At 71.2% G+C, this 55,515-nt stretch carries 54 protein-coding genes (1 of these 54 cut by a window edge); 21 read left to right on the top strand and 33 right to left on the bottom strand.

Annotation, left to right across the window (positions count from 1 at the left end; genetic code table 11):
* From BM430_RS14590 to BM430_RS14580, 3 genes are all read left to right on the top strand, one after another.
* Positions 1 to 326, top strand: the 3' portion of a protein-coding gene (locus BM430_RS14590; protein ID WP_093567977.1) for a DUF447 domain-containing protein. Its footprint begins 268 nt before the window's first position; only the last 326 of its 594 coding nucleotides appear in the window; its start codon lies off the left edge, out of view; it ends in the stop codon at positions 324 to 326.
* 25 nt (positions 327 to 351) lie between these two features.
* A complete protein-coding gene (locus tag BM430_RS14585; RefSeq protein ID WP_093567976.1) occupies positions 352 to 888 on the top strand; it encodes an SRPBCC family protein in 537 nt (178 codons plus the stop codon).
* A 62-nt stretch (positions 889 to 950) separates the two neighbouring features.
* Positions 951 to 1,850: a YVTN family beta-propeller repeat protein gene (locus BM430_RS14580; RefSeq protein WP_093568018.1), complete on the top strand. Its 900-nt coding sequence runs from the start codon at positions 951 to 953 to the stop codon at positions 1,848 to 1,850.
* Between the two features lie 133 nt (positions 1,851 to 1,983).
* Here BM430_RS14580 and BM430_RS14575 read toward each other — a convergent pair whose 3' ends face one another.
* The 8 genes from BM430_RS14575 to BM430_RS35265 all read right to left on the bottom strand — a co-directional run bounded on the left by BM430_RS14575 (position 1,984) and on the right by BM430_RS35265 (position 8,217).
* Complete coding sequence (locus BM430_RS14575) at positions 1,984 to 2,235, bottom strand: BrnA antitoxin family protein (protein WP_093567975.1); 252 nt, start codon at positions 2,233 to 2,235, stop codon at positions 1,984 to 1,986.
* A 1,335-nt stretch (positions 2,236 to 3,570) separates the two neighbouring features.
* Positions 3,571 to 4,059: a hypothetical protein gene (locus tag BM430_RS14565; protein WP_093567973.1), complete on the bottom strand. Its 489-nt coding sequence runs from the start codon at positions 4,057 to 4,059 to the stop codon at positions 3,571 to 3,573.
* A 176-nt stretch (positions 4,060 to 4,235) separates the two neighbouring features.
* Complete coding sequence (locus tag BM430_RS14560) at positions 4,236 to 5,126, bottom strand: type II secretion system minor pseudopilin (RefSeq protein WP_244539495.1); 891 nt, start codon at positions 5,124 to 5,126, stop codon at positions 4,236 to 4,238.
* Positions 5,123 to 5,734: a prepilin-type N-terminal cleavage/methylation domain-containing protein gene (locus tag BM430_RS14555; protein ID WP_093567971.1), complete on the bottom strand. Its 612-nt coding sequence runs from the start codon at positions 5,732 to 5,734 to the stop codon at positions 5,123 to 5,125. Before BM430_RS14555 ends, BM430_RS14560 begins: the two co-directional genes overlap by 4 nt.
* Positions 5,731 to 6,144, bottom strand: a complete 414-nt coding sequence (locus BM430_RS14550; RefSeq protein ID WP_093567970.1) for a PulJ/GspJ family protein — start codon at positions 6,142 to 6,144, stop codon at positions 5,731 to 5,733. Before BM430_RS14550 ends, BM430_RS14555 begins: the two co-directional genes overlap by 4 nt.
* On the bottom strand, positions 6,141 to 6,578 hold the full coding sequence (locus BM430_RS14545) for a prepilin-type N-terminal cleavage/methylation domain-containing protein (RefSeq protein WP_244539494.1): 438 nt from the start codon (positions 6,576 to 6,578) through the stop codon (positions 6,141 to 6,143). The genes BM430_RS14550 and BM430_RS14545 overlap by 4 nt, the downstream gene beginning before the upstream one ends.
* Positions 6,579 to 6,619: 41 nt before the next feature.
* Complete coding sequence (locus BM430_RS14540) at positions 6,620 to 7,099, bottom strand: prepilin peptidase (protein ID WP_093567968.1); 480 nt, start codon at positions 7,097 to 7,099, stop codon at positions 6,620 to 6,622.
* Positions 7,099 to 8,217, bottom strand: a complete 1,119-nt coding sequence (locus tag BM430_RS35265; RefSeq protein WP_244539500.1) for a hypothetical protein — start codon at positions 8,215 to 8,217, stop codon at positions 7,099 to 7,101. Before BM430_RS35265 ends, BM430_RS14540 begins: the two co-directional genes overlap by 1 nt.
* Positions 8,218 to 8,449: 232 nt before the next feature.
* On the opposite strand from BM430_RS35265, the gene gspG reads away from it, so the two are divergent.
* Positions 8,450 to 8,917, top strand: a complete 468-nt coding sequence (gene gspG, locus BM430_RS14530) for a type II secretion system major pseudopilin GspG (RefSeq protein ID WP_093567967.1) — start codon at positions 8,450 to 8,452, stop codon at positions 8,915 to 8,917.
* A gap of 372 nt (positions 8,918 to 9,289) precedes the next feature.
* Positions 9,290 to 11,698 (top strand): type II secretion system secretin GspD, encoded by a 2,409-nt coding sequence (gspD, locus tag BM430_RS14525; protein ID WP_093567966.1) that lies wholly within the window; start codon positions 9,290 to 9,292, stop codon positions 11,696 to 11,698.
* A 332-nt stretch (positions 11,699 to 12,030) separates the two neighbouring features.
* On the opposite strand, the gene BM430_RS14520 is transcribed toward gspD, so the two are convergent.
* Genes BM430_RS14520 through BM430_RS34705 form a run of 3 tightly spaced genes read right to left on the bottom strand, consistent with a single transcriptional unit; the run spans position 12,031 to position 14,190 of the window.
* On the bottom strand, positions 12,031 to 12,552 hold the full coding sequence (locus BM430_RS14520) for a hypothetical protein (protein WP_093567965.1): 522 nt from the start codon (positions 12,550 to 12,552) through the stop codon (positions 12,031 to 12,033).
* Positions 12,553 to 12,565: 13 nt separating this feature from the next.
* On the bottom strand, positions 12,566 to 13,123 hold the full coding sequence (locus BM430_RS34710; protein WP_093567964.1) for a GspMb/PilO family protein: 558 nt from the start codon (positions 13,121 to 13,123) through the stop codon (positions 12,566 to 12,568).
* Positions 13,120 to 14,190, bottom strand: coding sequence for a hypothetical protein (locus tag BM430_RS34705; protein ID WP_093567963.1), 1,071 nt, complete (start codon positions 14,188 to 14,190; stop codon positions 13,120 to 13,122). Before BM430_RS34705 ends, BM430_RS34710 begins: the two co-directional genes overlap by 4 nt.
* A gap of 164 nt (positions 14,191 to 14,354) precedes the next feature.
* Here BM430_RS34705 and BM430_RS14505 point away from each other — a divergent pair, with 164 nt between their 5' ends.
* From BM430_RS14505 to BM430_RS14495, 3 genes are all read left to right on the top strand, one after another.
* The gene (locus BM430_RS14505; RefSeq protein WP_093567962.1) at positions 14,355 to 16,085 is read left to right on the top strand and encodes a GspE/PulE family protein; all 1,731 of its coding nucleotides are present in this window, start codon (positions 14,355 to 14,357) and stop codon (positions 16,083 to 16,085) included.
* Between the two features lie 81 nt (positions 16,086 to 16,166).
* Positions 16,167 to 17,381: a type II secretion system F family protein gene (locus tag BM430_RS14500; RefSeq protein WP_093567961.1), complete on the top strand. Its 1,215-nt coding sequence runs from the start codon at positions 16,167 to 16,169 to the stop codon at positions 17,379 to 17,381.
* Positions 17,382 to 17,726: 345 nt separating this feature from the next.
* Positions 17,727 to 17,987, top strand: a complete 261-nt coding sequence (locus BM430_RS14495) for a hypothetical protein (RefSeq protein WP_244539499.1) — start codon at positions 17,727 to 17,729, stop codon at positions 17,985 to 17,987.
* A 146-nt stretch (positions 17,988 to 18,133) separates the two neighbouring features.
* Here BM430_RS14495 and galU read toward each other — a convergent pair whose 3' ends face one another.
* On the bottom strand, positions 18,134 to 19,000 hold the full coding sequence (gene galU, locus BM430_RS14490) for a UTP--glucose-1-phosphate uridylyltransferase GalU (RefSeq protein ID WP_093567959.1): 867 nt from the start codon (positions 18,998 to 19,000) through the stop codon (positions 18,134 to 18,136).
* Between the two features lie 180 nt (positions 19,001 to 19,180).
* On the opposite strand from galU, the gene galE reads away from it, so the two are divergent.
* From galE to BM430_RS14475, 3 genes are all read left to right on the top strand, one after another.
* Entirely contained in the window at positions 19,181 to 20,173 is a 993-nt protein-coding gene (gene galE / locus BM430_RS14485; protein WP_093567958.1) for a UDP-glucose 4-epimerase GalE, read from the top strand.
* 18 nt (positions 20,174 to 20,191) lie between these two features.
* A complete protein-coding gene (locus BM430_RS14480) occupies positions 20,192 to 21,376 on the top strand; it encodes a lytic murein transglycosylase (RefSeq protein ID WP_093567957.1) in 1,185 nt (394 codons plus the stop codon).
* A 73-nt stretch (positions 21,377 to 21,449) separates the two neighbouring features.
* The gene (locus BM430_RS14475; protein ID WP_177303048.1) at positions 21,450 to 22,265 is read left to right on the top strand and encodes an aldolase; all 816 of its coding nucleotides are present in this window, start codon (positions 21,450 to 21,452) and stop codon (positions 22,263 to 22,265) included.
* Position 22,266: 1 nt separating this feature from the next.
* On the opposite strand, the gene BM430_RS14470 is transcribed toward BM430_RS14475, so the two are convergent.
* From BM430_RS14470 to BM430_RS14440, 7 genes are all read right to left on the bottom strand, one after another.
* Entirely contained in the window at positions 22,267 to 22,680 is a 414-nt protein-coding gene (locus BM430_RS14470; protein ID WP_093567955.1) for a DUF4267 domain-containing protein, read from the bottom strand.
* 182 nt (positions 22,681 to 22,862) lie between these two features.
* Positions 22,863 to 23,873, bottom strand: a complete 1,011-nt coding sequence (locus BM430_RS14465; RefSeq protein WP_093567954.1) for a zinc-binding alcohol dehydrogenase family protein — start codon at positions 23,871 to 23,873, stop codon at positions 22,863 to 22,865.
* Positions 23,874 to 24,188: 315 nt separating this feature from the next.
* Positions 24,189 to 24,971, bottom strand: coding sequence for a transporter substrate-binding domain-containing protein (locus BM430_RS14460; RefSeq protein ID WP_093567953.1), 783 nt, complete (start codon positions 24,969 to 24,971; stop codon positions 24,189 to 24,191).
* A gap of 18 nt (positions 24,972 to 24,989) precedes the next feature.
* Positions 24,990 to 25,718: an amino acid ABC transporter ATP-binding protein gene (locus tag BM430_RS14455; RefSeq protein ID WP_093567952.1), complete on the bottom strand. Its 729-nt coding sequence runs from the start codon at positions 25,716 to 25,718 to the stop codon at positions 24,990 to 24,992.
* Positions 25,702 to 26,355, bottom strand: a complete 654-nt coding sequence (locus tag BM430_RS14450) for an amino acid ABC transporter permease (RefSeq protein WP_093567951.1) — start codon at positions 26,353 to 26,355, stop codon at positions 25,702 to 25,704. The genes BM430_RS14455 and BM430_RS14450 overlap by 17 nt, the downstream gene beginning before the upstream one ends.
* 14 nt (positions 26,356 to 26,369) lie before the next feature.
* Positions 26,370 to 27,053: an amino acid ABC transporter permease gene (locus BM430_RS14445; RefSeq protein WP_093567950.1), complete on the bottom strand. Its 684-nt coding sequence runs from the start codon at positions 27,051 to 27,053 to the stop codon at positions 26,370 to 26,372.
* On the bottom strand, positions 27,050 to 28,201 hold the full coding sequence (locus BM430_RS14440; RefSeq protein WP_093567949.1) for a mannitol dehydrogenase family protein: 1,152 nt from the start codon (positions 28,199 to 28,201) through the stop codon (positions 27,050 to 27,052). Before BM430_RS14440 ends, BM430_RS14445 begins: the two co-directional genes overlap by 4 nt.
* 200 nt (positions 28,202 to 28,401) lie before the next feature.
* Between BM430_RS14440 and BM430_RS14435 the strand changes: the two genes are divergently transcribed.
* A complete protein-coding gene (locus BM430_RS14435; RefSeq protein ID WP_093567948.1) occupies positions 28,402 to 29,358 on the top strand; it encodes a GntR family transcriptional regulator in 957 nt (318 codons plus the stop codon).
* Between the two features lie 536 nt (positions 29,359 to 29,894).
* Positions 29,895 to 31,376, top strand: a complete 1,482-nt coding sequence (locus BM430_RS14430; RefSeq protein WP_093567947.1) for a TolC family protein — start codon at positions 29,895 to 29,897, stop codon at positions 31,374 to 31,376.
* Positions 31,377 to 31,754: 378 nt separating this feature from the next.
* Here the strand turns inward: BM430_RS14430 and BM430_RS14425 are convergent, their stop codons facing one another.
* From BM430_RS14425 to rocF, 8 genes are all read right to left on the bottom strand, one after another.
* Positions 31,755 to 33,908 carry a peptidase domain-containing ABC transporter gene (locus tag BM430_RS14425; protein WP_093567946.1) on the bottom strand — a complete coding sequence of 718 codons (2,154 nt, stop codon included), beginning with the start codon at positions 33,906 to 33,908 and terminating at the stop codon, positions 31,755 to 31,757.
* 4 nt (positions 33,909 to 33,912) lie between these two features.
* Positions 33,913 to 35,190 (bottom strand): HlyD family secretion protein, encoded by a 1,278-nt coding sequence (locus tag BM430_RS14420; RefSeq protein ID WP_093567945.1) that lies wholly within the window; start codon positions 35,188 to 35,190, stop codon positions 33,913 to 33,915.
* 21 nt (positions 35,191 to 35,211) lie between these two features.
* Positions 35,212 to 36,156 carry an LpxL/LpxP family acyltransferase gene (locus BM430_RS14415; protein ID WP_093567944.1) on the bottom strand — a complete coding sequence of 315 codons (945 nt, stop codon included), beginning with the start codon at positions 36,154 to 36,156 and terminating at the stop codon, positions 35,212 to 35,214.
* Between the two features lie 53 nt (positions 36,157 to 36,209).
* On the bottom strand, positions 36,210 to 36,347 hold the full coding sequence (locus tag BM430_RS34700) for a hypothetical protein (protein ID WP_177303047.1): 138 nt from the start codon (positions 36,345 to 36,347) through the stop codon (positions 36,210 to 36,212).
* Positions 36,348 to 36,402: 55 nt separating this feature from the next.
* Positions 36,403 to 36,540, bottom strand: a complete 138-nt coding sequence (locus BM430_RS34695; RefSeq protein WP_162596316.1) for a hypothetical protein — start codon at positions 36,538 to 36,540, stop codon at positions 36,403 to 36,405.
* A gap of 55 nt (positions 36,541 to 36,595) precedes the next feature.
* Positions 36,596 to 36,733, bottom strand: a complete 138-nt coding sequence (locus BM430_RS34690; protein WP_162596317.1) for a hypothetical protein — start codon at positions 36,731 to 36,733, stop codon at positions 36,596 to 36,598.
* Between the two features lie 510 nt (positions 36,734 to 37,243).
* Positions 37,244 to 38,296, bottom strand: a complete 1,053-nt coding sequence (locus tag BM430_RS14410; RefSeq protein ID WP_093567943.1) for an ornithine cyclodeaminase — start codon at positions 38,294 to 38,296, stop codon at positions 37,244 to 37,246.
* Positions 38,297 to 39,235 (bottom strand): arginase, encoded by a 939-nt coding sequence (rocF, locus tag BM430_RS14405; RefSeq protein WP_093567942.1) that lies wholly within the window; start codon positions 39,233 to 39,235, stop codon positions 38,297 to 38,299.
* A gap of 164 nt (positions 39,236 to 39,399) precedes the next feature.
* On the opposite strand from rocF, the gene BM430_RS14400 reads away from it, so the two are divergent.
* The gene (locus tag BM430_RS14400; RefSeq protein ID WP_093567941.1) at positions 39,400 to 39,837 is read left to right on the top strand and encodes an Lrp/AsnC family transcriptional regulator; all 438 of its coding nucleotides are present in this window, start codon (positions 39,400 to 39,402) and stop codon (positions 39,835 to 39,837) included.
* Positions 39,838 to 40,074: 237 nt separating this feature from the next.
* Here the strand turns inward: BM430_RS14400 and BM430_RS14395 are convergent, their stop codons facing one another.
* The 3 genes from BM430_RS14395 to ndk form a co-directional block, all read right to left on the bottom strand.
* Positions 40,075 to 40,431 (bottom strand): hypothetical protein, encoded by a 357-nt coding sequence (locus tag BM430_RS14395; RefSeq protein WP_093567940.1) that lies wholly within the window; start codon positions 40,429 to 40,431, stop codon positions 40,075 to 40,077.
* A 105-nt stretch (positions 40,432 to 40,536) separates the two neighbouring features.
* Positions 40,537 to 42,627 (bottom strand): molybdopterin-containing oxidoreductase family protein, encoded by a 2,091-nt coding sequence (locus BM430_RS14390; protein ID WP_093568017.1) that lies wholly within the window; start codon positions 42,625 to 42,627, stop codon positions 40,537 to 40,539.
* Positions 42,628 to 42,711: 84 nt separating this feature from the next.
* Positions 42,712 to 43,134 (bottom strand): nucleoside-diphosphate kinase, encoded by a 423-nt coding sequence (gene ndk / locus BM430_RS14385; protein WP_048429253.1) that lies wholly within the window; start codon positions 43,132 to 43,134, stop codon positions 42,712 to 42,714.
* A gap of 401 nt (positions 43,135 to 43,535) precedes the next feature.
* On the opposite strand from ndk, the gene BM430_RS14380 reads away from it, so the two are divergent.
* Positions 43,536 to 44,039, top strand: a complete 504-nt coding sequence (locus tag BM430_RS14380; RefSeq protein WP_093567939.1) for a DUF2147 domain-containing protein — start codon at positions 43,536 to 43,538, stop codon at positions 44,037 to 44,039.
* 45 nt (positions 44,040 to 44,084) lie between these two features.
* Here the strand turns inward: BM430_RS14380 and BM430_RS14375 are convergent, their stop codons facing one another.
* Positions 44,085 to 44,756 carry a glutathione S-transferase family protein gene (locus BM430_RS14375; RefSeq protein ID WP_093567938.1) on the bottom strand — a complete coding sequence of 224 codons (672 nt, stop codon included), beginning with the start codon at positions 44,754 to 44,756 and terminating at the stop codon, positions 44,085 to 44,087.
* A gap of 300 nt (positions 44,757 to 45,056) precedes the next feature.
* Here BM430_RS14375 and BM430_RS14370 point away from each other — a divergent pair, with 300 nt between their 5' ends.
* Positions 45,057 to 45,317, top strand: coding sequence for a hypothetical protein (locus BM430_RS14370; RefSeq protein WP_093568016.1), 261 nt, complete (start codon positions 45,057 to 45,059; stop codon positions 45,315 to 45,317).
* Positions 45,318 to 45,682: 365 nt separating this feature from the next.
* Here the strand turns inward: BM430_RS14370 and BM430_RS14365 are convergent, their stop codons facing one another.
* Complete coding sequence (locus BM430_RS14365; protein ID WP_093567937.1) at positions 45,683 to 47,332, bottom strand: porin; 1,650 nt, start codon at positions 47,330 to 47,332, stop codon at positions 45,683 to 45,685.
* 930 nt (positions 47,333 to 48,262) lie between these two features.
* Between BM430_RS14365 and BM430_RS14360 the strand changes: the two genes are divergently transcribed.
* The 5 genes from BM430_RS14360 (at position 48,263) to BM430_RS14340 (ending at position 53,950) form a co-directional block, all read left to right on the top strand.
* Positions 48,263 to 48,472, top strand: coding sequence for a hypothetical protein (locus tag BM430_RS14360; protein WP_093567936.1), 210 nt, complete (start codon positions 48,263 to 48,265; stop codon positions 48,470 to 48,472).
* A 285-nt stretch (positions 48,473 to 48,757) separates the two neighbouring features.
* A complete protein-coding gene (locus tag BM430_RS14355) occupies positions 48,758 to 49,099 on the top strand; it encodes a hypothetical protein (protein ID WP_093567935.1) in 342 nt (113 codons plus the stop codon).
* A 42-nt stretch (positions 49,100 to 49,141) separates the two neighbouring features.
* A complete protein-coding gene (locus tag BM430_RS14350; RefSeq protein WP_093567934.1) occupies positions 49,142 to 49,420 on the top strand; it encodes a hypothetical protein in 279 nt (92 codons plus the stop codon).
* Positions 49,421 to 49,515: 95 nt separating this feature from the next.
* On the top strand, positions 49,516 to 52,071 hold the full coding sequence (locus BM430_RS14345) for a sensor histidine kinase (RefSeq protein WP_093567933.1): 2,556 nt from the start codon (positions 49,516 to 49,518) through the stop codon (positions 52,069 to 52,071).
* A gap of 169 nt (positions 52,072 to 52,240) precedes the next feature.
* Entirely contained in the window at positions 52,241 to 53,950 is a 1,710-nt protein-coding gene (locus tag BM430_RS14340) for an ABC transporter substrate-binding protein (protein ID WP_093567932.1), read from the top strand.
* Here BM430_RS14340 and BM430_RS14335 read toward each other — a convergent pair.
* Entirely contained in the window at positions 53,923 to 55,356 is a 1,434-nt protein-coding gene (locus BM430_RS14335) for a protein adenylyltransferase SelO (RefSeq protein WP_093567931.1), read from the bottom strand. The genes BM430_RS14340 and BM430_RS14335 overlap by 28 nt on opposite strands.
* Positions 55,357 to 55,515 lie beyond the last annotated feature (159 nt).

Genomic DNA, 55,515 nt, shown 5'->3' with positions numbered 1-55,515 from the left:
ACGGCCATATGGAATTGCAGGTGGTGGAGGTGCGCGACGACCCCGTCCGCCCCCGCTTCCGCGGCCGGGTGGTGCATACCGAATCGCATCGGCCGTTCCTCGGCCACAACCGGGCGGTCAACGCCGTGCTGGAGGCGGCGATCCTGTCGACGCGCCTCCACATGCTGGCCCCCGCGACGGTGCTGGCCGAATTGCAGCACCACCGCATCGCCGTCGAGAAGACGGCCGGGCCCGCCGAGCGCGAGGCCTGGAACTGGATCGCCGCGAAGGTCGCGGCCGCCCTGGAGCAGGCGGCCGCCGCGTCCCTCGCGGTCGACGACGCGTAGACGTCATTTGGAGAGGAGACACCCGATGAAGCGCATCCTCGCGGCCGCCCTCGTCGCCGCCTTCGCGGCGGCGCCCGTTCAGGCCCACGGCCCGACCCGCAAGAAGGTCGAGGAGAAGGTCACGATCAACGCTCCGCCCGACAAGGTCTGGGCGGTCGTCGGGAATTTCCAGGACATGAGCTGGCTGCCGCCGGTCGAGAAGACCGAGGGCAAGGGCGGCAACGAGCTGAAGGCCACCCGCACCCTCACCCTGACCGGCGGTGCCACCGTCGACGAGGAGCTCTACAAGTACTCGGCCGAGCAGAAGAGCCTGTCGTACCGGATCAACAAGGTCGACGTGAAGGTGCTGCCGGTCAACAACTATTCCTCGACGATCAAGGTCGAGCCGGCCGACGGCGGCAAGGCGTCGGAGGTGGTGTGGGACGGCGCGTTCTACCGCGGCTACATGAACAACGACCCGCCGCCCGAGCTGAGCGACGAGGCGGCGATCAAGGCGGTCAAGGCGCTCTATCGCGGCGGCCTCGACAACCTGAAGGCGAAAATCGAGAAGGGCAACTCGTGAGGCACGCCCGGCGCCTCGCCGGGCTCCGCCTGCTGGCCGGGATCGGCATTCTGGGGGCTGGCATGGCGCCGGTCCCCACCCGGGCGGCGGAGGCCTTCCTCACCGCGCAGAACGCGAACACGGTCGACGTGGTCGATCTCGGCCTCGCCAAGGTGGTGGCGACGATCCCCGTCCCGGGCGCGCCGGCGGGCATCGCCCTGTCGCCGGACCGGGCCTCGGTCTACGTCACCGCGCCCGAGGGCAAGGCGCTGGTGGTGATCGACGCCGCCTCGCGGCGGGTCGCGCGCACGGTAGCGCTCGGCGGCGGGCCCCTTGGAATCGGGGTGAACCCGGTGAGCGGCGCGGTCTACGTCGCCGACTGGTACGCCAAGCGGCTGTGGGAGGTCGATCCGAAGAGCTTCGCGGTCGCGGCCGAGATCCCGGTCGGCACCTCGCCGTCGGGCGTCGCGGTGACGCCGGACGGCCGATTCCTGCTGGCGGCGGATCGGGACGACGACGCCCTCTCCCTCGTCGACACCGCGACGCGGCAGCGGGTCGCGGTGATCCCGGTCGGTACGCGGCCGTTCGGGGTCACGATCGACGCCGAGGGCAAGCGGGCCTACTCGGCCAATGTCGGCTCGAACGACGTCTCGGTGATCGATCTCGCGGTGCGGCGGGAGGTCGGCCGGGTCACGGTCGGCGAGCGGCCCTACGCGGTGGCACTCGCCCAGGGCCGCGCCTTCGTCACCGACCAGTATGGCGGCACGGTGAGCACCTTCGACACCGCCACCCTGACGCCGGGCCCGCGGCTCGAGGTCGGCGAGTACCCGGAGGGCATCCAGGCGAGCCCGGACGGAAAGACCGTCTACGTGGCGAACTGGGAATCGAACACCCTCACGGCGATCGATGCCGCGGCGCTGACGGTGACCGGGACGGTGAAGACCTCGGACGGGCCGCGGGCCTTCGGGCAGTTCCTGCGCTGAGCCGGGGCGGAGCGATCCGCTCGCGGACCGGCACGGAGGGGTAGTTCGACGCGAACGGGTTGGTCACCAGACCGCCCTCGGCCCGCGCCGGGGCAGCCAGCAGCAGCAGGAGGCCTGCGAGCCTCAGCCGCATCTAGAGACCGGCCGCCTTGCGCAGGGCGGCGTTGATGCGCTCCTGCCAGCCCGGCCCGTCCTCTTGGAAATGCTCGAGCACGTCGCGGTCGAGGCGCAGGGACACGGTCTCGCGCACGCCCGGCACGGCGGCTTTCGGAGCGGCCTTTGGCGCGGGGCCTGCGCCCTCCGGCACCTTGCGGGTCACGGCCCGGAACGCGGCCTCGGCCGCTTGGCGCGGGTCGCTGCCGCGGCGGAAACGGTCAGACGTCATGGGGGTCCTCCTGCGGACGGCCCTACCACGGTGCGGACCGTCACGAAACGAGAACCCGCACATGACAAAGGCCCGCCGGCGCACCGACGAGCCTTGAGGAGGCAGGGTCCACGTTTCAGGGTGCGGGTGTGTTCGCACGGCACGGTTGCGATGGCCGTCTCGGCCCCGTACCGTATTCAGCCCGCCCTGAAGCCACTATCCCTGTCGATAACAGTCCGGTGGCGTGTCCTGGTCACCGGCATCGGTACTTGTCGCGTGAGGGCTGCAACCTTGAGATCTCATGGCGACCTCCTCGAACTCGTCTCGACAGGGACTATGCTGCTCCTGTCACGGGGGATGGTCAAGAGGGATTTACGACCCGCTGCGCTCGATCTTTTCGGTGAGTTGAAAACTTAACGGCAGGTAAAAATTCCGCGCTGCGCCCTGGCACCGGGCTCCGGTCGCGGAGTGAGAAATTGGATGGCGGGCCTATTGTCGCTGGGCGATGCTGCCGCGGTCGAACCGTGAGGTTGCGGAAGCTTCGTGGCTCTCGAACCCTGTTTGACCGCCAGCGCCTTTCGATCGGGCACCACGGCCGACATCTCTCGGTGCCATCCCGGGGCTCGGCGGAGCCGAGAACCCGGGATCCATCACCGCTGACGGAGTAGAATTCGGCTCGACGCGTCCCACTTCATCCTGAACCGTTGGCGGTTACGGATCCCGGGTTCCTGCGCGGCCCCGGGATGACCCGGAGGGTTTCATACGATTTCCGATTGATCGCTTCGCGATGCGGAAATCGGCTTCGCTCAGTCGCCGCGCGGGCTCGCGATACGCTTTCCGGAAGGAATCTTCCGGAAAGCGTATCACTTCGGTCGCCAACTCGGGCTGGCTGTCGGCGCGTCCGGTCGAGGAGCGACTCGGGCGCGGCAGACCTCGCCGCCAAGCGGCGGCCCTGAAACGACGAAGGCCCGCCGGCGCACCGACGAGCCTTAAGGGGCAGGGTCCACGTTTCAGGGTGCGGGTGTGTTCGCACGGCACGATTGCGATGGCCGTCTCGGCCCCATACCGTATTCAGCCCGCCCTGAAGCCACTATCCCTGTCGATAGGAGTCCGGTGGAGTTTCCTGATCACCGGCATCGGTATGTGTCGCGTGAGGGCTGCAACCTTGAGAATTCATGGCTACCTCCTCGAGTTCGTCTCGACGAGGACTATGCTGCCCCTGCTGCGAGGGATGGTCAAGAGGGATTTGTAGCCGACTTTTTTGTGCTGCCGCGCTGGAACAAAACCTAAGGAGAGGTTAAGGGCGCCGCCGCCCGGTCGCGCCCTCCCGGTTCCGCCTTCCCCATCCCACTTGGGTCACACGACGTGCAGGATCGCGTCCTTCATCACCCGGGCGACGACGTCGCAGGTCAGGGCGCTGGCGGCGCAATGGGTGACCTGCCGGTCGAAATGGTCGTGGTCGAGGCGGGGGTCGCAGGCGCTGGCGAGGAAGTAGCCCGAATCCGTGATGCTCATCACGTAGACGTCCGAGGCTTGGCCGCTGTGCCGGTTGATCAGCATGAACTGGGTGTAGGCCTGCTCGAAGTCGGGCCGGCCCCGCAGGGACGGCCCGCGCTCGATCAGCACCCCGTGGGGCTCGAGCTGGCTGCCGGCCGCCTCCAGCACCTCGGCGGCGATGTCGCGCAGGAGCGCCACGCGCTGCGCGTCCTCCGCCGAGAGCGGCGCCTCGTCCGCCGGTTCCGGCACGGCGGCGGCCTCGCGGCGCCGGCGCTGCTCCTCGAAGAAGCTTCCGAAATCCGACAGCACCACGTCCGGGCATCGGGGAACCGCCCTGGCCTCCGTCATCGCACCGAGCTCCCTTCGTCTCCGAGGTCGTTTTATACCATGCCTCAAGCTCAACTCGTGTCGCCGCCCGGTAGATCCTGCGCGATCTTGAAGAGGTGGCGGTCTTCGGCGTCGGCTTCCCCTCGGATACGACGGCGCGGACCTTTGAGGCGGCCCGGATCGCGCCGCGCGACGGTCTAAGGACTCTCCGCGAGGGCCGCCGCCACCTGCGCGCAGGCGGGATGGAGGGCGCCCCCGACGAGATCCGGCGCGACGGTCTGCTGCCAGACGAGGAAGCCGCCGCCGCCGAGATTGACGATCGCGGCGCGCCCGGCACGGGCGCGGCCCTCCTCGACGACGACCGAGAGGCGAAAGACTTGGCGCTGCGACGGCACCGGGCCGGCGGAGCCCGGCAGGGAGCGGATCGCCGACGGGTTCGCCCGGCGCACCAGGGCGGCGAGGTCGAAGCGGCCGGTCTCGTTGTAGACCGTCAGCACCGGCCGCAGGCGTGCGGCGATGGCGGGCGTCATCGAGGGCAGGCGGTCGATCTCGTCGATGCTGGCGAAGGGCGCGTTGCGCGGCCCCCAGGGCAGGCCCCGGGCGCGGTATTGCGGCAGCTCCGCGCCGCCGCCCGGCTCCGGCGTGTCGTCGGGGTCGCGGTAGTCGACGATCTCGGCCGACAGCGTCAGCGCGTCCCGGTCCGCCACGCCGAGGAGCCGGAAGGCCTCCTCCATCGCCGGGCGCGGCGTGGTGTTGAGGTCGATCAGGGTGCCCTGGTCCTGGAGCGACAGGGAGGCGGTGCGCCCCGGCGCCAGCAGGCAGGCGGTGACGGTGCCGTCCTGCGGCAGGCCGGTGCCGGACCGGCGGTAGGTCCGCCCGAGGTCGAGCTCGTAGGCGATCAGGCGGGCGATCCCGTCCGCCGCGCCCTGAAGCCGCACCGCCTCGGCCCGGGCCTGGGCGAGGCCGGTGGCGGAGCGCACCTGCAGGATCGCTGCCGCCAGCACCGCGCCGACGACGATGAAGATCGCCAGCACCGACAGGAGCACGAAGCCGGCCTCGCCGGAGGCGCTCTCATTTGAAGCGCTCACGGGCCGGCGTCGAGGGCGATCAGGAGGGGGGGCCATCGGCGGCTGTCCGCGGGAGGAAAGGCGACCTGGATCTCGACGAGGAGCGGCGGCCGGTCCGGCCGCGACCAGGCCTGCAGCCAGAGCGGCGGCGTGCCGTCGGCGGGGACGCCGTAGTAGCGCAGGCTCAGGGCCGCGATCCGCCCGAGGATCGCCTCGCGGCTCGGCGGGGCCGGCGGCTGCCCCGGTAGCGCCGCGGCTTCGCTGCGGCTCTCCAGGAGGTCGAAGGTGCCCCCGGCGGGCATCGCCGCCAGCGTCATCGCGATCTCGGTCGGGCGTTCGAGGGTCTGGTCGGGGGCGAGCGCCGCCGTGAGCCCGTCCGGTCCGCCGCGCAGGGTCGGCCGGCGGCCGTCGGGGCGGCGCTGGGCCAGGCTGCCGAGGGTGCGCCGCAGGTGGTCGCGGACCGACTGCACCTCCTCGGCCCCCGCCGCCCGCGCCGCCGCGGCCGAGGCGCCGCCGGCGATCCGCACGGCGTTGAGCAGCAGCACCCCGACGAGCCCGGCCAGCGCGAGGCAGACCAGGGTCTCGACCAGGGTGAACCCGGCCTGCCGCGCGTCACCGTCCCGGGTCATTCCTTCTTCTCCGGGATCAGCGTGGCGTAGATCGGCGCGCCCGAGGCCGCGATCACCCGGATCTGCCAGAGCGGCGGCACGCGGCCGAGCCCGAGGGCCGGGCGCAGGTCGGTGACCGCGAGGGCATAGGGGGTGCCGTCCGAGAACGCCCCCCGGACGAGGCCCGGCCGCAGCGGACCCGCGGCGAGGCGGCGCAGGACGACGCCTTCCGCCTCGTCGGCGGCGACGCGGCTCGCCTCGATGCGCCGGACCGCCGCGGCCGCCGTGCCGGCGATCTGGAACGCCATGACCGTCGCGGCGGCGGCGATGCCGAACGCCACCAGCACCTCGACGGTGGTGAAGCCGTCCTCGTCGCGCGGGTCGGCGCGCCGGGTCGTGTGCCGGAGCCGCGCCCTCGTCAGCCCCGTCATGGCCCGTCCTCCCGCCGCACCCGGCCGGTGAGCGCGCTCACCGACAGGGCCCGGCGCGTCCCGCCCCCGGCGAGCAGGATCCGCCCGCCGGTCGAGCTGCCGTCGGGCAGGAGCCGCACCTCGCCCGGCACCGGCCGGCCGACCGGGCCGGGTTCGACCGCCACCGCGAGGCCGCCGACCGGGATCGGCGGCGCGCCCGGACGGGAACTGGTGAAGAGCCGCGCCTGCGGCTCGAAGGCGAGACGCCCGGCCTGGCCGGTGCGGATCGCCTCGGCCCGCAGGCGGCCGATCTCGGCCGCGAGGGTCTCGGAGACGAACAGGGTGCGCCGGTCGAGGGCGCCGGGGCCGAGGGACTGGAACGCCACCCCGGCGGCGAGCCCCATGATCGCCATCGTCACCAGCATCTCGACGAGCGTGAAGCCCGCCTGGGACAAGCCCGCTTTGTCGACGCTCCCTCGCCCCCCGTTCCCGTCCATCAGCCGGCCGGCCCGATCAGGAGGGCCGCGTGGAGTCCGAGCGCCAGGAACGGCCCGAACGGCAGGGCGGTCTCGCGCCCGACCGTCCGCCCGGCCAGCGCCAGCAGGCCGACCGCCGCCAACGCCGACAGGCTGGCGGCCAGGACCAGCACCGGCAGGCCGACGAGCCCGGTCCAGGCGGTGGCGGCGGCGATGAACTTGACGTCGCCGAGGCCGAGCCCGACCCGGCCGCTCGCCCGGGCGTGCAGGGCGCGCAAGGTCCAGAACAGCCCGTAGGCGAGGCCGGCCTGCGCGAGGCCGAAGCAAATCCCCGCCGCCCCGTCCCGCCAGCCGGCGAGGCCGAGGCCGAGCATCAGGAGCGCGAGATTGAGCGCGTCCGGGATGATGCGGCGGCGCAGGTCGATCAGGCTCGCCGACAGGGTCAGCGGCAGCGGCAGCAGGGCGGGCAGCACCGCGCCGGCGAGGAGGGCGGCCGACATCACGCCCGCCCGGCGGGACGCGCCCGGGCCGCCGCCGGCGGGAGGGCGAGGATCCGGTCGGCGGGGATCCGGGCCGGGCCGACCGGGGTGGGACGGGCCGGCTCCGCGGGCGGCAGCGCGACGGGCGGCGGCGGGCTTGCGGGAGTGCCCGGTTCGGCCGGGCGTGAAGCGGGTTCGGCGAGACCGATCGCCGGCAATGCGAGCGCTGCCGCGGTTTCCGCCAGCGTGCCCCTGGCCCCGCCGAGGCGGAGCGCGGGTCGGGCCGGGACGTCCGCCGGTGCGGGCATCGGCGCAGGGTCCGCTGGCGCGGCCCGTGCCGGCGTCGAGGCCTGTCCGCCGGAGGTCTGTCCCTTCGAGGCCTGTCCCTTCGTGACCCCGGTGACCTGCCGCACGCTCCACTCGCGCAGGTGCAGCCAGTAGAAATAGGCTCCCAGCGAGGCCGCCAGGACGCCGGCGACCCACAGGGCGAGGAGCAGGCCGGCGGGGACCCGGCCGTTCAACTCGCGCATCAGCCCGAGGGCGAAGGCGGTGTACCAGGACACGCCGGAGACCGCGCCGGAGACCAGGAAGATGCCGGTGCGCATGCCCGACACGCCGTCGAGCATCGGCCGGCCGATGTCGCGCAGCACGCCCGGCAGTACGACGGCGTGGATGACGAGGCCGTTGATGGTGAGCGCCAGCACCACCACGATCTTGGCCCAGAGCTTCGGGTTGTCGAACTTCTCCGGCGATTCCAGCGCGTAGACGGCGAGGAAGCCGAGCCCCGAGAGCCAGAGCAGGCCGAGGCCGACCGAGACGACCTTGCTGATGAACAGGAAGATCCGGGCGATCTCGCCCGGCAGGCTGCCCCAGCGCATCCAGCGCAGGATCCAGAAGTCGAGCATCGTGGCGCCGCCGAGGCCGAAGGACAGGCCGAGGAGATGCAGGGCGACGAGCAGCGTCAGCACCCGGACCGGCGGGAACGGCGCCGGCAGCGGCACCGTCAGCGGCTCGGCGGCCAGCGCCCCGCCGCCGAGGACGCTCGCGAGCGCGAGCCCCGCGACTGCCAGACCGGCGATCCTTCGACCGCGCCGGCGGCGTCCACCCGCGCGGGCCGCGTGTCCGGCTGAGCGGTTCATGCGTCTCCCCTGCCCTGATCTGGAAAACAATCCTCGCCCGAACGCCCCTGCCCCAAGGCCCCGCGGTCGCGAGCCCTGATCCTGTCCGGAATTGGATAACAAATCCCGACTTTGGACAACAAATCCCGGTTTGGGCGGCGCGCCGCCGCTCCGTCAGCACCGGCAGTGAGGGCTTCTTTACGAAGAGACGGCACCCTCGCGCACGATCGTCCATTCCCACCGAGGCCGCACGATGCTCATCACAACGCAACCGGATCGCGGCGCGCCGCGCGAGACCGGGCTCCACCACCGGCAGAACCGTCAGGCCGGCTTCTCCCTGGTCGAACTGCTCGTCGTCCTGGCGATCATCGGCATGATCGCCACCATGGTGACGCCGCAGGTGCTGGGTTATCTCGGCCGCGCCAAGGGCGAGACGGCACGCATCCAGGTCAAGAACATCGCCCAGGCGGTCGAGCTGTACTACCTCGACCTCGGCGCCTACCCGACCTCCCAGCAGGGCCTGCAGGCCCTGGTCCAGCCGACCGGCCCGGGCTGGCGCGGCCCCTACGTGCGCGACGCCCGCGGCCTCACCGATCCGTGGGGCCACGCCTACCTCTACCGTTCCCCCGGGACCGCCGGCACCCCGTTCGAGATCTACAGCCTCGGCGCCGACGGCAAGGCCGGCGGCGCCGGCGACCAGGCCGACGTCGCGAGCAAATGACGGCTCCGCGGCCGTCGAACGAGGCGTCGTCATGCCCGTCATCCGCCGGTCGCGCGGGCCGTATCGGATGATGGGCCGGCGCCGTCCGACAGTCGAGCGCTCAGGATCGACAATCCGGTGCCGGATCCGGACGGTGTGATCCGGTCGTAGTCCCGGTTGCGCGATCCGGATCTTGTTGGGCGTTTCTTGCTGACGTGGTGCCGGGATGCCCCTCGGGCGCAGGATCGCTCCGGCATGCGGCGTGCCGAGGCTGCAACTTCAGCGCGCAGGCCTTGCCGGAAACCGGCCGCCGCGGTCCCTTCAACTCCGCATTAACCATAACTCCCCTAACGTTCGCCGCATCGGCAAGCAGGTGATGGGGACGGCGGGGAGATGATCAGAGGTGCGCCTGTCCTCGCCCTGGCGCTCGCCTGCGGCTCCGCGCCGATCGCCCGCGCCGCGGAACCGATCGGGCAAGCCGGTCCAGGATATGCCGGCGCCCGCGACACCGGCGCCCTGGTCCTGCGCGGCGACGACCGGCTGATCGGCGGCGAGGCCCCGGCCCGGGAACCGATCGCCGGCGGACCGGTGAGCCTCAACCTCGTCGAGGTGCCGCTGCCGGTGGCCGCCAAGGCGGTCTTCGCCGACACGCTGGGCTGGGGCTACAGCCTGGATGAGCGGGCCTCCGGCACCATCACGCTGCAGACCGGCGGAGCGGTGAGCCGCGAGGCGCTGCTGCACATGTTCGAGACGGCGCTGGCGAGCCGGGGCCTGTCCCTGCGCCGCTCCGGCCGCAGCGTGCAGATCGTGCCGTCGGGCGGCGCCCCCGACCTCCGCCCGGTCCAGGGCGTGGGCGCCGAGGCGGGCGCCGTCGCGGTGCCCCTGCGATGGATCTCGGCCGCCGAGATGCAGGCGATCCTGGGGGCGGTGGCGCCGCGCGAGGTGGTGCTGCGGGCCGACCGGGCGCGCAACCTGCTGATCCTCTCCGGCGACGCCAACCAGATCCGGGTGCTGCGCCAGACCATCGCGGTGTTCGACGTCGACTGGATGCGCGGCATGTCGACCGCGATGGTGCCGGTGCGCAGTTCGAACCCGGTGGCTCTGGCCCGCGACTTGACCCAGATCTTCGGCGGCGAGACCTCCGGCTCCGGCGACGTGATCCGCTTCGTTCCCAACGAGGCGCTGAACGCGATCCTGGTGGTGAGCTCCCGCGCCGCCTATCTCGACCGCGCCCGGGCGCTCCTGGCGCAGCTCGAGACTCTCGCCGCCGACCGCGAGCGCCAGCTCTTCGTCTACCGGATCCAGAACCGCTCGGCGAAGGAACTCGCCGCCGTCCTCCAGGGTGTGGTGATGGCGGAGATGGGCGGCGCCTACGGCATGTCGGGGATGGGCGGCTACGGCGGCGGCTACGCGAGCGCCTCCGGCAGCTACGCCGCCATGGGCGGCGGCTATGGCGGCAGCCTTGGCGGCGGCTTGGGCGGTGTCGGCGCTGGCGGGGGCCTGGGCGGCGCGGGGGGCTTCGGCGGCGGATCGGGCAGCGGCGGCTTCAGTGGGAGCTCCACGACCGCCGGAGCCGCCGGGGGCGGTGCCCTGGGTGCGGCCGGCGGTTCCGCGGCGGGCGGCGCCTCCCCGTCGGGGTCCGGCTGGGCCTCGGGCGGCGATGCCGGTGCCGGCGGGGCGGGCTTCGGCGCGTCGGGCGGGCTCGGAACCGCCACGGCCGGCGGGGGCGGGATGCTCGGCGGGGGCGCTTACGGCGGCGGCTACGGCGGCGGGCTCGATTCGGGGTTCTCGGGCGGCGGCGCCGGGATGCGGCGGGACGCCATCGGCATCGTCGCGGACGATGCCAACAACAGCCTGGTGATCTCGGCCACCCGCAACCAGTACGACAAGATCCTGCGCATCCTCGGCCGCCTCGACGCGATGCCGACCCAGGTGCTGCTCGAGACGGTCATCGCCGAGGTGACGCTCAACGACAGCCTCGCCTTCGGCGTGCAGTGGTTCCTCAAGGAGCGCGGCAGCCGCTTCAACCTCGCCAGCACCGACACCGACAAGGCGGCGACGACGAACGGCACCGTGGGGCTGATCACCTCGGCGATCCGCGGCGTGCCGGGCTTCAACTACCTGCTCGCCGGGACCGACTTCAACGTGGTGCTCAACGCGCTTCAGGGCGTGACCCGCGTCAACGTCATCTCGTCGCCCAACATCACGGTGCTCGACAACCGCACCGCCAAGCTCCAGGTCGGCGACCAAGTCCCGATCATCAAGCAGACCGGCCAGAGCGCACTCACCGCCGGCGCGCCGATTCTCAACCAGATCGAGATGAAGGATACCGGCGTGATCCTCTCGGTCACGCCGCGGGTGAACAAGAACGGCCTCGTCGTGCTCGACATCAACCAGGAGGTCAGCGACGTCGTGCCGACCACGACCTCGACGATCGACTCGCCGACGATCCGCCAGCGCCGGGTCGCGACCAGCGTCGCGGTGAACGACGGGCACAGCCTCGCCATCGGCGGCATGGTGCAGGAGAAGGCGCAGATCACCAACGAAAACCTGCCGGTGCTGAGCGACCTGCCGGTGATCGGCGCGGCCTTCCGCAACCGGGTCGACCAGCGGGTCCGGACCGAGCTCCTGGTGTTCATCCGCCCGCGGGTGATCCGCGGCACGGCCGAGGCCGACCGCATCTCGGAGGATTTCCGCCAGCAGTTCCGCGCGATGATGCCGGTGCGCCCGGTCCTGCCGCCCCCGCCCCTGCCGGCGGCGCATCAGGGCTCGCAGGGCATCCTGCGGCGGATGCTGGATTGATACCAACGGTCGGTGAACACGACCTTCGGTTCGGTTCTCGATTTTTCGCCAAGCCCAAGGTGCTGGACTTCTGGGCTTGGTATCGAAGATTCGAGATGGATCGATGGGCCTGTCGATCCGGGCTTGCCCGAGATCGAATTGATGCGTCAGCATCATGGGCCGTTGGTATGAGAGGAGCTTTCCTGGAATGTCGGCAAGTCGGGATGAGACTTTGGCCGACGGGTGGCGCCCTGCACTGAAGCTCTTGAGAAAAACTGCCTCGTGATCAACCCTCCCCCGCAGAGGGGGGAGGGTTCGATCGCGCGTCTAACCTGTCCTCGCCGGATCCCACCTCACGGCCGCATCGCCCGCCCCGCCTCCGCCACCGGCTTCGCGCCCACCGGCCGCAGGGTCGCCGGCGCGCCGAGGAAGGTCGCGACGTAAGCGCGCCCGCCCTGGGCCAGGGTGACCTGGTCGCGCCCGATCGCGGTGACGCGCCAGTCGCCCCGTCCCTCGCCGCGGGCGAGCCAGGCCTGGGTGCCGCTGCCGTCGTCGATCAGCGCCCGCGCCGCCGCGCCGTCGAGCAGGATGCCGCGCACGGTCAGTACCGGGCGCGGCGGGTCGCCGTCCAGGATGTCGCGCGCACCCCGGGCGGTCCAGGGGCGCCGGCCGGGATCGAAGAGCGGGCGCTGCAAGGCGGTCTCGTCCGCCGGCGGCATCGCCGCGACGGCGCGGGGCGGCAGGGGGGCCGGGCCCCCGTCGACAGGCCAGGCGAAGGCGGCGAGCATCGTGCAGGCCGCGACCGCGCAGGCGATACGGGGCCCGCGCCCGGTCGCCGCCAGGGTCGCGCGCAGGTGAGGTCCGATCCGTCCCACGGTCGAGGCGTCCTTACGGTGTGGTCCTGGCGGCATCGTTCTTGGCGGCATCGTTCTTGACGGCCGGGGCGGGCAGCAGCACGCCGCGCACCGTGAGGGTGAGGCGCATCACGGTGGCGCGCCCGATCTCCGGATCGGCCGGGCGCTCGATGCCGATCTCGGCCTCCTCCGGCACGATCAGGGGGGCGCCCGTCTCGAGCGCCTGGAGCAGCCCGTGCAAGCCCTCCGCGGAGCCGCGCAGCGAGGCCGTGAGGCGCGGCAGGGTCGGGCGGGCCGGATCGGGCTGGAGCCCGGCCCCGTCGACCACGGCGACGCGCTCCGCCGCCAGCACGTCGAGGCGGGTCCGGAAGGCGGCGACGAGGCCGGCCTCGTCCGCCGCCGACAGGGGCGGCACCGGCGGCGGTCCGGCGGAGGCGGCTTGCGCCCGCGCGAGGCGCTCGCGGGCGAGCGCGATGTCGTCCTGGGCGCCAAGCGCGTCGAGCACCGGCCCGAGCGAGAGGGCGGCCACGAAGACCAGTCCGGCGAGGCCGAGGAGCAGCGGCCGCCCGGCGAGGGAGAAGGTCGGGCTCACGGCCGGGCTCCGGTGCGGCGCGGCAGCGCGACGACGAGGCGCTGGCCGCCCTCCGCCGGCGCCTCCTGGCGCAGCTCCGGGGCACCGAAGCCCGGCAGCCGCGCCAGGGCCGCGAGCACCGTCGGCGCGTGCGGAGCCAGGAGCGTCAGTTCGAGCCCGGCCGGCGTGAGGCGCAGGGACTCCGCCGAGACCGTGCCCGGCAGCGCCGCCGCGACCGAATCCCACGCCCGCACCAGGGAGGGGCCGCGCTCGGCGAGGATCGCGGCGGCGCCCGCCTGGACCGCCGGCGGCAGGCCGGAGGACGCGGCCCGGCGGGCGACGGCGAAGGCGTCGTCGAGGGCGGCGAGCGTCGCCGCCTGGTGCTGGCGCAGGCCGAGGAAGGCGCCGAGCAGGAACAGGCCGGTCGCCGCCACGAGGACGAGGTTGCCGACGCTGCGCAACAGCGACGGCAGGGCGTGGTGTCCGCTCGACAGGAGGTCGACCGGCATCGTCCGGTCCTCCGCCGGCCCGACCGCGACGACGCTCGCCTTCATCCCCGCCCCCGCCAGGGCCTCCAGCAGGGGGGCGAGGCGGGCGCGCTTGAGCACGACGTGGCGCACCCGCAGGGTGCGGGTCGCCGCATGCTCGCCCTCGACGTACCAGTCGGAGAAGACCTGGTCGGCGCGGAACGGGGTCGCGGCCTCGAGCTCCTGGGCCAGCACCGCGCGCATCCGCGGCAGGGCCGCCCCCGGCAGTTCCAGGGTGCGGATGAAGCAGGCGGCGGGATCGACGACGATCTTCGCGCGGGCCCCCGGCCGGCCGCCCCGGATCGCCGCGATCCGGTCGGCGAGGTCGTCCGACCGGAGATCGAGGCGATAGGTCCGGTCCTGCCCGTCGCGCCGGTCGATCACCGCGACGCCGGTCTCGCCCGGCGCCCCGAGCCGCAGGGTGAGGAGCGCCGGCTCGCGGTCGGCGCGGACCTCGCTCAGGCCGAGGAGGTGCGAGGCGGCGTCGAGGCCGGACCGGAGTGAGGCTCCGACCGACGACAGCAGCCCCTGGGCCGGGGACGGAAGGGATGGCGCGCGCAAGACCGGTCGGCTCCGGCGCCCGCCAGGGCGCGGCGGGCGTCGCCGAGACATCTAACGCAGCGATATTTCCGTCCGCTTAAGGACGCCGCACGAGAATGCGCCCCTGCTACCCTGCGCCGACCGGTTCGGCCGGGCTTCCTCTCGTCTTTCTCTGGGTCAGGACGATGCTGAGCATCTGGGCGGGCAAGACCCGGCCGCGGCGGGCGCGGGCCGACCGGCGCGACGCCGCCCGCAGCGATACCGACGACCTGCGCGCCTTCGTCCACCGGCTCGCCGAGAGCGACGTGCTCGACGCCGCCGGCCACGAGCGGGCGCTCGCCGCCCTCGACGGGCCCGGCCGGCGCCCCCTGCCCCTGCTGCTCACCGAGCTCGGCCTCGTCCACGAGACGACCTTGGTCACCGCGCTCTCGGAGGCGACCGGCCTGCCGATCCTGCGCCAGGAGGACCTGCCGGGCGAGCCGATCCTGCCCGACCTCCTCTCGCCCGATTACTGCGCCCGCGCCCGGGTGCTGCCGCTCTCCGCCGAGCCCGACCGCCTCGTCGTGGCGCTCGTCGATCCCTTCGACGGCGAGACCACGCGGGCGCTGGAGCACCTCCTCGACCGGGCGGTCGCCCCCTGCCTCCTCGGGCCCGGCAGCTTCGAGCGGGCGCATCGCGCCGTCTACGGCGACGTCGCCGAGGAGGGCGAGGCGGGGGGCGACGACGACCTCGCGCGCCTCGCCGACGTGGCGAGCCAGGCGCCGATCGTGCGGCTCGCCGCGCGCCTCGTGCGCAAGGCCTTCGAGCTCTCGGCCTCCGACATCCACCTGGAGGCGGAGGAGGCCGACATGCGGGTGCGCTACCGCGTGGACGGCGTGCTGGTCGAATCCGAGCGGCTGGCGAAGTCGGTGCAGCTGGCGCTGACCACCCGCATCAAGATCCAGGCCGGCCTCAACATCGCCGAGCGGCGCCTGCCCCAGGACGGGCGCATGCAGGCCCCCGACCGCGGCCAGGACGTCGACATCCGCGTCTCGACCCTGCCGACGGCGCACGGCGAGAGCGTGGTGCTGCGCGTCCTCGACGGCTCGCGCCGGGTCGAGGATTTCTCCGCCCTCGGCTTCGACGCGGCGGCGATCGACGAGATCGCCGCGATGACGAGCCGGCCGAACGGCCTCGTCCTCGTCACCGGCCCGACCGGATCGGGCAAGACCACGACGCTCTACGCCGCGCTCCGCCGGATCAACGGCCCGCACCTCAAGGTCGTCACCGTCGAGGATCCGGTCGAGTACCGGATGGCCGGCGTCAACCAGGTCCAGGCCCATCCCGGCATCGGCCTCGACTTCGCCGCCGCGCTCCGCTCGATCCTGCGCCAGGACCCGGACGTGGTGATGGTCGGCGAGATCCGCGACGGCGAGACCGCCCGCATCGCCGTGCAGGCGGCGCTGACCGGCCACCTCGTCATCTCGACGCTCCACACCAATTCCGCCCCCGCCACGGTGACCCGGCTGATGGACATGGGCGTCGAGCCCTACCTGATCGCCGCGGTCCTCAACGGCGTGGTGGCCCAGCGCCTGGTCCGGCGCCTCTGCGGCGCCTGCGCCGAGCCCGCCCCGGCGACGCCGCAGGAGCGCCTGCGCCTCGGCATCCCGCCCGACGCGCCCTTGAGCCTCAAGCGCGCCCGCGGCTGCCCGTCCTGCAACGGCACCGGGTATCGCGGCCGCATGGTCGCCTCCGAGATCATGACCCTGGACGGCGACCTGCGCGGGCTGATCGCCAACCGTGCCGACGAGCAGACGCTCACCGCCCGGGCGCGGGCCGCCGGGATGACGACCCTCGCCGATTGCGCGCGGGCGCGGGTGCTCGACGGCGAGACGACCCTCGACGAGGTCGGGCGCGTGCTGGAAGGAATCGTATAGTGTCTCTCACGAAACTCCCGATCACCGTTATGCCTCGCTGTTGCACGTCGGCGCAGCGGGAGTTGCGTGAGGTGCACTGACATGCCGCGCTTCGCCTACAAGGCCTATGCGGGGGACGGGCGCTCGCGCGCCGGCACGATCGAGGCCGAGACCCGCCAACGCGCCGTGGCGCAACTGCGGTCCGACGGGCTCCAGGTCTACGAGATCGAGCAGGCGGCGGTCGGGCCGGCGCCGTTCTGGCGCCGCGACCTGTTCGGGCGCGACCGGGTCAATGATGCCGCCCGCATCGCCTTCCTGCGCGAGTTCGGCACCCTGGTCGGGGCCGGGCTGACCGTCGACAAGGCCCTGCGGCTCGTCGAGCGTCAGGCCGGCCCGGCCTTGAAGCCGGTGCTCGCCGACCTGCTCGAGCGGGTGGTGGCCGGCGCCTCGCTGTCGCGGGCGATGGCGGCCCATCCGCAGGCCTTCCCGCGCGACATGGTCGACATCGTGCGCGCCGGCGAGGCCACCGGGACGCTCGTCGACGTGGTCGGCTCGCTCACCGCCTCGATCGAGCGCCGCGACGCGGTCCGGCGCCACCTCTCCTCGGCGATGATCTACCCGGCGCTCCTGATCGCGATGGCGGTCGGCACCGTGGCGATGATCGTCGGCGTGCTGGTGCCGGCCCTCGCGCCCCTCTTCGAGGGCAGCGGCCAGGCGCCGCCCTTCGCGATCCGCGCCGCCGGCTGGCTCGGCGACACGCTTTCGGCCACCTGGCCGTTGCTGCTCGGCGGTCTCGCCCTCGTGATCTTCGGGCTCGCCCGGACGTGGCGGAAGCCCGCCTTCGCGGCGGCGCGGGCGCAACTGGCACTGCGCCTGCCGCTGGTGCGCGAGATCGTGGTCGGCATCGAGTGCGGCCGCTTCTGCCGGGTGCTCGGCACGCTGCTGGCCGCCGAGGTGCCGATCCCCGACGCGGTGGCGGCGACGCGGCCGCTGGCCGGCAACCGGGTCTTCCGCCGCGCCCTCGACGAGGCCGGGCGGCGGCTCGCCGAGGGCGGCAGCCTGGCCTCGGGGCTCTCCTCGCTCAAGCCCTACGCCGCCTCGACCCTGAACCTGATCGCCAGCGGCGAGCAGGTGAACCGCCTCGGCAGCGTCCTCATCCACGCCGCCGAGATGCACGAGACCGAGACCCGCCAGCGCATCGACCGCCTGCTCGCCCTGCTCACCCCGCTCGTGACCGTGGCGATCGGCGGGCTGATCGGCGGGCTGATCATCTCGGTGATGGGGGCGATCCTGAGCGTGGGGCAATTGACGCAGTAGGGATCCGCGCCAATCCCCGCGCGTTTGCCGCGCTTGAAACCGTTGGAACTGTCGCGAAAGGATGAGGCGCGGGATCCCCCCTCTCCCGTGTGGGAGAGGGGTCGGGGGTGAGGGTGGCTCGGTCTCCGCAATGACCCTGGACCGTCGAGCTGCGCAGCTCGACGGTTTGCGGCTTACCCTGCACCCGAGCCACCCTCACCCCTACCCCTCTCCCACACGGGAGAGGGGATCCCGCGCCTTGCCTTGCACCCGGACAGCTCTGCCGAATACGGGAGCGTCCTGGTGTTCGCCCATCGTCGAAAGCTCGGCTCGTCGGCCCTCGTCGCGACCCTCGCCCTCGCGGCCGTGCCGGCCCCGGCGCTCGCTCAGGGCCGCCCCTCGACCCTCGACATGACCTGCGGCCAGGCGCGGGGCTTCCTCGCGGCCCGGGGCGCCGCGGTGCTCGGCACCGGCGGCTACACCTACGACCGCTTCGTGCGCGACCGCAGCTTCTGCGAGCCGACGCAGGTCACCAGGAGCGCCTTCGTGCCGACCCGCGACACGCCGGAATGCCTCGTCGGCTATCGCTGCATCGAGCCCGGCCGCAACTGGTTCGACGACGAGTAGACGGCCCCGCGTCCGGGCGCGGGGCCTCAGCATCATTCCGCCGGCCGCAAGCGGCCGGTGCCGAAGCGATCACCGGTTCGGCGGCGAAAATGATGCAAAAACAATAATTTAAGCAGAGTTGCCCTGTGCGACTCTGCCTGGAGCCTTCAGCCCTTGGCCAGCAGCGCCACGATCTCCTGCTTGAGTTCGTCGCGCAGCTCCGGCCGCTCCAGGCCGTAGGCGAGGTTCGCCACCAGGAAGCCGAGCTTCGAGCCGGTGTCGTAGGTCTTGCCGCGATAGTGCATGCCGTAGAACTTCTGCGTCTCCGACAGGCGCTTCATGCCGTCGGTGAGCTGGATCTCGCCGCCGGCCCCGCGCTCGCCGCGCTCGAGGATCGAGAAGATCTCCGGCTGGAGGATGTAGCGGCCCGAGATGATGTAGTTCGACGGCGCGGTGCCCTTCGGCGGCTTCTCCACCATGCCGGTGATCTCGAAGGTGTCACCGAATTCCTGGCCGACGCTGACGATGCCGTACTGGTGGGTCTGGTCGGGGGCGACCTCCTCGACGGCGATGATGTTGCCGCCGTGCCGGTCGTAGGCCTTGAGCATCTGCACCATGCTGCCGCGGCTGAGCATGTCGGGCAGGATCACCGCGAAGGGCTCGTCGCCGACGATCTCGCGGGCGCACCACACCGCGTGGCCGAGGCCGAGCGGCTCCTGCTGGCGGGTGAAGCTGGTCTGGCCGGCGGCCGGCAGGTCCTTCTTCAGGCCCTCGTAGGCCTCCGTCTTGCCGCGCTCCTGCAGGGTGCGCTCGAGCTCGTAGGAGATGTCGAAATGGTCCTCGATCACCGCCTTGCCGCGGCCGGTGACGAAGATGAAATGCTCGATCCCGGCTTCCCGGGCCTCGTCGACCACGTGCTGGACCACCGGACGGTCGACGACCGTCAGCATCTCCTTGGGCACCGCCTTAGTCGCCGGCAGGAAACGGGTGCCGAGGCCCGCGACCGGGAGGACGGCTTTGCGAATGCGTTTCATCGTGCGTGATCCAGTGAACACCAAGGAGCGGCCGGACCGCCCGGCGGGAACGGGCGCATCCGGGCCTCTCACGCCCGGCCGACCCCCTCCCCGCGAGCAGCCTTGCCACCGGACAGCTTAATTGACGCTGAAGCATTGCGGGGTATGGATCAACCCGTCTCACGCCGGGGAGCGAGCGAAATGGCGGTACTTGTCACGGGCGGCGCCGGCTATATCGGCAGCCACATGGTGCTCGCCCTGATCGATGCCGGCCACGACGAAGTCGTGGTCCTCGACGATCTCTCGACCGGCTTCGACTGGGCGCTGCCGCCGGAAGTCACGCTGGTGCGCGGCGACGTCGCCGACCAGGCGCTCGTCGCCGAGACCATCCGCCGGCACAAGATCGACGCCCTGGCTCACTTCGCCGCCAAGATCGTGGTGCCGGATTCGGTGGCGGATCCCCTCGGTTACTACCTCGCCAACACGGTCAAGTCGCGCGCGCTGATCGAGGCGGCGATCAAGGCCGGCGTGCGCCACGTGATCTTCTCCTCGACGGCCGCGGTCTATGGCGAGCCGGCGGTCGTGCCGGTGCCCGAGGACCTGACACCGAACCCGATCAATCCCTACGGCCGCTCCAAGCTGATGACCGAGTGGATGCTGGAGGACGCCGCCCGCGCCCACGGCATCAGCTACGTCGTGCTGCGCTACTTCAACGTGGCGGGCGCCGATCCGCGCGGGCGCTCGGGCCAGTCGACCCCCAACGCCACGCACCTGATCAAGGTCGCCACGCAGGCGGCGTTGGGCAAGCGCGGCCAACTCGAGGTGTTCGGCACCGATTATCCGACGCCGGACGGCTCGTGCCTGCGCGACTACATCCAGGTCTCGGATCTGGCGGCGGCCCACCTTGTGGCGCTCAACCACCTGCGCGGCGGGGGGGCGAGCCTGACGCTCAATTGCGGCTACGGCCGCGGCTACTCGGTGCTGGAGGTGATCGACGTGGTGAAGTCGGTCTCCGGCGTCGACTTCCCGGTCAAGCTCTCGCCGCGCCGGGCCGGCGACCCGTCGCGGATCGTCGCCGGGGCCGACCGCATCCGGGCCGAGCTCGGCTGGGTGCCGCAGCACGACGATTTGCGCGAGATCGTCACCCAGGCGCTCGCCTGGGAGGAGGCTCTCGGCCGGCGCAACCGGGTCTGAGCCCACTGATCTGAGTCCATGCCCCAGACCCGCTTCGTCCTTCGCGCCGCCCTGGCCCTCGGCGCCGTCCTCGTCCTCGCCGCCCCCGTCGGCGCGGGCGATTTCCGGGCCTTCGTCGAGGAGCTGTGGCCGGCGGCCCAAGCCCGAAAGGTGTCGCGCGCGACCTTCGACGCGGCGTTCCGGGGCATCACCCCTGACCCGGCGGTGCTGGCCCGCCTGCGCCGCCAGGGCGAGTTCGGCCGCCCGGTCTGGGAGTACCTGACCGGTGCCGTCTCCGCGGGCCGCATCGCCCGCGGGCGGGCGGAAGCCGCGCGCCGGGCCGGGACGCTCCAGGCGATCGAGGCGGCCTACGGCGTGCCCGGCCCGGTGCTCCTGGCGTTCTGGGGCATCGAGTCGGATTTCGGCGCCAGCGCCGGCACGGTGCCGGTGATCCGGGCGCTCGCCACCCTCGCCGAGGCGCGTCACCGCGGCGAGCTGTTTCGCGACGAATTGCTCGCGGCGCTCGAGATCCTCGAGCACCACGACGTCGCCCCTGAGCGGATGCGCGGTTCCTGGGCCGGCGCCATGGGGCAGACGCAGTTCCTGCCCTCGGCCTACCAGCGCGCCGCGGTCGATTTCGACGGCGACGGACGGCGCGACATCTGGGACTCAGTTCCGGACGCGCTCGCGTCGATCGCGAGCTTCCTCAAGCAGGCCGGCTGGCGCCGCGACCTGCCCTGGGGCGTCGCCGTGACCCTGCCGGCGGATTTCGATCTCGCGCGCTACCGCGCTCCGTTCGCCGATTTCGCCCGCCGCGGAGTGCGGGCCCTCGACGGCGCCGCCCTGCCGGAAGCCGGCGAGGCGAGCCTTTTTCTGCCCGGCGGCGCCGGCGGGCCGGCCTTCCTGATCACCGCCAATTTCGAGGCGATCCGCGCCTACAACACCTCGGATGCTTACGCGCTCGCCGTCGGCCACTTCTCCGACCGGATCGCGGGCGGCCCTGCCCTCGCCGCCCCCTGGCCGACCGGCCCGCGCCTCGACCAGGCCGGGCTCACCGCGCTCCAGCGCGGGCTCTCCGCGAAGACGTTCTACGACGGCCCGTTCGACGGCCGCGCGGGGCCCAAACTGCGCGAGGCGGTGCGGCGCTACCAGATCGCCGCCGGGCTGCCGGCGGACGGCTACGCCACCCCGGCGCTCCTGGAGCACCTGCGCGCCGCCCGCTGATTCCCGGGCGGGCATGGACAAGCCGGCCCGGCCTTTGCCAGGATCCGCCGACACGTCAGGAGACATCTACACCATGGCTCACGCACTGGGCGCGCCGGCCGGCGAACGAATTCCTGACGGCCTCAACCAACCCGACTTGCTCAACCAGCCCGACTTGGCCGGGCCCGAGGTGCGCCGGGCCAAGGAGGACCTGGCGGCCTGCTTCCGCATGGCGGCGCGCCACGGCCTGGAAGAGGGCATCTGCAACCACTTCTCCGCGATGGTGCCGGGCTACGACGACCTCTTCCTCGTCAACCCCTACGGCTACGCCTTCGCCGAGCTCACCGCGTCGAAGCTCCTGGTCTGCGACTTCCACGGCAACGTCGTCTCGGGCGAGGGCCAGCCGGAGGCGACCGCCTTCTACATCCATGCCCGCCTGCACAAGCGCATCCCACGGGCGCGGGTGGCGTTCCACACCCACATGCCCTACGCCACCGCCCTCTCGATGACCGAGGGCGATCCCCTGATCTTCGCCGGCCAGACCGCGCTGAAGTTCTACGGCCGCACCGCCTTCGACCGGAACTACAACGGGCTGGCCCTCGACGAGCGCGAGGGCGACCGCATCGCCGACAGCGTCGGCGAGGCCGACATCGTGTTCATGAAGAACCATGGCGTGATGGTGCTCGGGCCCACCATCGCGGAGGCCTGGGACGACCTCTACTACCTGGAGCGCGCGGCGGAGGTGCAGGTGCTCGCTCTCTCGACCGGCCGGCAGGTCCTGCCGGTCGATCCCGCCATCGCCGAGGCCGCCTATCGCCAGATGCGCGAGGGCGATCCCGAATCGGCCCGTCTCCACCTCGCGGCCATCCGCCGGCGGCTCGACCGGGAGGAGCCGGACTACGCCGCGTGAATCACGCCGGGCGGGTCAGCCACAGGGCCGTGAGCGCCAGCACGCCGGCGCTCAAGGCGTGCAAAGCCACCTGCCACCACGCCGCCGTCCCGGCGGACAGGACGAGGGCGAGGTCGCAGGCCGGGATGACGAGGCTCGCGGCGAGCACGATCGCCACGGCGCGCCGGGTCGAGAACAGGCTCAAGCCCGCGAGGTAGAGCGCGAGGGCGGCGTCGCGGGCGCCGATCGCCCGCAGGGCCGTGCGACCGGTCCCTTCGGGTGCAGGCACGCCGTAGATCAGCGCGCCGAGGGCGGGCGCCGCCAGGAACAGGGCGGCCAGCGCGAGGAAGACCAGCGCCAGGGCCAGCACGACCCAGAGGCGGGGGTCCGCGGGGGTGAGGCGGTCGTCTCCGGGTGGTGGGCGGCGCGGATCCATCCGGTCGGTATGCCGGGAAGGGCTTCCGGGCTCCTTCACCTGGGTTGCGCGAGACGCGCTTCGGCAAGCGTCACGTGGGACTCACGGTTGCTCATTCGCCACGCCGTCATCCCGGGTTCCGCTTTCGCGGCCTTGGGATGACGAGGCGGGTGTCATCTCTGTCCTGGCGGTTCGACCGTTCTTCAGAGTTCCAGGATCGCCTTGATCACCCCCGCCTCCGGCCGCAGCCAGTCGCGGAACAGGTCAGGCCCGTCCGCCAGCGCCCCGCGATGGGTGCGCAGGGCCTGGGTCGGCACGCGGCCGGCCTGCATCTGGCGCACCACCTCGGCGAAGTCGTCGGGTTGGGCGTTGCGGCTGGCGAACAGGGTGGTCTCGCGCTTGTGGAACTCGGGATCCGAGAACACGATGTCGTCGCGCACCACGCTCACCAGCACGTAGCGCCCGCCATGGCCGACGAAGCCGAAGCCGCGCTGCATCGCGGCGCGGTTGCCGGTGCAGTCGATCACGCAATCGTAGAAGTCGCCCGCGGTGGCGGCCCCGGCCTTCGCCTCGGCCTCGTCGTTGGCGGTGAGCAGCGCGTCGGCGCCGAGCGCGCCTTTCGTGAAGGCGAGCCGATCCTCGCGCAGGTCCATCACGGTGACGTGGGCGCCGCGGGCCTTGGCGAAGATCACCGCCGACATGCCGATCGGCCCCGAGCCGACCACCAGCACCCGGTCATCCTTCGTGATGCCGCCGCGCTTCACCCCGTGGGCGCCGATCGCCAGGAACTCGATCATCGCGGCGTCGTCCAGCGGCGTATCGCCCACCGGCACGACGTTCTGCGCCGGGACGCTGATCAGCTCCGCCATGCCGCCGTCGCAATGGACGCCGAGCACGCTGATGTTCTGGCAGGCATTGGTCACGCCCTTGCGGCAGGCGACGCACTGTCCGCAGGACAGGTAGGGGACGATGTAGCAGTTCTGGCCCGCTTCGAGGCCGCTGCCGGCGGGCGCCCGCTCGATCGTGCCGGACAATTCGTGGCCCATCACCCGCGGATATTGCAGGAACGGGTGCTTGCCCTGGTAGATGTGGAAATCCGTGCCGCAGATGCCGACCCGGCGGATGCGCACCAGCGCCTCGCCCTCGGCCGGGACCGGCTCCGGCCGCTCGGTCACGCGCAAGCGACCCGGCTCGTCGCAGAGGAGCACCTTCATGGGATCAGGTCTTTCGTAATCTTGGATTGGGGAAGGCTGGTTGGTTCAAGGATGGAGCGTTGGTTCCCCCTCCCCCCTCTGCGGGGGAGGGTGGCCTGCGGAGCAGGCCGGGAGAGGGGCAGCGCGACGCTGATCCAGGTGGCGCCCTTCACGATGGTCGCGACCTCTCCGGAAGCGTGGTTCCCCTCTCCCGACCCCCGCTGACGCGGGGGCCACCCTCCCCCGCAGAGGGGGGAGGGAAAGGCCCGCGCCATTTTTTCCTCGGACGCTCCTGCCGCGGGCGGTAAGAGGAGAAAATTCGCGGTTACCCCTCGACTACGCCAGCATCTCGGCCGGCAGGTCGCTGCCGTGGTACTTCTTGTAGATCGCGTTGAGCTGGCCGTTGCGCAGGTTCTTGCGCACCCACTCGTTCAGCGCGGTCTGGAGCTTGGTCTCGCCCTTGCGCAGCCCGATCGCGTAGGGGAACGTCCGCATCACGATCTTGGTCTCGAACGGCTCCGGGGGCTTCCGGCTGTTGGCGGTGTTCATCACCTGCGGCGAGGTCGCCACCATGTCGACCTGGCCCGACACCATCGCGGTGATCAGCGTGGCGTCGTCGTCGTAGCGCACCATCTGGGCGCCCTGGGCGCGGGTGGTGGCCTCCTTGTCGTTGGTGCTGCCGCGGGTGGTGCCGAGGCGCTTGCCGACGACCGCCGCGTAATCCTTGACCTCGCGGCCCTTCGGCCCGGCGATCACCGCCTGGATCACCCCGTAGGGGTCCGAGAAGTCGATCACCTTCTGGCGCTCCTCGTTCACGCTGAACGAGGCGATGACCATGTCGGCCTTGCCGGTGAGCAGGAACGGCACCCGGTTCGGGCTCGTGACCTGCACGATCTCCAGCGGCAGCTCCCACTCGGCGGCGAGCAGGCGGGCGGTCTCGACGTCGGAGCCGGTCGGCTGCATCGCCGAATCGGTCATGCCGAAGGGCGGCGAGCCGAGATCGAGGGCGACGAGCAGCTTCTTGCGGCTCTTGATCGTGTCGAGCGTGTCGGCGAGGGCCGGCATCGCCAGGGTGGAGGCGGCCGCGAGGCCGCCGGCCAGGAAGGTCCTGCGCTTCATCCCCAAATCTCCTGTTGGTTACAGCCCGCTGCCGACGAAGTCGCGCAGCTCGGGCGTGCGTGGGTTGTCGAGGTCGCGGCCGGCCAGGGTCTCCCAGACCCGGCCCTGGCGCATGTAGATGACGGTGCCGGCGACGCGCCGGGCGAAGCCCATCTCGTGGGTGACGAGGATCATGGTCATGCCGCCGCGGGCGAGATCCTCCATGACCTTCAGCACCTCCGAGGTGAGCTGCGGGTCGAGGGCGGAGGTGACCTCGTCGAACAGCATCACCTGCGGCTGCATGGCGAGCGAGCGGGCGATGGCGACGCGCTGCTGCTGCCCGCCGGACAGCTGCTCGGGATAGTGCTCGGCCTTCTCGGCGAGCCCCACCCGGGTCAGGCAGTCCATCGCGAGGTCGCGGGCCTCTCCCCGCTTGATCCCCTTCACGCAGGTCGGCGCCAGCATGATGTTCTGGAGGGCCGTCAGGTGCGGGAAGAGGTTGTAGCTCTGGAAGACGATGCCGACGGAGAGCCGCAGCGCCCGCTTGTCGAGGGTGGGGGCGTGGATCGCGTGGCCGCAGACCTCGATCGCCCCTTCCTCGATCGTCTCGAGGGCGTTGATGCAGCGGAGCGCGGTCGATTTCCCGGAGCCGGACTGGCCGATCAGCGCCACCACCTCGCCGCGGCCGACCTCGAACGAGACGCCGTCGAGGACCTTCAGCGGGCCGAAGCTCTTGTGGACGTTGGCAAGCTTAACGACGGCCGACATTGAGCCTCCTCTCCAGCCCGCGGCTCCAGGCCGACAGCGGATAGCAGATGGCGAAGTAGAAGATCGCCACGGTCACGAAGATGATGAACGGCTGGAAGATCGAGTTGTTGATGAGCTTGCCGGCCTGCGACAGCTCGACGAAGCCGACGACCGAGGCGAGCGAGGTGTTCTTGACGATCTGGACCAGGAACCCGACGGTGGGGGCGGTGGCGAGCCGCATCGCCTGGGGCAGCACGACCCGGGTCAGCCGCTGCCAGGGCGACAGGGCGAGGCACTCGGCGGCCTCCCACTGCGTCTTCGGCACCGCCTCGATGCAGCCGCGCCAGATCTCGCCGAGGAAGCCCGAGGCGTAGATCGTCAGCCCGGCGCCGGCCGCGATCAGCGCCGGCAACTGGTCGAAGCCCGCGATGGCGAGGCCGAAATAGATCATGAACAGCAGGATCAGGAGCGGCGTGCCCTGCACCACCTGCACGTAGGCCGTGGCCAGCCCCCGCACGATCCGGTTCGACGAGATGCGGGCCAAGGCCACGCCGAAGCCGAGGAGGCCGCCGCCGAGGAAGGCGATGGCGGAGAGCGCCAGCGTCCAGCCGGCCGCCTGGAGCAGGAACCAGAGATGCTGGGGTCCGAAAGTGGGCATGGGTCCCCTCCCCGCTAGAGCGCCGTGCCGAGCTTGCGCCGGCGGGTGAAGACGAGGAGGCCGAAGCCCCAGAAGGCCCAGCGCACGACGAAGGACAGGGCGAGGTAGACGAGGCCGACGACGATGTAGGTCTCGAAGCTGCGGAAGGTGTCGGACTGGATGCGGTTCGCCACCGCCGTCAGTTCCTCGGCCGAGATCTGCGAGCAGATCGACGAGGCGAGCATCAGGAGCACGTACTGGCTGACCAGGGCCGGGTAGACCCGCTCGATCGCCGGGCGCAAGACCACGTGCCAGTAGATCTGGCGGCGGTTCAGCCCCAGGCACTCCCCCGCCTCGACCTGCGCCCTGTGGATGCTCTCGATCCCGGCGCGCATGATCTCGCAGGTATAGGCCACCACGTTGACGACGAGGGCGAGCACCGCCGCGACGTTGGCGTCGACCCGCAGGCCGAGCACCGCGATGCCGAAATAGACCAGGAAGATCTGCACGAGCAGCGGCGTGTTGCGGATCACCTCGACATAGGCGCCGACGACCCGCTTCATCCAGGGCGGCCCGTCGGCGCGCGCGATGGCGCAGAGCGCGCCGCCGACGAAGCCGAGCACCGTCGCCAGCGCCGAGAGCTGGAGCGTCAGCCAGACCCCGGCGGCGAAGTCGCGCCAGTACGGCAGCAGGGCGGCGAAATCGAACTGGTAGGTCATGCCGCGCCCGAGGCCGGGTAGGCGGCAGCCAGCGCCCTTAAACCCGGCGCGGGCAGACGGGTGCCCGCCTCCTCGACCCAGGCCAGGAAGGCGGGAATCCGCCGCTCGACCTTCTGGACGTGGTTCTGGGCGATGTCGGAGAGGCGGTGGTTCAGGTAGGGGTTGAGGAACCGGTCGAGGGTGGCGACGACGTAGGCCTCGGCCTCCGCCCCCATCCCGCGGGCGGAAAAGCCCGGCACCACCTCGTCGCGGTAGAGCGCGTCGAGCCGCGCCCGGATCGCCGGATCGGCCAGGATCTCGCGCACGGTCTCACCTTCCGGCCGGCCCTCGCGCTGCCAGATCTCGGCGAGGAAGGTGTGGCCGAGATTGAGGATGTGCAGCTTCAGCCGCTCGTAGGGTTCGAGATCGTCGGCGAGCACGATGCAGGGATGCTCGCACGGGAGAACGAGGCCGGGCCGGCGCTCGATCGCCCACAGGGCGTAGGGCTCGGCCACGGCGCCGACCGGCTCGATCGGCTCGGAGACGATGCGGTCGACGAGGGTGTCGGTGAAGGTCGCACCCTCGCGCAGCCAGGTCCGGAAGTCCTCCGGCAGGCCGGCCTCGCCCGCGAGGTCGAGGACCAGGCCCTGGAGCACCCGGCCGTTGCGGTTGATCAGCTCGCAGGGCAGCACCGTGAGCGGGCGCCCGCCCGCCTGCCAGCGGCGGTAGAGGAGCTGGGTCAGCTTGCCCGGAAACGAGGCCGGGGGATGCGCCTCGACCCATCCCGCACCGCGGTCGGAGGCGGCCATCGCGTAGCCGGTATCGCCGGTATTCGAGAGGACGATCTCGGCCTCGTCGACGAACAGGGCCGTCACGGCGTCCCAGTCGGTCGTCGCCGAGAGGCCGCGGTCGATGCTGGTGACGGTGACCTGCCGCTCGACCGGCGCGCCGTCCGCGATGCCGCGAATGACGACCGGATAGCCCTCCGGCGCCCCGAAGGCGGCGACGCGCCCGGCGCGGGAGGCGGCGCCCGAGGTCTGCACCACCGCGACCGGGCCGACCGCCTGGCCGGCCTCGCGCGCCTCGTGGATGAAGAGGTCGGCATGGGCCTGCAGGAAGCGGCTGGTGCCGAACTGGACGACCCGCCGGCTCTTTCGGGCGACGCTCATGCGCAACGCGCCGCGCGGGCGGAAATGCTGCCGATCGGGGCCATGGGCGTGTCCTCACCGGGTAGGGCTTATGTATTATCATGCATAAAGAACCGGCTCGCTTCGGCTGTCAAACGGTTTTTTATGTGCGAAAAACCGCCTTAGGGCGGATGGACGCGGGACCGTCCGGCGTGTTGGACTCGTGCCCGCGGGAGGACGGGATGCGGGCGAACACGGTCCACAAGCGGGCCTACAACCAATGCTTGTCCGTGCTGGCGGAGCGGCCGCTCGGACCCTGGTCCGCCTCGGAGGCCGACCTGTCCGATCTGCTCGAGGTCAGCCGCACGACGGTGCGGGGCGTGCTGGCGGGGCTCGCCGCGTCCGGCATCGTCGGGACGGACGGGGCGCGGCGCTGCCTGATCCGCCATCCGCGGCCTGAGGATTATTTTCCTGGACTCGAGACCGAGACGGTGGCGGAGGCCGTCGAACGCAAGTTCATGCAATGGGTGCTCCAGGGCGATTGCCGCCCGGGCCAGATGGTCAATACCGCGGAATTGGCGCGCCTGTTCGGCGTCTCCACCACGGCGGTGCGGGAATACCTGACCCGGTTCAGCCAGTTCGGGCTCTTGAAGCGGCGCGAGAACAGCGGCTGGATCTTCGCCGGCGTGACGCCGGACTTCGCCGCCGAGATCTACGAGATTCGCGAGATGTTCGAGCTGCGCTCGGCCCGCCGCTTCGTGGAGCTGGCGCCGGATTCGCCGGCCTGGGCCGAGCTCGCGGCGATCGAGCGCGAGCATCACGCCCTGCTCGCCGAGATCGACGCGCGCTATCGCGACTTCTCACGCCTCGACGAGCGGCTGCACCGGCTGATCCACGACGCCTCGCGCAACCGCTTCATCCGCGACTTCTACGACGTGATCTCGATCATCTTCCACTACCATTACCAGTGGGACAAATCCGACGAGAAGGAGCGCCACCGCGTCGCCCTGCGCGAGCACCTCGACTACATCGCCGCCCTGCGCTCGCGCGACCTGCGCCAGATCGACCAGACCTGCCGGGCCCATCTGCGCACCGCCCGGGCGACCCTGCTGCGCTCGATCGCGGTCGGCCCGCTGGGTGGTGCGCCGGCGCGGATGCAGGGGCCGGAGGTTGGCGAGGCGCTTCCGCCCGCCGGATGACGTCTTCGTGCCGCCGGGCGCGTTCTGCGGTCGAGTCTCGCGCGGTCTCGATCCCGGAGCCTGTTCGATGGGCTCGACAGGATTGCCACCCTCCGGGTCATTCCGGGGCCGCGCAGCGGAGCCCGGAATCCAGACACGCCAGCGGTTCAGGATGGAGCGTCACGCATGCCGCCTCTTTCTGCACCATCCGCGGTCCTGGGCGTGCCTGCGGCACTCCGGGCTCCGCTGCGCGGCCCCTGAATGACAGGGAGGTTATGGAAATCGATAGAGTCCAATCAAACAAGCTCTCAGATGTTTTCAATCTCGATCTGCCGATCGACGTTTCATATGGCACATTTGACGATTTAGTATCAAGGAGAAAAGTCCGTCACGTCTGAATCCGGCGTCATTTCGCTGTGCAACCGGTGCCTGCACGGGCGTCCGTCCATAGGTAAGGCTTCGTTCACCCTGTTGCGCGAAGAAGAGAGCGGCCGTTCGCAGCGTCCTCCCCGGGCAAACCCTGGGGCGGCCGGCCATCCCCTTCCTTCGGAGCTCAGATGTCGGTGCGGCGCGCGAGGATGGAGAGGCTGGGCTGCGTCCTGGCGATCCTGGCGGGCTCCGCGGCCGCGGTCCGGGCGCAGAGCCTCGAGGAGGCTTCGGCGGCGGCGCTCGAATCGAGCTTCGTGCTGCGGGCCGAGCGCGCCCGGCAGGACGGGGCCGAGGAGCGCCTGCGCGGCGCCATCGACGCCTTCATGCCCACCGTCGCCTTCACGGCCGACCGGCCGCTGCGGAGCAAGATCACCTACGCACCGGAGGCCGCCCCGCCGGTGGTCGGGCTCGACGCGACGCCGCGGCGGGCGCCGAGCGTGGTCGGAATCACCGCGAACCTGTCGCTCTTCGACGGGTTCCGGCGCTGGAACGGCTACCAGACCGCCCGGACGCTCGCCGAATCGGGCCGCCTGCTCCTGATCGGCCGGCGCCAGCAGGTGCTGCTCGACACGGCCATCGCCTATATCGCGGTCCTGCGCGACACCCGGATCCTGGCGGCGCGCGAGGCGCAACGGGTCGCGATCCAGCGCATCGCCGCCTTCACCGACAAGCAGTTCGAGCTCAACGACGCCACCCGCACCGACGTGGCGCTCGCCCGCTCGCGGGTGCAGGAGGCGGAGGCCCTGCGCCTGCGCGCCCAGGCCGACCTCACGGCGTCGCGCCTCGAATTCACCCGGCTCACCCGGATGGCGCCGGAGCGGATGCTGCCGCCGCGCCTGCCCGACGGGCTGCCGCGCAGCGCCGACGCCTATGCCGATCTGGTGCGCAAGGCCAATCCCGACATCGCGGCGTTCCAGCTTGAGGCGGAGGCTGCCGGCTACCAGGCCAAGGCTGCGGTCGCGGACCTTCTCCCCAAGGTCAACCTGCAATTCTCGAAGATCGCGCAGCTCGGCTACAGCCCGGCCCTCGACCGGATCACCGACACGACGACCCGGGTGGTCGCGACCGTGCCGATCTACGAGCCCGGAAGCCTGCCGCGGATCGGCGAGGCCTCGGCGCTGGCGCGCCAGCGCGGCTACGAGGCGCAGGACAAGGAACTGGCGACCCTCACTGCGGCCCGCATCGCCTTCGCGCGGCGCCAGGCCACCGCCGAGCAATACGTCCAGCTGACGGCGCGGATCCGCGAATTGCGCGAGACGATGCGGGGTTTCGGCATCGAGCGGGCGGCGGGTTTTCGGACGGTCCTCGACGAATTGAACATCCGCGGCGAGCTCGCCAATGCCGAGGTGGCGGCGGAGGTCGTGCTGAACGAGCGCGACGGGCAGGCGCTCCAGCTCGCCGCCGCGGCGGCCCTCCTCGACGCCGCGCCCGGCGGGCCGCCGGCGCGGCGGTTCGAGTCGGTCGCCCCGCCCTCGCCGGCCCTGCGCCGCTCGCTCGCGGCGGCTCCGCCCGACGGGGTGCCGGTCCCGCGTGCGAGCGCGGCGATGGGGACGAGGGCGCTGCCGGCGCCGGTGCTGCGGGTCTCGCGGGCGGAGGCGGATTCCCGGTAGAGGTGCCGGGTCTTGGCGCGGGAGACATGGGTCCAGCTGACGGATGATCTCGAACCGCACGGTTCAGGGCAGTGGTGGGCGATCACCTCGAACAGGCGATATTCAATGATCACCCCACGCCCTTTCCCGGACGACTGAAGCGTCAGCGGAAGGAGATCCGGGATCTAGCAAGAGACTTCGCGAAGCGTCCGTCTGTCTGCAACGTTGCAGTCAAGGAGCCGCTTCGCGGCACTTCTCTCCTGGATCCCGGATCTCCTTCCGCTGACGCTTCAGTCGTCCGGGAAAGGGGAGCCCCATGACAAACGTCCACTTGCAAGCGCCGGCCCAGATCGCTGTCGGATGCCGTGCCTCATCCGCGGAAGAGCGCTGTCACCCCCCTCACGCCGCCTCCGGCACCGGCGCCCCGGGCTTCTCCGGCGGGCGCGGATCCTCCGTCAGCTGCCCGTTCTCGATCCGGAAGACCCGTTCGACCTGGTCGAGCAGGCGCTCGCTATGCGTGATGAACACCTTGGCGGCCTTCACGCCCTTCAGGCTCTCGACGAGGGCGACCTCCGTCGCCGGGTCGAGATTCGCCGTCACCTCGTCGAGGAGCATCAGCCGCGGCCGGCGGCAGATCGCGCGGGCGAGCAGCAGGCGGCGGCGCTGGCCGGTGGAGAGCACGCTGCCCTCCTCCGAGACGTGGGTGGCGTAGCCCTGGGGCAGCCGCTCGATCTCCTCGCGCAAGCTGACGCGGACCAGGGCCGCCTCCATCTCGGCGTGGGACACGGCCGGATCGAACAGCGACAGGTTGTCGGCCACCGTGCCGGCGAAGAGGCCATCATCGGCGAAGACGACCCCGAGATTGGCCCGGTACTCGCGCTTGCCGAACTGGCTCAACGGCGCGCCGTCGACCGTAACCGAGCCGGCGGCGGGCTCGGTGAGGCTGGCGAGGATCCGCATCAACGAGGACTTGCCCGAGCCCGAGGCGCCGACGATCGCGATGGTCTCGCAGCGGCCGACATCGATGGTCAGCGAGGCCCCCGTGAGGATCGGCTCGTCGCCGCGGCCGAACTGGATCGTGACGTTGTCGACCCGCACCTCCTTGCGGATCGCCCGGTGGACCATCGCCTCGTGCAGGCCCTCCTCCGGGGCCTGGCCGATCACGTCGTCGAGGCGGGCGACGTGGACCTTGAGGGCGGCGAGCTGGAGCAGGCTCGAGGTCAGGTGGTTGACCCGGTCGAAGAAGTCGGTGCGCAGGGCGATGAAGGCGTAGAGCGTGCCGATCGTCAGGGTGTTCTTGATGACGCCGGTGATGCCGAGATAGAGCGTCGCCACGGTGCTCACCGCGATGACGACGTGCATCAGGAACTCGGCGTCGAGCCCGGCCTTCTTCGCCCGGAAGTCGAGATTGGCGAAGCGCGCGAAGCTCTCGAACCAGTTCATGGCGAAGAGCTCGGTGCTGTTGTGCGCCTTCAGGCTGCCGATGCGCTGCAGCCCGTCGATCAGGCTCGCCTGCTCCTGCGAGCGCGCCTCCAGCGAGCCGGCGGTGGCGCGGTCGAGCGTCGGGAAGGTGACGAAGCGCATCGCCAGCACCGCGGCGAGCGTCGCCAGGGTGATCGACGCCATGACGGGCGAGTAATAGTACATCAGCCCGACGAGCAGGAACGACGTGCCGATATCGGCGAACGACGTGACCAGTCCCCCGACCATGAAGGTGCGGATCGTGTCGATCGACTGGATTCGGGTGACGAAGTCGCCCGGATGGCGCAATTCGAAGTAGCTCAGCGGCAGGCGCAGCGCGTGGCCGACGACGTTGCGGGTGAACTGGAGCTGGAGCAGCGTCGAGGCCCGGAGCGCGATATAGCCGCGCAGCCACTGCCCGAACGCCTCGAACAGCATCATCAGGACCAGGCCGGCGGCCAGCATCTGCATCAGGTCGAGGTCGACCTGCGGTATCACCACGTCGAGCGCGATCTGGAGCAGCACCGGGGTGGTGAGGCCGAGCAGCGAGATCGCCACCGAGACCAGCGTGATCTGCCACACCGTGCCGCCGAGGCCCCGGGCGCTGCGCAGGATGTCGAACAGCTTGAGCCGGTCGCCGACCTTGATCGCCCGGAAATCCATCCGCGGCGCGAATTCGAGCACGACGCCGCCGAACAGCCGCTCCATGTCGGCGCGCTCGTAGACCCGCAGGCCGAATTCCGGATCCTGGACGTGGTACTGTCCGCGGGCGATCTTCTCCAGCACCACGAAGTGGTTGCCGCGCCAGTGCAGGATCGCCGGCAGGGCCACCTGATCCAGCTCGGCCACCCCGTCGAGGGCGTAGCCGCTGGCGTCGAGGTCGAGGCTGTCGGCGAGCTGCACGATGCTCGCGAGCGTCATGCCGTTGCGCGACAGCGGAAACAAAGCCCGCAGGTAGGCGAGGTCGATGTCGTGGCGGTGGTAGTTCGCCACCATCGCCAGCGCCGCGAGCCCGCACTCGTTGGCCTCGTTCTGGAGGATCGTGCGCACCCGCCGCTTGCCCGTGAGCGCGCGCCTGAGCCAATCGGTCATCGGATCATCCTCTTCCGCGCATCGCCCGGATCGGATCGAGCATCCAGTCGATCAGCCGCCGCCGCTCGACCACGATGTCGGCCGAGAGGGTCGAGCCGATGCGGATCGGCTCGTCGGTGCCGTAGGCGCGCATGGTGCGCGACTCGGGCCTCACCTCGACCCGGTAGACGGATTGGCGCGAAGCCGCCGCCGCCGCATCGCCCCCGCCCTCTTCGGCCGAGGCCAGCATCGGGTTGCGCAACGGGGTGCCGGAGATCACCGTGATCGTGCCCTTGGCGATGCCGAAGGTCTTGAACGGGAAGGCGTCGTATTTCAGCACCACCTCCTGGCCGACCTTGGCGAGCCCGATCGCGCGGGCCGGCACTTCGAGCACGACCAGCGGATCGGCCCGCGTGTCGCCGAGGATCGCCACCACCTGGTCGGCGGTGACCGAATCGCCGGGCTGGACGTAGAGGCCGGCGACCTCGCCGTCGGTGGGGGCCACCACGTCGATGCGCGACTGGGCGCCGAGGGCGGTGATCTGCGCCTCGATGGCGCTCAATTCGTTGCGGGTGGTGGCGAGCTGGGCCGCCTTCTCGGTGTCGCCGGTGCGCTGCGCCCGCAGGCGCTCGGAGGTGCTCTGGCGCAACTCGGCCCGGCGGGCGCGCAGTTCGGCGATCTGGCGGGCGTAGTCGAGGGCGGCGCGGCGCTGGCCGTTGAGGGTCTCGCGGGTGGCGTAACCCTGTTTGAGATAGGCCTCGACGCGGGCGACCATCTCCTCCTGCTGGGCCAGCCCCTCCTTGAGGGTGCGCTCCTGGTCGTCGAGGGCGCGCAGCACCGCCGTGACGTTGCGCTCGGTCTCGCTGCGGTCGCCGCGGGTCGAGTCGAGATAGACCGAGAGGCGCGCCTGCTCGGCGGACAGGCTGGTGCGCCGCTCCTGCAGGCTGCGCAGGGTCGCCCCGACGGTCGAGACGCCGCCCGTCGTCTGCTCGCGCAACTGCACCTGCATCAGGCGCTGGCCGCGGCTGACGGTGTCGCCCTGCTTGACGGCGATCTCCCGGACGATGCCGGCGGCCTGGGCGTCGAGGCGGGTGAGGCCCGAGGCGGCCGAGACGTAGCCGCGCACCGCTTCGGAGCGGGCGAGGCGGCCGAGGAACAGGCTCGCCACGATGACGACGATGATGGCGCCGAAGAACCACGCCATCCAGACGCTGCCGCGGTCGTGCTGGAGATGGACGCTGCCGGTGAGCCGCCGGCGCTGGAAACTGGCCTCCGCGGGGGGAGGCGCCGCGGGTTCGCTCATCGACCGTCCGCTCGCGAGACCTTACGCCGCGAGGTCGCGCGGCGCCTCCCCGCCTGCCGGAGAGTTGTCCTGCACCGTCGCAGAGGAGGGTAAATAATCGGCGAGCATCGGCCAGAGATGCCACTGCTCCGGCCGGGCCGCGATGGCGGCCTGGATGTGCCGGCGCATGATGCCGGCGACGTGCGCCCGCTCCTCGGACGCGGTTCCGCGCACCTCGAAGGGCTGGCCGAGGCCGATCGTGTCGCCGTGGTCGTCCATGGTGGTGGCGAGCGGCACCACGGTCGCGCCGGTGAGCCGCGCCAGGGTGTCGGTACCGAAGGCGAACCGGAAGGGAAGCCCGAACATCGGCATCTCGGCCGGCGCCCCGTAGGAGGGGTCGAGGTCGCAGAACACCACGATCACCGCGCCCTTCTGGGCGAAGCGCACCGCGGACAGGAAGTCGGCCCGCTGGCTGACGTTCAGGAAGCGCACGTCGACGTCGACCTCGCGCAGGCGCTCGATCACTTCCGTCTCCATCGCCATGTCGTCGCGCTGGCGCAGGACCAGCATCGGCCGGCCCGGGAAGTAGCGGGTCATCAGGGCGGCGAGGCCGAGCACGTAGGCGCCCATGTGGAGGGGCGCGAGGATCACCGGCCGGCCGGTGGCGGCGACGCGCTCCATCACCGCCGGATCGGCGACCCGCACCCGCGCGATATCGCGCTGGATCGCCGCGATCGGGCGCCTGTGCAGGGCGCACCACTCGATCTCGGAGGCTACGTCGTGATGGGCGGCCTCGCGCGACAGGCGCAGGGCCTCGCGGCGCGGCAGCCGCAGCACGCTCTCGAAGGTCGCCGCGAAGCCGTCGCCCTTGTCCCCGGTCAGGAGGCGGCGGACCGTGACGAGGGCGCGCAGGGCGCGCCGTCGCCAGGTGAGCGGCAGGCTCGCCAGCCGCGCGGTGGTCCAGGGGATGTGCGGGGCCGTCCTCATCAGACCTCAATCCCTCTCAAGCAACAGCCCCGCACGGGTCCGCGGTCGGCGGCTCAGCCGTGCTTCTTGGACTTGCTGCTGCCGCAGGACGGGGCCGGCGGCGGGCAGGCGGGGGCCGGGGGCGGGCAGACCGGGGCGCAGATCGTGCCGCCAGCGACGGTGCCGAGGGTCTTGAGGTCGAGCTTCTTCATGATGGTCTCTCCTGTCTGTCTTTGGATGGTCGCCGTCGGGCTGATGCGGGAGCGATCAGCAGTGCTTCTTGGACTTGCTGCTGCCGCAGGACGGGGCCGGCGGGGGGCAGGCGGGGGCCGGGGGCGGGCAGACCGGGGCGCAGATGGTGCCGCCGGCGACGGTGCCGAGGGTCTTGAGGTCGAGCTTCTTCATGATGGTCTCTCCTGGTCGTCTTCTGTTGATCGAAGTCGGGCCGACGCGGCGGCGATCAGCAGTGCTTCTTGGACTTGGAGCTGCCGCAGGACGGGGCCGGCGGGGGGCAGGCGGGGGCCGGGGGCGGGCAGACTGGGGCGCAGATGGTACCGCCAGCGATGGTGCCGAGAGTCTTCAGGTCGAGGGTCTTCATCGGGGCTGTCCTCAAGTCCGGGGCTGGTTTCGCGCCCCGTTCGCAGTCTTGAGATGCCAGATGTTTCAAAACGTGTCGAGACGTGCGGGCGAACACTTGACGGGTCGTTAACCAATGCGGTTCCGGAAAGTGGATCATTGACAAAGCCTTACGCAGCGGCCTGGAAAACTGCGTAGGTAATTTCGCTGGGGAAGCCCTGTGCATGACGAGCCGGCAAGGGCTCCGTGGCTGCGGCGACGGGACGGCATGACTGGCGGACGACACGTTTGGAGGCGACTTTGACCAAGGGGAGCGGCGTTTAGAAAAAGTTCTGCTCTCCCACACGACGCCGTCGACGCTCGACGGCATCGATGATCGTCGCGAAGGTGAGGGCCGGACCGCGCCAGAATACGCTGACGGGCGCGCACCGCTCATCGTGCCCGGAAGACGCGGCAAGTTCAGTGGGGTGCCGGGACGTGACTTCGGAAGTATGCATCCGCGGGGCGGCGATGCCCCGCGAGGCGTCAGGCGTCAGGCGACGAGGCGCGGCGGCTCCGCCCGCAGCAGCATGCCGAAGAGGTCGCGCGGATCGTCCGGATCGGCCAAGAGGTCGAGGTCCTCGTAGTAGGGATGCTCGGCCAGGAGGTCGCGCACGGTGCGGAGTGCGGAAAAGTCCTCGATCGCGAAGCCGACGGAGTCGAACACGGTGATCTGGCGCGCGTCGGTGCGGCCGGCCGCCTCCCCCGCCAGAACGCGCCACAGCTCGGTCACCGGATGGTCCGGCGCCAGCTGCTGGATCTCGCCCTCGATGCGGGTCTGCGGCTCGTACTCGACGAAGAGGGCGGCGCGGCGCAAGGCCTCCGGCGCCAGCTCGGTCTTGCCCGGGCAGTCCCCGCCGACGGCGTTGATGTGCATCCCCTCCCCGACCAGGTTGTCGCCGAGGATCACGGCGTTGCGCTTGTCCGCCGTCACCGTGGTGACGATGTCGGCCCCGCGCACCGCCTCGGCGGTGCTGGCGCAGGCGGTGAGGTCGAAGCCGAAGCGCGCGAGGTTGCGCCGGCACTTGGCGGTCGCCGCCGGGTCGATGTCGTGGAGGCGCACGCGATCGACCCCGAGGAGCGCCCGGAAGGCCAGTGCCTGGAACTCGGCCTGGGCGCCGTTGCCGATCAGCGCCATGGTGCGCGATTCCGGCCGCGCGAGGGCTGTCGCGGCCAGCGCCGAGGTGGCGGCGGTGCGAAGAGCGGTGAGCAGGGTCATCTCGGTGATCAGCACCGGATAGCCGTTGCCGACATCGGCCAGCACCCCGAAGGCGGTGACGGTCTGGCGCCCGCCGGCGGCGTTCTTCGGATGGCCGTTGACGTATTTGAAGCCGTAGGTGCGGCCGTCGCTCGTCGGCATCAGCTCGATGACGCCCTCAGCGCTGTGGGCGGCGATCCGGGGCGTCTTGTGGAAGGCGTCCCAGCGGGAGAAATCCTCCGCGATGGCCGCGGCGAGGCGGATGAGCAGCGCCTCGATGCCGACCGCGTGGACGAGGCGCATCATGTTGTCGACGCTAACGAAGGGGACGACGTTGAGGGCCGGCATCTAGAAGCTCCGTGTCGGTCGGTCGAGGATGCGGCGGCCGAAGAGGCTGGCGGCGAGGTCCGTCATCAGCAGGGCGGTGCGGCCGCGCTCGTCGAGGAAGGGGTTGAGCTCGACGAGGTCGAGGCTCCGCACCAGGCCGGAATCGTGCAGCAGCTCCATGATCAGGTGGGCCTCCCGGAAGGTGGCCCCGCCCGGCACCGTGGTGCCGACCCCCGGGGCGATGCCGGGGTCGAGGAAATCGACGTCGAGGCTGACATGGAGCAGGCCGTCGGCCGCACTCACTTCGCGCAGGAAGTCGCGCAAGGGGGCGACGATCCCGGTCTCGTCGATGTCGCGCATGTCGTGGACCCGGGCGCCGCTCTCGGCCAGCGCCCCGCGCTCCGCCGGATCGACGCTGCGCAGGCCGACCATGCAGATCCGGGCGGGATCGAGCGCGGCTTCCAGCGGCGGGAAATAGCCGGAAAACCCCGGCCGCCCGGTGAGGTAGGCCAGCGGCACGCCGTGCAGGTTGCCGCTCGTCGTCGTGTCGAGGGTGTGGAGGTCGGCATGCGCGTCGAGCCAGAGCAGGAACAGCGGTCGTCCTTCGATGTCCGCCCGCCGCGCCATGCCCGCCACGGTGCCGGCCGAAAGGCTGTGGTCGCCGCCGAGGAAGATCGGCCGCGCCTCGGCGCTGTGCCGGAAGGCGGCCTCGGTCAGCGCCAGCGTCCAGCCCGCCGTCTCGGCGAGGTGGCGGATCGCCCGGTTCGGATGGGCCGAGCTCGCGAAGGGCAGCGGCGCGACCGCGCCGGCATCCTCGACGGTCAGGCCGAGGTCGCGGATCGCCTCGACGAGGCCCGCCGCCCGGTAGGCGCTCGGCCCCATGTCGCAGCCGAGCCGGTCGGTGCCCGACTGCACCGGCGCCCCGACCAGGACGCATCTCTCAGGATGCGTGCCCGCCACGCGATGTCTTGCCGCCCCCTGATGTCTTGCCGCCACCCGCCCGCTCCCGTCTTCCGAACAGGCTCGACGGTAGCGCGCGTCCGCGTCACTCTGAACACGGGAAACCGGTCGATTTTCCAGCCGGATCGCGCATTCTGGCAAGCGCCATTGCGCAGAGTGTCGACATGGACGTCCTCGACCAGAACCTCGTCACCCTGCTGCGGCACGATTGCCGGCGCCCGGTTTCGGAGCTCGCGGTGCTGCTGAAGGTGTCGCGCGCCACGGTGCGGGCGCGGCTCGACCGGCTCGAGCGCGACGGCGAGATCGTCGGCTACACGGTGGTGCTGCGCGCCGACGCGATGCCGGCGGCGGTGCGGGCGATCACCCTCGTCGCGGTCGAGGGGCGCAAGGCCGGCGACGTGATCGACGCGCTCAAGGGCTTTGCCGAGATCACCGCGGTCCACACGACGGTCGGCACCTGGGACATCGTCGTGGAGGTCGCCGCCGGCAGCCTGCCGGAGCTGGACGAGATGCTGCGGCGGGTGCGCCTCGTGCCGGGCGTGACCACGTCGGAGACGCACCTGCTGCTGTCGACGCCGCGCAGCGCGCGGGCACGGTTGTAGGGAAGAAGGGGCGTAGGAGGGTGAGCCGAGCCGGCTCTCACGTTGCCGCCTCTCCAGGTCATCCCGGGGCTCGCCGAAAGGCGAGAACCCGGGATCCATAACCGCTGAGGTCGAAAGAATGAGGCTGATTGCGTTCCGCCGGGTTCTGGATCGTCAGCGGTTATGGATCCCGGGTTCCGCTGCGCGGCCCCGGGATGACACGGAGGGAGGCAATGCTGTCGCGTAAGAAGGATGCGCTCAGACCGGCCGCTGCAGCTTGCAGCTGTCGATGGCGCCGAGCGCCTTGGCGCGGGCCGAATCGTTGAAGTAGCCGGTGGTGCGGTAGGCCTGGATCTCGGAGGCGTCGAGGGCGCGCAGGGTGGTGCGGGCGTAGCAGCCGCAGGGGCGCTCGAAGCTGGTCTCGGCGGCGTTCTGCATCCGGGCCTGGACGACGGCGCAGGCGCGGCGCACCCGGGTCTCGAGCTCCGAGGTCGGCGCGCTGCGCAGCGACGGATCGGGCTGGTAGGCCTCGAGCTGCGACGAGGAGGCGCCGGCAAGAGCCGCGGTAGCGCCGAGCGCGAGGAAGCCGGCGGCGAGGAAGGTGCGGAGACGCATGGGAAGTGAGGTCCGTTGGGCTGCTTGTCGTCAAGCTCGACCGTTGGACGCCGAAACTCCCCGCCCGCACAAGGGCGGGCGGGCCACACCAGGGACGAAACTCCGCTAGAGCGGCAGGGCCGCGATCGCCACATGGTTGTCGTGGAAGGCGGCGCCGCCGAACGGGGCCGGCGCGTCGGCCCCAGTCAGGGTGTTGATGCCGCGCCCGTCCGGATAGGCGTCGTTGGGCCAGATCGACTCGGCGATCAGCACCCCGCGGCGCAGGCCGGAGAACAGCGTCGCCCTGAGCGTCACGGCGCCGCGCTCGTTCGACAGGCGCACCCAGGCGCCCTCCCCGATCCCGAGCGGCCCGGCATCCTCCGGGTGGATCATCACCGTCGGGTGCCGCTCCTTGGCGAGCGAGGTCGGGGTCTCGGTGAAGCTCGAATTGAGGAAGTTGCGCGCCGGGCTGGTGGCGAGGCGGAACGGGTGGTCGGGCGTCGCGCTCATGAGCGGCGCCTCCCAGTGGTCGGGGAGCGGCGGCATCATGGGCCCGCGCGGCCCGTCCTTGGCGACCGGTACGCTCGCCCAGTCCGGCTTGAAGCGGAAGCGCCGGTCCGGATAGGCGAAGCCGTCGAGGAAGTGGGCGCGGTCGAAGGCGGGCTGCACGTCGAGGAAGCCCTCCCTCTCCATCTCCGCCAGGCTGCCGCGGCGCGACGCCTTGAGGGTGGCGTCGATCAGCTCGCGCGGGCTCATGGCGAAACCCGGATGCTCGGCGCCGAGGCGCTCGGCCAAGGCCGTGATCACCTCGTGGTTCGAGCGGCAGAGGGCCGGCGGCGCGATGCGCTTCAGGCCGAGCTGGATGTGCTGCTGGCCGCCGCCGGTATAGAGGTCGTCGTGCTCCAGGAACATCGTGGCGGGCAGGACGAGATCGGCCATGCGGGCGGTCTCGGTCATGAACTGCTCGTGGACGCAGACGAACAGGTCCTCGCGGGCGAATCCCTGCTTCACCAGCTCCTGCTCCGGTGCGACCGAGACCGGGTTGGTGTTCTGGATCAGCATCGCGGTCACCGGCGGGCCGTGGCGCAGGGCCTCTGCGTCGCCGGTCAGCACCCGGCCGATCTGCGACTGGTCGAGCATGCGGGTGCCGGGGCGGACGACGTCGAGCCCCTCGATCAACCGCTTGTTGAGGCCGAACACGCCGCTGTTCGAGTGGAAGGCGCCGCCGCCGCGATGCTGCCAGGCGCCGGTCACCGCCGGGATGCAGAGCGCGGCGTGCATGTTGGCCGCACCGTTGCGGCTGCGGGCAAAGCCGTAGCCGAGGCGGAAGAAGGTGTTTTTGGTTTCACCCACCAGATGGGCGAAACGCTCGATCTCCTCGACGGTCAGGCCGGTGATCGCCGCGGCCCATGCGGGATCGCGGCTCTTCAGATGCGCCTCCAGCTCCTCCGGGCAGTCGGTGAAGCGGGCCATGTAGTCGCGGTCGGCCAGCCCATCGCGGAACAGCACGTGCATCACCGCGCAGGCGAGCGCCCCGTCGGTGCCCGGCCGCAGCAGCAGGGCGAGGTCCGCCTGCTTCATGGTCGGGTTGTCGTAGATGTCGACCACGACCACCTTGGCACCCCGGTTCTTGCGGGCGGCCTGGACGTGGGTCATCAGGTTGACCTGGGTGTGCACCGGGTTGGTGCCCCAGATCACCACGCAGTCGCTCTCGGCGATCTCGCGCGGATCGACGCCGCCGAGGCGGCCGGTGCCGGCGATGTAGCCCGACCAGGCGAGCGTGGTGCAGATGGTCGAGTACTGGCCCGAATAGCCCTTGGCGTGGCGCAGGCGGTTGATGCCGTCGCGCATCACCAGCCCCATCGTGCCGGCATAGTAGTACGGCCAGACCGCCTCCGGCCCGTGCGCGGCTTCCGCCTCGCGGAACGCCTCCGCCACGCGGTCGAGCGCCTCGTCCCAACCGATCGGCGCGAACTGTTCGGAGCCCTTCGGGCCGGTGCGGATGAGGGGTTGGGTCAGCCGGTCGGGATGGTGGATGCGCTCGGCGTAGCGCGCGACCTTGGCGCAGACGACGCCCGCCGTGTAGCTGTGGCGCGGATTACCCCGCACCCGGCCGATCGTGGCGCCGTCGATCACCTCGACCTCGAGGGCACAGACCGACGGGCAGTCGTGCGGGCAGGTGGAGGTCGTCCGCTCGATCCGTGGCTGCGCCGTCACCGCTTCGTCCCCCATCGAAAAAGCCCCCGCCGCGGGGCGGCGAGGGCTATCAGCCTATCGGTGTTTCCCTGGCGGGGAAACCGGTTAGCCGACGATGTCCTTGTCGTCGAAGAACTGCTTGATCTCGATGCCGGCGTTCTCGAGGCTGTCGGAGCCGTGGACGGTGTTCTCGCCGACCGACTTCGCGAACTTCTGGCGGATGGTGCCCTCGGCGGCCTGGGCCGGGTTGGTGGCGCCCATCACCTCACGGTACTTGGCGACGGCGTTCTCGCCCTCGAGCACCTGGACCACGACCGGGCCCGAGGTCATGAACTCGACGAGCTCGCCGTAGAACGGGCGCTCGGCATGGACCTCGTAGAACTTCTTCGCCTGGGCGTCGGACATGCGGATGCGGCGCTGGGCGACGATGCGCAGGCCCGCCTCCTCGATCACGGCGTTGACCGCGCCGGTGAGGTTCCGGGCGGTGGCGTCGGGCTTCAGGATGGAGAAGGTGCGCTCGGTGGCCATGGGACGTCCGTTCGAAGAATAGCGGTGGCGTGGGCGGTGGGATGCCGCGCGGCACCGGACCTTTCAGGATCAAGCCTCGCAGGATGAGACCTTGCAGGATCGAACCCGGGAAGTCCGGCTCTCAAGCCGGGCGCGAGCGCCCGCGCGCCGGGTCCGTGAGCGGACGTCCGGCGCCGGGCTTATAACCGTGGGCCCCGCCTCCCTCAAGCGCCGAAGGCGGCGCGAGCGCGCCGCCGGATGCGGCAGTGCCGCAACACGGCCGAAAAATCGCCCCAAAGATCGGGCTTGCTGAATCCAACGTGACCTTTCGGCCACGCTGCCCGGGTCGCCCGTGGCGGCGTCCCTCAAGCCTTCCGCCGCCGGCGCCCTGCGTGGGCCGCGGACAGCCAGGAGCTTCCTGCATGCGCTCGATCCTGATCCCGACCCTCGCCGCTTCCCTCCTCTCGGCCGGTGCCGCCGCCGCGGCGCCCGCGGGCGATCCGTCGGGGACCTGGCTCACCGAGGACGGCCGGGCCAAGATCAAGATCGAGAAGTGCGGTCCGGGCGCCGCCCATGCCTGCGGCAAGGTGGTGTGGCTGAAGACGCCCCTCAACGACCAGGGCCAGCCGCGCACCGACATCAAGAATCCCGACCCGAAGAAGCGCGCCCGCCCGGTGATCGGCCTGACCCTGATGGACAGCCTCAAGCCCGAGGACGGCGCCTACAAGGGCCAGATCTACAATGCCGAGGAAGGCAAGCTCTACGACGTCTCGATCAACCGCGCGAGCGCGAGCGAGCTCGCGATCTCGGGCTGCATGCTGAAGATCCTGTGCGGCTCGCAGACCTGGACCAAGGCGCCCGACGAGTTCGCGCAGGCCGTGCCGGCCGTCCACGCCGCCCCGAAGGCGAAGCCCGCGGCGAACTGATTCGCCTGTTTCACCATCCACCACGTGGTGGATGGTGAAACAGGATTACCGGCCCGGCCCCGGCCCCTCCTCCGGGTCCGGCTTGAGCCGGAAGCCGCGCAGGACCCCCGGCCGGGCCTTCATCCGGTCGATCCAGGCGGCGACGTTCGGGAAGGCGGCGATGTCCTGGCCCTGGCGCTCCCAGAGCTTGGCCCAGGGCAGGATCGCGATGTCGGCGATGGTGTAGTCCTCGCCCGCGACGTGAGGATGGCGGCCGAGCTGCGCGTCGAGCGTGGCGTAGAGCTTCGTCGTCATGGCGGTGAAGCGCTCGATCGCGTAGGGGATCTTCTCCGAGGCGTAGATGCGGAAATGGTGGGTCTGGCCGAGGGCCGGGCCGAAATTCGCCGCCTGCCAGAACAGCCAGATGTCGACCGCGATGCGCGCCCGCTCCTCGGCGGGGTAGAACAGACCGGTCTTGCGGCCGAGATATTGCAGGATCGCGTTCGACTCGAACACCGTGATCGGCGTGCCGCCGGGCCCGTCCGGGTCGACGATGACCGGGATCTTGCCGTGCGGCGACACCGCCAGGAAGTCGGGCGCTCCTTGCGCACCCTTGCCGATGTTGACCGGCACCATGCGGTACGGCAGGCCGCATTCCTCGAGCATGATCGAGGCTTTCCAGCCGTTCGGCGTCGTCCAGTAGTAGAGGTCGATCGGCGTCGTCGTCACGGCCGACATGCGGCTGGTCCTTCTGGCACGGCGGGGACGGGGCGCGTCCGTCGCGCATCGGGCGTCCCGGAGAGGTAAACAGGCCCGGGCCCGCCCTGTACAGGGTGAAGGTTGTCTCAATCGGTGTTCTCGCGGCGGTCGTGCACCGGTGTCGCGGCCCGGATCGGCGAGACCCTGCCCGTCATCTCCGCTTGTCGTCCTCGCCCGAGACCGACACCCAATTGCCTTGCCCTTGCGTCAGGCTGTGGCAGTGTCGGTCCCGCGCCGGCCGATCCGGCGGCGCGCCTGCCCGCGAGCCTCCCGATGAGCCTGCCCTCTCCCCTCCTTCGCGCCTGCCTGGCGACTCTCCTCGTCGTCGCGCCCGCCGCGGTTCTCGGCCAGACGGCCTCAGGCCCGGACGTCGCGCCGCGCCGGGAGCCGAGCCCGCGCAGCCTCGCCGCCCGCGAGCGCCAGCGCCGGTGCGGCGCCGAGTGGCGCGCCCTGACGCCGCCCGACAAGGCGGCACAGGGGCCGCGCTGGCCGCAATATTACAGCCGCTGCGTCCGCCGCCTGAAGGAGCAGCGGGCCTGAACGACCGGCCGCGAGGAGCCGGCGATCGCCGATGCGGGAACGGCTGCGCCCCCTCGGCCGGCCGGATCGCGGGCCGCCGGTCGTCTCCCGTCGTCGACGTTCGAAGCCTGACATTGTTAGTGCTTGCCGGATAGGAATTTTTATTGAGACGGCGGATGTAAAACGAGATCTGACAGTTGAAGTGATCTTCGGATGCTGCTAGAAAAAAGCATCCTGAGTTTCGAGACCCAGGGCACCTGCGAGGCGCACTCCCCGAGTGCGCCTTTTTTCTTGTCCCGGTGTCTCGTTTCTTGTCCCGGTGTCCGGGCAACGAAAAAGGGGCCCCGGCTCGCGCCGGGACCCCCGATATCTGGACTTCCGAGATCTTAGAAGTCGCGCTGGACGCGCATGCGGATCTGGAACGTGTCCGTGGCGTTGGTGGTCGGCAGGGCGACGCCGGCGGCGGTGAACGGCACGCCGTTCACGACGCTGGCGACGTTGGCCGCGCTCAGGCCCGGGGCCTTGTTCTGGTCGATCACGCGGCCGCTCTGGGTCGCGAGGCGGGCGTAGTTGCCCTCCAGACCGATGTCGAGGTCACGCACCGGCGACCAGATCAGGTTGGCACCGACGATGAGCTGGTTGGTGTCGCGGATCTGGTTCGAGAACGCGTAGCCCGGAGCGAACGGGCTCGGCAGCGACGAGGTGGCGAAGCCGCTGATCTGGTTCACGAGGCCGAGATTGGCGCGGCTGGCCTTGCCGTAGGACATCTCGCCGTAGCTGCCGAACACCGCCGAACGCCACTCGGGGGTCCAGTAGTGCAGGTAGGACGCGACGACGGTCCACGAGGTCGACAGGTCGGCCTTGCCGTTCACCGGATTGATGACCGCGTCGACCAGCGAGGTGCCGAGCGAGGTGCCGGCGGCGAGCGTGGCGAAGTTGGTGTAGCCGCCGAGCCAGGCGTTGTAGCCGGTGTAGCGGATGGCGCCCTCGCCGTAGGAGCCCTGCAGGTAGAGCAGGTCGCCGGCGGCGATGAAGGGCAGGTTGATCTTCAGACCACCCTGCACGGCCCAGCCGTACTCGCTGTTCGGGCGGGGAGCCACGGCGCCGACGGTCGAGAAGCCACCGAACGAACGCACCTGGTTGGCGTTGGCGGCGTTGATCTCGTGCACGGCGGCCGAGATCTGGGCCGAACCCCAGGCGGCGTCGTAGCGGAGCGCGCCGACGAAGTCGGGCAGACGCTGACGCTGGATCACGTCGTAGTCGGCGATGACCGGCTGGCCGAAGGCGTTGGTGCCCAGCACCGGGGTGAAGTTGCCCGAGCCGGGAACGAAGATCTGGTAGCCGGTGAAGTTGGAGCCGGCCGAGCCGCTGCCGTAGATCGGGGTCTTGCGGAGCAGCGGGTCTTCCATCGACAGCGTGGCCGAGAAGCCCTGACCGAAGGTCGCCGTGTAGGCGAGCAGGTTGGTCGAGGAGATGTCGGAGCCGAGCGACGACGCGATGAACTCGAGGTCGTGGGCGTAGAAGTCGAAGAACGAGGCGGCGCGACCGGCGGTGAAGCCGGCGAACTGGATGAACGCCTTGTCGAGGCTGACGCCGTTGGTCACGCGGCCGAACGTGTCGACGCCGAAGGCCGGGAAGCCGGTGCCGGCGTTACGGGCGGTGCCGGACGCGAGGAACGGACCGGTGCCGTAGGACAGGTCGAAGCGGACGAAGGCGCGCAGGGTGCCGTAGCCGGTCGCCGTGCGGGCGTCGAGGTTCAGACGGCCGAGGCCCTGGTAGCCCGTCAGGTCACCGCCGTTGTTGTTGGTGCCGCGGGTGTAGCTCTGCAGGTACGTGGCTTGGAACCGGGCGCGACCGGAGACGCGCAGGCAGGTGTCGGTACCCGGGATGTAGAAGAAGCCGGCGCCGTGGGTCGAGCAGACGCGGACGTACTCGACGGGCACAGCCTTCTTGATCGGCAGATCGGCGGCTTGGGCAGCGGCAACAACGGTCAGGCCAGCGGCCGACCCGAGAAGAAGGCTCTTAACGAGCTTCATGGAGACCTCCAAGATTTCGGACCCGAAAGGGGTGAACGACTCTGTTCCGAAGACCTTTTCGGCCTCGAGACCATGTCCCTCTTATGCCCCCGAAGATTCGGCCGCCGCACAGGTTCGGCCGAACCGCACCTGACTTCATGCGGTGCGACGGAACAATCTTTCATGACGCCGAGTTGATCAATCTCCTCCAAGCACTAACAAGCGCCGGACGCCGCCTTGACGGGAGAATGTGGCAGAATCACCACATTGTGACTGTGCCACATCTTAGTTGTGACCTATGCGCTAACAAAATCTCCAAGAACTAACAAGCGGGTTCGATACGATTACTTGCGCCGCATTGAAGCTCTAACAAAATATAAATATTAGAGTACGGATCGATCCGATCTGAGTATAATCACGGATTGGTATAATTTTATCGGGCAAATCTCTTATAAACGACGGAAATGTAGATCGACGCCGATGATGTGCCGATCCGGCAGGGTCGGTATGATTATGGTGTTTGGAGGATTTCTGCGGCCGTCCCGGACGGCTCGGGGGCGGCTGCGTCCGGGGGGATCCGGACTCCGCTGTGGAGGCGAGGCGTCCGGTCTGCCCGGGCGACCCGCGAATCGGGGGCGGCTGCGCCGTCGGCGCCGAGGGCGGACGACGGCGAATGGAAGGTGCCTTTCGAGGGGCGTCGCCGCAGCACCCCGCAGATCCGCCTCATCGCGGCGCATGTCGGCAGGAAGATGGAGCGGCAGGAAGACGGCGAGGAGGGCCGGGCGCCAGCCCCACCGTCCCGGCCCGCGGGACCGCGGCCCGGAGATTCTTCCCAGCTGCCTCTCGCCCCGGATGCCCTTTCCCTCGGCTCCCTCTTGCCTCCAGTTTTGAGTTGTTCTAATTAGCAACTGACGGGGCCGGGCGACGGCTCACCGGACGGGAGAGACCACGATGGCGACCACCCAGGGCGCGGCCTGCAACAGCTGCCGCTACTTCGACGACCACAAGCTCAACGGCGCCGCCGCCACCGGCGACCAGGGCCTGTGCCGCTACAACCCCCCGGTCAGCCAGCCGGAGCCGCAGGGCCACGGCCTGTGGCCGGTCGTCGCCGGCCAGGATTGGTGCGGCCACTTCACCGCCGAGCAGCATCCGGCCGAGTGATCCGATCGGACCGGTTCGCGACCGATTGATCTGAGACGATCGATTGGTTCGCGGCCTGCGATCGCACCAAATTTCTTCCGGCAAGTCCGTCCCCCTCTCCCGCCGGAGAGGGGGATTTTTCACATCAGTGCTGCAACGCCGAATGTTTCGTCGACTGCTGCCGACGAAACACGATCCGCTTCGACTGGGCCGAATCGGCGCTCCGACGCAAAATCGCGGACATGCAACGCCTCTATACCGCCCCCCACAAGAGCCCGGGACATAACGGGTTGCGAGGAGGCGAAGATGATCGTGGCGCGGGTGATCCTGATGAGTGCGATGCTGACGGCCGGCGTCGTCGAGATGACGAAGACGACGGCCGCGCACCTGGCCGGGGATGCCCGCGAGGCGGTCCCCGCCGAGATGTCCGTGGAGGCGCCCGCCGGGACGCCGCGGGCGCTCCCGGTCTCGACGGCTCCGGCCGCCGGGCGCGCCTGCACGGAGGCGGCCTGGCCCTTCCGGCCCGACACCTGCCTGCAGCCGGAGGGCGCCCCGCAGGGGGCCGCGCCGCGCCGGCCGGTGCGGATGATCGAGGAGCTGCGCCCGGCCTTGCCCGTCCGGATGCCCGGCCGGGTCTCGGTCGGATGACGCCGGACACCCTGCGACGAGGCCGCCGACCGCGAGACCGTCATGCCGCATTTCAGCGCCGATCGCCTCGATGCGCTCCTCACCGGCGATCCCGCCGGGCTGGAGGCGCTGCGCGCCCTCTTCGGTGCGGACCCGAGCCGCTGCACCGGCTGCCGGCCGGCTCCCCTGATCCCGGCCAGCCCGGCACCGGTCCCCGCCCTCCGGCCGAGGCGGCAGGCCCCCGAGGGCCGGGCGACGAAGCGCCGGTCGATGAAAGGCAGTCCTGGCCCGGTCTCCGGGACCCGCGGCCGGACGATCCTGCGGCCGCCGATGCCGGGATGAGGCGGGCGGGTCTGCCCGGATCCGGCAGGTCCCAGGGCCCTGGCAGACCTTGAGAAATAATGCATAGTCGGCACCCGCGGCGGAACGGGACCACGATGCGGGTCGGCCACAAGATCTTCCTGGTCGGCGGTCTGCCGATCGCCATCGCGGCGCTGATCGCGCTCGCGGGCTGGCTCCTGCTCGACCAGGCCGGGAAGGCCCGCGACGGCGCGGTGCTGGCCGGCGCGATCTACCGCACATTGACCCTGTCGACGACGGTGCGCGACGAGTTCGTGGCGGCGCGCCCGGCCGAGCGCACCGACCACGCCGAGCGCTTCGCCCGCCTGACGGCCGAGTCGGCTGGCTCCCTCGACGACCTGCGCCGCTACGCCCGCACCCCGGATCAGGCGGCCCGCATCGAGGCGGCGCGCGACGCGCTGCGGGACTCGATCGAGCAGATGCAGGCCCTGGTGCGGATCACCCGGGAGAACGACGGGCTGATCGCCGACATGGCCGCCCGCGCCGACGCCCTGGTGAGCCTCGCCGACCAGGCCCGCGACCGCCAGCGCGCCGCCAACACCGACCTCGTCGTCTCCCTCACCGACAAGGCCGCCACCCTGCGCCAGGTCCGCGACGTGGTCGGCGCCGTCAACGAGCTGCGCAGCCTGGTGGCCCAGGCCGAGATCGAGGCCGCCCGAGGCGCAGGGACGGCGGCAGGAGGAGGTGCCGGCGGCGTGCCGTCCACCATGGTCCAGTCCACTATGGTCCAGTCCACCATGGTCCAAGTGCGCAACGCCGCCCGCGACCTCGCGACGGCGCTCAAGGGCGACCGGCGCGAGCGCGAGGCGGAGGAGCTGCTGATCCTGACCGCCGCCTACGAGGCCTGGCGCGGGTCCGAGGAGCCGCGCCCCCTGGCCGCGGGCGGCATGGTGACCGAGCACGCGCCGCTCCCCTCCCCGGTCAACGTCCTCGACGAGTGGTGCGAGCGGATCCTCAAGATCGACGGCTCGGCCCAGCGCGCCCTGCACGACGAGGTCACGCAGCTCCTCGCCTACGCGGTGCAGGCCAACGAGACTGAGCAGGCGACCCAGAACATCGCGCTGGAAACCCTCAAGCTCGGCCAGCGCACCGCCGAGGCCCTGCGCCGGCGCGACGTGCCGGCGGCGGCGGCGATGCTGGAGGACGGGCGGCGCCTGTCCGAGACCGCCGCCGCCCTGCCGATCTCGCCGCTGATCCAGGGCGAGATGATCGATGCGATCGACGGCTGGCGCGAGCGCCTCGGCACCACGGTCGAGGGCCTGCGCCGGCAGAACGAGGGCATCGCGGCGATGGACGGCCTCGCGGCGGTGATCGGCGAGACCGCCCGCAGCCTCAACGAGGTCTTCATCGACGATGCCGACCGCCTCGGCACCTTCCTCCTGCGCCTCCTGCTCGTCGGCGCCGGCGCGGGCCTGGTGGTCGGCTCGACGGTCGGCCTCGCGGCGGCGCACTCGATCACCGGGCCGCTGCGCCAGCTCCAGCGCGGCATGCTGGCGCTCGCCGCCGATCCGTCCCGGCGCGTGCTCGGGAGCAAGGATTTCGGGGGCAAGGATGCCCGGGGCAGGGATGTCCGGGGCGGGGATCTTGGCGGCGACGACGTCGGCGAGGCGGTCGGGCGCCGGCGCGACGAGCTCGGCGACATGGCGCGCGCCACCGCGATGTTCGTCGAGGAGATCGGCCGGCGCGAGCGCGCCCTGCGCCGGGCGAAGGAGGAGGCCGACCGGACGCTCGCCGAATTGCGCCAGACCCAGTCCGACCTGATCCAGGCCGAGAAGCTCGCCTCGCTCGGGCAGCTCGTCGCCGGGGTGGCGCACGAGATCAACACGCCGCTCGGCATCGCGCTCACCACCGCGACCCTGGTGCGCGACGAGGCGCGGGATTTCGGCGAGCTGGCGAAGACCGGCCAGCTCTCGCGCTCGCGCCTGTCCCACTTCGTCGAGCGGATGCAGGAGGGCTCGCACCTGCTCACCGCCAACCTCGCCCGGGCGGCGGACCTCGTCCACAGCTTCAAGCAGGTCGCCGTCGACCGGGTGAGCGACGAGCACCGCCGCTTCTCCTTGCGGGAGTGGCTCGGGGAATTGCTGCGCAGCCTCGGGCCGCTCCTGCGCCGCGGCGGGCACCGCCTCGAACTGGAGGGGCCTGAGGTCCGGGACGGGATCGACGGCGGGGAGTTCGAGGTCGACACCCATCCGGGCGCGCTCGCCCAGGTCATCACCAACCTGGTCAAGAACGCGGTGGTGCACGCCTTCGCGGACGGACAGCCGGGGCGCATCGTCGTCGCGGTGTCGCAGGTCGCGGCGCCCCCAGGATCGCTGTCTCAAGGCGCGCCGCCTCAGGAGGACGCCTGGGTCCGCCTCGAGGTGCGCGACGACGGGCGCGGCATCGCGGCGGCGGACCGCGAGCGGATCTTCGATCCGTTCTTCACCACCGCCCGCCACCGCGGCAGCTCGGGGCTGGGCATGCACATCGTCTACAACCTGGTCACCGGGCAGCTGCAGGGCCGCATCGCGGTCGAGAGCCGGGAGGGCAGCGGCACGGTGGTGCGGGTCGAGTTCCCGGCCCGCCTCGCCAAATCGGATCCCGGGCCGGCCCCTGCCCGAGCGGGCGCGGAGACGCGCGTGGCGGCGCAGTAGGGCGCCGCGCCGACTGGGGATTTTTTCCTTGCCGTGGTGTAGTGACACGGCGGGTGTCGTCCGGCGGGCGGAGGACCGCTTCGGCCGGGATGACGGGGCTCGGACCTGGAGCGGCCCGCGACCGGGTGCCGCTCCGAGACGACGTGGTGCGGCGGAAGGCGGGGGAGCGATGCCGGGCAGGACACGACGAGGCGGCACGCGCTGCCGGGCCGCGGGGCGGCCCCCGGCGCTCCTTCGCGCCGCACCGGCCCTCTTCGCCGTCCTTCTCTGCCTCGCCGCGCTGCCGGCCGCGGCCAGGACCCTGGTCTTCTGCTCCGAGGGCAATCCCGAATCGCTCAACCCGCAGCTCGTCACCACGACGACCGGGATGGATGCGGCCTGGCCGGTCTTCGACACCCTGGCGGCGTTCGAGCCCGGCACCACCACGATCCGCCCGAGCCTCGCCGAATCCTGGACGATCTCGCCGGACGGGCGCGACTACACCTTCACCTTGCGGCCCGGCGTCGCCTTCCATCGCAACGCCCGGTTCAAGCCGACCCGGCCGCTTTCCGCCGAGGACGTGGTGTTCTCGATCACCCGGCAATGGCGGGCGGACCATCCGTTCCACGCGGTGTCCGGGGGGCAATACGCCTACTTTCGCGATCTCGGTCTCCCCGAGCTGATCGAGGCGGTCGAGGCGCTCGACCCCCGCACGGTGCGCATCCGCCTGCGCGAGGCCGACGCCACCTTCCTGCCGAACATCGCCATGACCCTCGGGGCGGTCCAGTCGGCGGAATACGCCGCAACCCTCCTGGCGGCCGGCGAGCAGGAGCGCTTCGACCGCGAGCCGATCGGCACCGGACCGTTCAGCTTCGTGGCGTTCCAGCCCGACGTGGCGCTCCGCTACCGCGTGTTTCCGGATTACTGGGGCGGGCGCCCGGCGATCGACAGCCTGGTCTTCTCGATCACCCCCAACGCGGCGGTGCGGCTGGCCAAGGTGCGGGCCGGCGAATGCCACCTGATGCCCTTCCCCAACCCGTCCGACCTCGATTCCATCCGGGCCGATCCGGCGCTGATCCTGATGCGGGAGGAGGAGCTGAACATCGGCTACCTCGCCCTCAACGTGCTGAGACCGCCCTTCGACGACCTGCGGGTGCGCCGCGCCGTCGCGATGGCGATCGACAAGGCGGCGATCGTCGAGGGGATCTACGGCCCGGGCGGCACCGCGGCCCGCTCGCCCCTGCCGCCGAACCTCTGGGGCCACGACCCGACGCTCCGGGACCCGCCCCTCGACCGGCCGGCGGCGCAGAAGCTGCTCGCCGAGGCGGGCTTCCCCTCGGGCTTCGAGGCCGAACTGTGGTACCCGCCGGTGAGCCGGGCCTACAATCCGAACGGCCGGCGCGTCGCCGACATGATCCAGGCCGACCTCGCCCGCATCGGCGTGCGCCTGCGGCTCCTCACCGATGAGTGGAGCGCCTACCGGGCCAAGATGCTGGCCGGCGTGCCGGCGATGGCCCTGTTCGGCTGGACCGCCGACAACGGCGACCCGGACAATTTCCTCGGCGTGCTGCTCGGCTGCATCCCTGCCCGGCCCGGCGGCAGCAACGTCGCCCGCTGGTGCGACCCCGCCTTCGACGCCCTGGTGACCCGGGCCCGGCGCCTGCCCGACCAGGCCGCCCGGGCCGCGCTCTACGTCCAGGCACAAGCCATCTTCGCCCGCGAGGTGCCGTGGGTGCCGATCGCCCACTCGGCGGTGTTCGTCGTCGCGCGGCGCGAGGTGACGGGCTACCGCATGGATCCCCTCGGCCGGCACCTGTTTCGCGGCGTCGGGCTGAGCGGGCCCGAGCCCCGCGGGAGCCCGGCCCCCCGGCCTCAGGGGGCCGCGGGTTCCGTGCCGTAGGCCTGCGCCATCTCGCCGATCGCCGCGAGCTTGGCGCGATAGGCCGACCAGTCGTCGGCGGCCGCGATCGGCGCCCACAGGGACTCGACCTCGTCGATCAGCATCGTGCAGGGCGTCTCCTTCGCGAAGTACGGATGGTCGAGCCGCGCCGCCGGATCGGGCGAGAGCGGTTCGAGCGCCCGGCGCATCCGGGAAAAGCCCTCACCCGTGTAATGCGCCGCGGCCGGGCTGCGGGCCGCCCGCGCTTCGCTCGCCAGCCCGCCGTACCAGTCGAAGAAGACCTGCTCGAACGGCGCCCGGCTCTGCTGCAGGAAGGCCCAGAACGCGCCGACGAGGGCGTGCATCGCCGTCTCGTCCGCCGGCGCCGCGAGGCCGAGGCGGCGCAGGATCGCCCCCGCGAAGGCCTCCTGCAGGGCCGGGCCGTAGGCGTCCATGGCGCTCCCCAGCCGCGCCTCGTCCGAGAGCGGCAGCAGGCACTCGGCGAGCCGCGCCAGGTTCCACCCCAGGGCCTCCGGCTGGCGCCCGAAGGCGTAGAGACCGTATTCGTCGAAGTAGGCGGCGGTGAAGGCCGGGTCGTTGACGGGAGCGAAGCGCCAGGGGCCGTAATCGAAGCTCTCGCCGGTCACGTTGATGTTGTCGGTGTTGAGCACGCCGTGGACGAAGCCCGCCGCCATCCACTGCGCGCCCATCCGGGCGACCCTTCGGCAGACATCGGCGAGGAAGGCCGCCGCCCGGTCGGCCGGGTCGTCGCGCCAGGTGTCCGGACGGTAGGTGCGGATCGTGTGGTCGAGGAGCCGGAGCAGGTTGTCGCGGTCGTCATAGGCGCGGAAGCGCTGGAACGTGCCGATGCGGATGTGCGAGTGGCTGAGCCGCACCAGCACCGCCGAGCGGGTCGGCGACGGCTCGTCGCCGCGGACCAGCGCCTCCCCGGTCTCGATCAGGCTGAACGATTTCGAGGTCTCGACGCCGAGCGCCTCGAGCATCGTGGTCGCCAATACCTCCCGCACCCCGCCCTTGAGCGTCAGGCGGCCGTCGGCGGTGCGCGACCACGGCGTCTGGCCGCTGCCCTTCGTGCCGAGGTCGAGCAGGCGCCCGTCCCGGAGGTCGTGCAGTTGGGCGAACAGGAAGCCGCGGCCGTCGCCGAGATCCGGGTTGTAGCTGCGGAACTGGTGGCCGTGGTAGCGCAGAGCCAGCGGCTCGGGAAAGCTGCCGGGCAGGGGCTGGAACTGGCCGAAATGTGCGAGCCACTCCTCGTCCGTGAGGGCGCCCAGGCCAACCCGCTCGGCCCAGGGCTGGTTGCGGTGGCGCAGGATATGGGCCGGGAAACGGGCGGGCGCGACGACGTCGTAGAAGTCGGGGCCGAGATCGGCGTGACGGCGCGACGGACGAAGGAAGGGGGCCGGCATCGGGACCTCGACGGATGGAACACGGGTAAGTGGTGCAAGGGAGCAGGACAGGCAACGCGTCGCGGCCTCGGCAGGGTCCCGCGCGGATGCGCCCCATAGGTGTTAGACCTATGCCCGTGTCACGCGGGGCCGGGCTCGCGGCGCGCGAGACCGTGCTTA

The sequence above is a fragment of the Methylobacterium sp. 174MFSha1.1 genome (genome assembly GCF_900116815.1).
Lineage (GTDB): Bacteria > Pseudomonadota > Alphaproteobacteria > Rhizobiales > Beijerinckiaceae > Methylobacterium.
This window is presented reverse-complemented; position numbering and strand designations above follow the sequence as displayed.

Coding starts and splice junctions, on each gene's coding strand:
- BM430_RS14585 (WP_093567976.1), top strand. CDS start 352: ATGAAGCGCATCCTCGCGGCCGCCCTCGTCGCCGCCTTCGCGGCGGCG.
- BM430_RS14580 (WP_093568018.1), top strand. CDS start 951: ATGGCGCCGGTCCCCACCCGGGCGGCGGAGGCCTTCCTCACCGCGCAG.
- BM430_RS14575 (WP_093567975.1), bottom strand. CDS start 2,235: ATGACGTCTGACCGTTTCCGCCGCGGCAGCGACCCGCGCCAAGCGGCC.
- BM430_RS14565 (WP_093567973.1), bottom strand. CDS start 4,059: ATGACGGAGGCCAGGGCGGTTCCCCGATGCCCGGACGTGGTGCTGTCG.
- BM430_RS14555 (WP_093567971.1), bottom strand. CDS start 5,734: ATGACCCGGGACGGTGACGCGCGGCAGGCCGGGTTCACCCTGGTCGAG.
- BM430_RS14550 (WP_093567970.1), bottom strand. CDS start 6,144: ATGACGGGGCTGACGAGGGCGCGGCTCCGGCACACGACCCGGCGCGCC.
- BM430_RS14540 (WP_093567968.1), bottom strand. CDS start 7,099: ATGTCGGCCGCCCTCCTCGCCGGCGCGGTGCTGCCCGCCCTGCTGCCG.
- BM430_RS35265 (WP_244539500.1), bottom strand. CDS start 8,217: ATGAACCGCTCAGCCGGACACGCGGCCCGCGCGGGTGGACGCCGCCGG.
- gspG (WP_093567967.1), top strand. CDS start 8,450: ATGCTCATCACAACGCAACCGGATCGCGGCGCGCCGCGCGAGACCGGG.
- gspD (WP_093567966.1), top strand. CDS start 9,290: ATGATCAGAGGTGCGCCTGTCCTCGCCCTGGCGCTCGCCTGCGGCTCC.
- BM430_RS14505 (WP_093567962.1), top strand. CDS start 14,355: ATGCTGAGCATCTGGGCGGGCAAGACCCGGCCGCGGCGGGCGCGGGCC.
- BM430_RS14500 (WP_093567961.1), top strand. CDS start 16,167: ATGCCGCGCTTCGCCTACAAGGCCTATGCGGGGGACGGGCGCTCGCGC.
- galU (WP_093567959.1), bottom strand. CDS start 19,000: ATGAAACGCATTCGCAAAGCCGTCCTCCCGGTCGCGGGCCTCGGCACC.
- galE (WP_093567958.1), top strand. CDS start 19,181: ATGGCGGTACTTGTCACGGGCGGCGCCGGCTATATCGGCAGCCACATG.
- BM430_RS14480 (WP_093567957.1), top strand. CDS start 20,192: ATGCCCCAGACCCGCTTCGTCCTTCGCGCCGCCCTGGCCCTCGGCGCC.
- BM430_RS14475 (WP_177303048.1), top strand. CDS start 21,450: ATGGCTCACGCACTGGGCGCGCCGGCCGGCGAACGAATTCCTGACGGC.
- BM430_RS14470 (WP_093567955.1), bottom strand. CDS start 22,680: ATGGATCCGCGCCGCCCACCACCCGGAGACGACCGCCTCACCCCCGCG.
- BM430_RS14465 (WP_093567954.1), bottom strand. CDS start 23,873: ATGAAGGTGCTCCTCTGCGACGAGCCGGGTCGCTTGCGCGTGACCGAG.
- BM430_RS14460 (WP_093567953.1), bottom strand. CDS start 24,971: ATGAAGCGCAGGACCTTCCTGGCCGGCGGCCTCGCGGCCGCCTCCACC.
- BM430_RS14455 (WP_093567952.1), bottom strand. CDS start 25,718: ATGTCGGCCGTCGTTAAGCTTGCCAACGTCCACAAGAGCTTCGGCCCG.
- BM430_RS14450 (WP_093567951.1), bottom strand. CDS start 26,355: ATGCCCACTTTCGGACCCCAGCATCTCTGGTTCCTGCTCCAGGCGGCC.
- BM430_RS14445 (WP_093567950.1), bottom strand. CDS start 27,053: ATGACCTACCAGTTCGATTTCGCCGCCCTGCTGCCGTACTGGCGCGAC.
- BM430_RS14440 (WP_093567949.1), bottom strand. CDS start 28,201: ATGAGCGTCGCCCGAAAGAGCCGGCGGGTCGTCCAGTTCGGCACCAGC.
- BM430_RS14435 (WP_093567948.1), top strand. CDS start 28,402: ATGCGGGCGAACACGGTCCACAAGCGGGCCTACAACCAATGCTTGTCC.
- BM430_RS14430 (WP_093567947.1), top strand. CDS start 29,895: ATGTCGGTGCGGCGCGCGAGGATGGAGAGGCTGGGCTGCGTCCTGGCG.
- BM430_RS14425 (WP_093567946.1), bottom strand. CDS start 33,908: ATGACCGATTGGCTCAGGCGCGCGCTCACGGGCAAGCGGCGGGTGCGC.
- BM430_RS14420 (WP_093567945.1), bottom strand. CDS start 35,190: ATGAGCGAACCCGCGGCGCCTCCCCCCGCGGAGGCCAGTTTCCAGCGC.
- BM430_RS14415 (WP_093567944.1), bottom strand. CDS start 36,156: ATGAGGACGGCCCCGCACATCCCCTGGACCACCGCGCGGCTGGCGAGC.
- BM430_RS34700 (WP_177303047.1), bottom strand. CDS start 36,347: ATGAAGAAGCTCGACCTCAAGACCCTCGGCACCGTCGCTGGCGGCACG.
- BM430_RS34695 (WP_162596316.1), bottom strand. CDS start 36,540: ATGAAGAAGCTCGACCTCAAGACCCTCGGCACCGTCGCCGGCGGCACC.
- BM430_RS34690 (WP_162596317.1), bottom strand. CDS start 36,733: ATGAAGACCCTCGACCTGAAGACTCTCGGCACCATCGCTGGCGGTACC.
- BM430_RS14410 (WP_093567943.1), bottom strand. CDS start 38,296: ATGCCGGCCCTCAACGTCGTCCCCTTCGTTAGCGTCGACAACATGATG.
- BM430_RS14400 (WP_093567941.1), top strand. CDS start 39,400: ATGGACGTCCTCGACCAGAACCTCGTCACCCTGCTGCGGCACGATTGC.
- BM430_RS14395 (WP_093567940.1), bottom strand. CDS start 40,431: ATGCGTCTCCGCACCTTCCTCGCCGCCGGCTTCCTCGCGCTCGGCGCT.
- ndk (WP_048429253.1), bottom strand. CDS start 43,134: ATGGCCACCGAGCGCACCTTCTCCATCCTGAAGCCCGACGCCACCGCC.
- BM430_RS14380 (WP_093567939.1), top strand. CDS start 43,536: ATGCGCTCGATCCTGATCCCGACCCTCGCCGCTTCCCTCCTCTCGGCC.
- BM430_RS14375 (WP_093567938.1), bottom strand. CDS start 44,756: ATGTCGGCCGTGACGACGACGCCGATCGACCTCTACTACTGGACGACG.
- BM430_RS14365 (WP_093567937.1), bottom strand. CDS start 47,332: ATGAAGCTCGTTAAGAGCCTTCTTCTCGGGTCGGCCGCTGGCCTGACC.
- BM430_RS14360 (WP_093567936.1), top strand. CDS start 48,263: ATGGCGACCACCCAGGGCGCGGCCTGCAACAGCTGCCGCTACTTCGAC.
- BM430_RS14355 (WP_093567935.1), top strand. CDS start 48,758: ATGATCGTGGCGCGGGTGATCCTGATGAGTGCGATGCTGACGGCCGGC.
- BM430_RS14350 (WP_093567934.1), top strand. CDS start 49,142: ATGCCGCATTTCAGCGCCGATCGCCTCGATGCGCTCCTCACCGGCGAT.
- BM430_RS14345 (WP_093567933.1), top strand. CDS start 49,516: ATGCGGGTCGGCCACAAGATCTTCCTGGTCGGCGGTCTGCCGATCGCC.
- BM430_RS14340 (WP_093567932.1), top strand. CDS start 52,241: ATGCCGGGCAGGACACGACGAGGCGGCACGCGCTGCCGGGCCGCGGGG.
- BM430_RS14335 (WP_093567931.1), bottom strand. CDS start 55,356: ATGCCGGCCCCCTTCCTTCGTCCGTCGCGCCGTCACGCCGATCTCGGC.